Below are 55651 nucleotides of genomic sequence, written 5' to 3'. Positions count from 1 at the left end.
GTCGAATCGATCGAGTAACGTTCGCATCTCCGCTTTTGCCTCCGCCGTAACGCGGACGTGGACCATCCCCTCGTCGGGCTGGCCGTAGACGACGCTCGCACCTTCGGGCGCGGCGACGATCGCGGGGAGCGCGAGGAGGTCCTCCTCGCCGTCGACGAGCACCGTCGTCGGCTCCTCGCGTGCGAGCGCCTCGAGCAGCGTCCGGACGGCGTCCGCGGAGATCTCGGCGGGTGGGTTCGTCGCCTCGAGGTCCGGGTCCGCGGCGACGCGCTCGCGGATCGCCTCGTCGACGTCGCGTCGCTTGGTGCGTTCGTCGACGAGCGCGACGTCCGGGTCGCGGCCGGCGCGCAGAAGGTGGTCGGTGACGACGTCGCCGACGGCGATCAGCGTCCCGTCGACCGACTCGAGAAGGGTTGCAGCGTCGGTTTCGACTGGCCCCATCGGCTCTTTGAACTCGTCACGAAGCTCGTCGGGAAGGAACAGAAGTGACTCGTACTCTCCGTTGGGGTCGCTGTCGTCCGTCGAATCGCGACCGTTCGACGGCGGCCGGTCCTCGCGGGCCACGGCTATCGGACTTTGAGCGCGTACGCGCCGGGTTCGGTGACCTGCATCTCCGTCGCGATCTGGCTCTCCTCGGGGTGGGCGATGACGACGTAGCCGGCCCAGTCTTCGGTCAGCGACGACGAGTTACAGGCGTCACAGGTCTCGTTATCCGGGTCGTTGACCCGGTGACACTCACGACAGACGAGACGGTTCGACGCCATGGTTACTCACCTGCGGCCGCTTCTTGCTTTTCGTGTTCTTCCTCGAGCCAGCCGTGTTTGCCCAGCCCCGGTTGTTTCGCCGTCAGGCCGATCTTCGAGTCACGCGGGTTGCGCTCGTCGATGCTCTTGGTGACGATCCGAGCTCTGACGGCGTCTTCGACGCCGAGCGTGCGGTTCGATTCGTTCGATGCGAGCTGTTGGTTCTCCCTGTCGAACGCCAGATACTCGTCCGAGATCTGGGAGACGTGGAGCAAGCCGTCGACGGGACCGATCCCGACGAAGGCACCGAACTCGACGACCTCGACGACGGTGCCGTCGACGACCTCCTGCATCTGGGGGTCGAACGTGACGGCGTCGAAGTCGGCCTCGTAGTAGACCCCCGGGTGGTTCGGCAGGACCGTCCCCTCGCCGATGTCGTGTACCTCGGTGACGGAGACGACGCTTCCCACCTCCTCGTCCATGCGGCCTTCGAGTTTGTCCTGTAGCAGTCGCTTCACGAGGTTCGGCGAGACGTCACCGAGCTCCTCGGGCGGTACTTCCACCGTATCCTTCAATCTGACCCGTTTGTACATCTATGGTCGAGTGATCGCTAGCTTGTTTCTCCCGCGTAATGCAATTACCGGTACACCTGTCTCGAGGATCCGGTCGCGAAGCGGGCGGTCGTTCGTGACGACGTAGTCGACGTTTCCCTCGCGGGCGAGTTCGACGAGCGCGTCGTCGGCGTACGATGCTTCGGTATCGACGACGAGACAGCGCTCGGTCGCCAGATCGTGGCCGACGTTCGCCGCCGTCCCCTCCGTTCCTCCTTTCTCCGACAGCCGCCGAAGCTCCTCGATAACCGACTGCGGCGTCGTGAGTTCGAACCCCTCGAGGAGTCGCTCGAGTTCGTCGAACAGCCGAACGTCGAGTTCGACCGGCATCATCAACGCGCTCGTATCGAGGGCGACCCGCGTACTCATTTCAGTCTTCTCGGATATCCGATCTAGCCTTGCAACGTTCCGAGGCCGATCAGCCGCCATCGTGCGCCGATCCGGCGGTTGATCGCGATCTTCGCACCGGGCTCGGCCGCGACGGGACGTTTGAGGTTGACCTCACACTCTCCTTCGCGGGCGCTCGTGACCGCACCGACGGTCGTCGCCGTCCCGACGGTCATCATCAGGGGTTCGCCGGTGCTGATCTCGTCGACGGCTTCGCCGCCGTCGAGTCCGACGACGCGCTCTAACAGATCGACGTCCATCGTAAAGCTGTCCCAGGTAGGCGGAAGCGACCCCGGCGGACCGGCGATCCGGCCCGCAAGCGCATCGCCTTTCGTCAGCGACGGATCGAGTCCCGTGCCGACGCCGAGCAACCCGCCGGGCGTGACCGTGTCGACGGTTTCGCCGCCGGCCTGCAGCGACCGGACGGTCGTCTCGATTGGAACGTACTCCGACTGACCGCCTTCCTCGACCTCGCGGCCGGGGCGGATCTCGATCTCGTCGTCGACCGCGAGTTCGCCTCGGATCAGGCTTCCACCGAGAACGCCGCCGGTGAGGTCGGCGGCGCTCGTCCCGGGTTTGTTGATGTCGAAACTGCGGGCGACGTGCATCCGGGGATCGGTGTCAGGGTCGCGATCCGGCGTCGGGATCTCCGCTTCGATCGCCTGGATCAGCAGATCCATGTTGACCTCCTGGCCCGCGGAGACGGGGACGACGGGCGCGTCTTCGGCGACGGTCCCCTCGACGAACTCCTGGATCTCCTCGTAGTTCTGTCGGGCCTGGTCGGAGCTCACGAGGTCGACCTTGTTCTGGGCGATGACGATGTTGTCGATCCCGATGATGTCGAGTGCCATCAGGTGTTCTTCGGTCTGGGGCTGGGGAACCGGCTCGCTGGCGCTGATTACCAACACCGCTCCGTCCATCAGCGACGCACCAGAAAGCATCGTCGCCATCAGGGTCTCGTGACCCGGGGCGTCGACGAACGACACGGTCCGAAGTGGCTCGCTCTCCGAGCCGTCCGGACACTCCTCTGTTACGGTGTAACACTCGGGTTCGTCCACGTCTGGACAGTGACGGAACGTCGCGTCGGCGTAGCCCAGCCGGATGGAGATGCCGCGTTTCATCTCTTCGCTGTGCTGGTCAGTCCACGACCCGCTCAACGCCTGTACCAGCGTCGTCTTGCCGTGGTCGACGTGACCGACGAGCCCGATGTTCACCTCCGGTTGTTGATTTCCTGCCATAAGACGGTGAGTAATCTTAGATAGGAGTTCCGCCGTGCGCTTGATAAAGGTTGCGAGCTATCTCGACGCTCAACGTCCGATACGGCGTCCGAATCGTGTGTCTGTGTCCCTCGATCCGACGGGGTAATCCGCGAGCGCGATCGGCGTATACCGTCCCGTGAGGGGACCTCGGACGGGGAATTCGCTCGCTTTCTCCCAGCCGTCCACTCGTTGTACGAACCCCGTACCACGGTCGGTCGCCACGAGACAGTCGCCGTCGACGGTGGCTAGACCGGTGACGGTTTCGTTCTCGCGCGGTAGCATCCTCGACGCGGTAACCGGTCGTCTTTTGTCGCCACCCTTCCTTCGTCGAACCGTGTCCGAGTTCGCGTTCGAACTCGAGCTCTGTGCGCACCTCGAGTCCCGCAACGAGGGGATCCTCGCCCGCCAACTCGGCGCGAGCGTCGCGGATCCCGGCGGGCGCATTCTCGACGTCGTCCGGATCGAGCCAACCTCGAGTTTCGAGGAGCGGGCGGCGATCACGTGCGAGGCCATCCCGGATGCGGCAATCGAGTCCGACGTCGGCACGGGCCGGACGCGCTACTGGAAGGAGGCGTTCGGCGACGACTGTCACCCGGACCACGCCCGTCGGGCGACCGAGCGGGCCTGCGAGATCGGTTTTTTCGAGTCCGAACGTCGAAACGGCCGCGAGTACGTCCGGCAGGTCGCCCGCTACCCGGAGTGGGTCGATCGCATCGTCGGCATCGAGAACAAACCCGACCTCGGCCGACCCGGCAACCTCGAGTCTCAGCTCCGGACGGACGTCTGCCTCGCGCTGGTCGACGAGGCGATTCTCGCGACCGAGAGCTACGTCACCCGCGCACACCTGAATCGTATTCCGAAGGAGGTCGGCATCTGGCGGGTCCACCACGAGGGAAGCGCCGATCCGGACGACGAATCCGCGATCCGAATCGAGGTCGTCCGCGAGCCGACGCCGCTTCCCGTCGACGAGCCGGGGATCGAACCGCTCGAGTCCCACCCCGGCCGAACCGAGGTTGCCGTCGTCTCCCCCGCAAAGAAGGCCCGCACTCGGCGTCGTCTCGCCGAACGAGCCTACGGAAAGGGATGGCGAACGTACGAATTTCCTGCTTGTGCGGCCTGCTTTCCGACCGACGTCGACGACCGGGGCGCGACGCTCCCACACTGTGACTGGAACGACCGGATCGTCGACGTGGCCGCCGAGTGCGGTCCCGCGTGCCCGGGCTACGACCCCGCCGACGCGCCGACCGTCGACCTCGAGGCCGAGCGCGACCGACGGACGCCGTGGCAGGCGAACCCGGACGGTCGCCGGAGACGTCAGTCCGGACTGGATCGGTTTGGATAGCGATACCGAAACTGGACCTGATCAGTGGATTCGTCGGGACTGGCTCGTACTTCGACAAGCGTCGACTGCAGAGTCGACTCGGACCACACCACCGAATTCGACCCATGCCACCGAGTTCGACCCTGTAATCGACGCGTGGGAGGCTACTATATCGTGTACGTCTCGCCGTCGACCGCCAGCGGCTCTTCGAAGGCCTCGTCGGCCGGATAGTAGTGGGCGACGTGGACGAGCCGCGTTCGGTCCGCGTTCAGCTCGTCCGCGAGTGCGATCGCTCCCTCACGCGTCATGTGTTTCCCGCCGAACGTCCGGGGGACGCCGTCGGGATCGTCGTGTTTTCCCCCGGCGGGGTGGTACTCACAGAGGTGTGCTGGAACGATGGCGTCGGCGAGCAACAGGTCGGGGTCGGTGAGGACCTCACGCGAGCGCTCAGAAATCGCGTAGTTCGTATCTCCCGTGATCGACAGCTTCGCACCGGTTTCGGGATCTTCGATCGCGAGCCCGTAACAGACCTGAGGCGGATGTTCGACCGGGACCAGTGTCACCTCGAGGCCACAGATCCGAACCGGCTCGAACGGCGTCGTCGGCTCCACCGAGAGCAATCCGAGATAGTCGTACTTCGAGGCGACCGTCTCGGCGACGCTTTCGCCGGTCATCGGGTCGGTCTCGTCTGCCGCGTACACCGACAGCGAGTCCAACAGTCGAAAGGTGTTGCCGAGCCCGTCGAGGTGGTCGAAGTGAATGTGTGTGACGACGGCGGCGTCCGGGAGCGGGACCTCCTCGCGGAGAAACTGCCTCCGGAAGTCGGGGCTGAAATCGACCAGCAGGGACGTTCCGACCCGTTCGTTCTCCACGTGGACCGAGAACCGCGTGCGCTCGAGGTCTCGTTTGCGCGCGAGTTCGCAGGTTTCACAGTCACAGCCGACGGTCGGCGTCCCGGTCGTATCGCCGGTTCCGAGCAGTGTCACACGCATCGCTATTCGAGATCCTCACCGACAGCGATCTCGTGTGGCGATTCGTCGCTCATCGCCCCCTCATTCGAAGGCAGTACATAAGGGTGTTCCCCGTGCCGTCAGTGGAATACGCATTCTCGGCGCGGCACCTCCCGATCACCGCTCGATCGCGACGTGACGGAAACGATTGCGGCACGTGCGATGAGTCAAAACCGATTTTGAGTTATGGAAGTAGTTAGGTACTGTCCGCCCGAACGGTCACAATCACCGCCCGATATCGATCCATGTCACGGCTCCTCCCGACGACGACGAACGCCTCGACGGAGCGGACGGGCGATCCGTCTCTCCTGTGTATCGACGACGACCGAACGAGTGAGGTCCTCGCGGCGCTCTCTTCGGAAACCGCCCGCGACATCTTCCGAGAACTGAACGAGCGGCCACTGACCGCCGCGGCGCTCGCCGACAGACTGGATATGTCCATCCAGAGCGTGAGCTACCACCTCGAGAACCTCTCGGAGACAGGTCTCATCGACGTCGCCGACACCTGCTACTCCGAGAAGGGACGCGAGATGGACGTCTACGCGGTCTCCGACGAACCGCTGGTCCTCTTTCTCGGTACCGAGGACGACCAGCCAAGGCTCCGAGTGGCGTTCAAGAACCTCGCCGTCGCCGTCGGTCCGGTGTCGATTCTCATCGCCGTCTGGGAGACGCTGGCCCGATACGTCGGCGCCTCCGACGCGGCGTAACGGGAGCTACGGTCGGATAGCTGAATTTATGCCAGTTGGCGGATATATTTCGAATGAATGGTCGAACGGGTCAAACACGGAGACGACGTCGACGGCTGTGCATGCCTCGAGTGTCGAGGTGTTCGGTCGATCGCGACGCGACGTGGTATCGGTGACGTCCTTCTCTGGTCCGTCGGTTTCCTCCGCGATCGTCCGTCTATCCCGCTTGTGTTTCTCGCACTCGGCGTCGTCCAGTTCGCCGGATACGTCGGGCCGCTTGGCCTGGAACTCGCTACCTCCGGTCTCGTGTTTTTCGCCGCTCCCCTGGCTCGGGGATACGCGGTGACGATCGTCTCGGGAGAACTAACCGGGCACCGATACACGCCGAGGCGTGCAGCCGGACACGCGCTCCGTCGCACGCCCGCGGTGATCGCGACGATGGTGTTTGTGGGTGTCGCGACGATGGGACTGGTCTTCGTCGGCACGATCCTCGGGATCGTCGTTGTTCTGAGCGACAGCGCGCTCCTGACCGGGGCCGGGATCGTCGCGCTCCTCGTGTTGTTCGTCCTCCTCATCGTCGTACTCGTCAAGTTCATTCTCGCGGCGGAGGCCGTCGTCGTGGGCGGTTACGGTCCGATCGCCGCTCTCCGTGTGAGCTGGGGACTCGTCTCCTTTCGACGCCGGACCACCATCGTGCTCGTCAGTATGGTGGTCGCGATCGCCACGGCGTTCGCGATGACCGAGATCAGCGCCACACTCGAGCCGTACCCCATCGTCGGTGCCGAGATGACGGCGACTGTCGTCTTCGGCGGGAGCACCGCCCTGACGTATCTCTCCTCGGCCGTTTCCGCGGCGGTGTTCTGTCATCTCTACGTCCAGGGCGTACTCGAGTGATTCATGCGGATTGCCGTCCCGATATCTCGGCGCACCCGCTACGGGTCGCGGCTGTGGCGGCACTGACGGACAGGAAACCGTATCAGTCATCGCAGACCGTATCACTCGAGGGCACCTCCCAGTCGAGATTGTGGCCGCTCAACTCGTCGTGATCGCGAGAATCAGCACCGGTGAACCGTTTACTCGTGGTCGTGGCTGTGGTCGTGACCGTCGTGATCGTGACCGCCGTCACCCGCCTTGCCGATGTCTCCGCCGGCGACGAGCGCGTCGTGATCGCCCTCGATCATGTCCATGTTCTTCAGGCTGTCACGCTCCTCGAACTCCTCGACGGCGTTCAGCAGGTCCTCCTGGGTCAGCGTCGTCCGATCCTTGGTCAGCGCCTCGAGGACGGCCTCGCGAAGCACCATCCGCAGGTCGCTGCCGGTCAGTCCCTCGGTGATCTCGGCGATCAGCTGGGGATCGAACTCCTCGATATCCATCGTCCGGGTGATGACTCGGAGGATGTCTGCGCGCATCCCGTAGTCGGGTTTTGGGAAGTTGATGATCTCGTCGAAGCGCCGCCAGGCGGCGTTGTCGAGCTGGTCGGGGTGGTTCGTCGCGCCGATCAGCAGGACGTCGTCGTCGATGAGCGAGATGTTGTCGACGGCCTTGAGCAGGGTGTTGACGGCGCGTTTCAGCGCGGCGTGTTCGTCGCTGCGACGGGTCTTTGCGACGAAGTCGAACTCGTCGATAAAGAGGATACACGGTGAGAGTCGCTTTGCGACCTCGAAGGTCTTGTCGACGTTTTTGGCCGTCTCGCCCAGATACTGGGAGGTGATCATCGAGAGTTTTACCTCGACGAACGGCAGGTCCATATCGCGAGCAAGCGCCTGTGCGGTCGATGTCTTCCCGGTTCCGGGGGGCCCGACGAACAGCAGCTTACCGATCTCGCGCAGCCCGATGTTGGCGAGGTAATCGCGGTGTTCGATCGCCTTCGCAATCTTGTCGATCTCGGCTTCCTGACCCTCCGTCAGAACGAGATCGTCGAGCGTGATGTCGACCTCCTCCGGCGCGCGGACGTCGACCAGATCGAGCATCTCCTCGTCGTCCTCGTCGTCGAAGTACTCCTCGAGCAGACCGTCGATCCAGACGCGGTCGGCCTGGATCGGCCGGTTTGCGTCGCGAGCCTCCTCGTGGGTGACGTCGAACTCCCCGTCGTCTTCGAACCGTTTCGCGAGCGTCGGGTTCTCGCGAAGTCGATCGTCGTCGACTCGCTCGGCGAACCAGCGTTCGGCCATCTCCTGTTCGGCGAGAGTGACGGTACCGGAGAACTCGTCGCGCTCGGTGAACATCAGCTCCGAGACGGCATCCCAGGGCTGGTCGACCCCGGTCGCCTCGCGCGTGGTCCCGTTTGTCGCGGAGAGCGGGCGGCTGATACCCGTCCGTCCTCGCTCGCCGTCACCGTCGTCCCCGTCGGCTCCGCCGGTCCAGAACACCCGGCGAAACGATGGGGGCAAGTCGTTCTCGTCTAACGTCCTGTCGTCGGAATACACGCTCGTCGTGAGCAGAAACTCGACGACATCGAGCGCCGCATCACTCATTCGATAATCGTACCGTCCACACGCTCTTAACGGCGTCGTCCTGGGGAAGGTGTGCGAGACGTACCCAGGAACTCCGCCGTGGGCCACGGCACAACGACTTTCGTCCCCCATCTCGCAATCGGTGATATGAACGTCTTAGTCGGCCTCGGAGGAAGCGACGAATCGATAAAGACGCTCCGACGGACGATCGAACGCACCCAGGAGGTTGGCGACGATCTGACCGTCGCCGTCCTCGATAAACCCGAGTCACCGCGATCCCAAGACGAGATGTACGACGACACCGCGAAACTACTCGATGACGCCGGCGTCGACAGCGAGATCGTCAGGCTCGAGGGGGATCCGGGGAGTTCGCTCGTCGACTACGCCGAACAGGGTGAGTACGATCAGCTGGTGATCGGCGGCGGAACGTTGAGTCCGATGGGGAAGATACAACTCGGGCCGATCACCGAGTTCGTGCTGTTGAACGCACCGACGACCGTCAAGCTGGTCCGATAACGATGCCAGAAACGAAAATGTATCCGGACGAGCCGGCCGGTTCGTTCCCGTCGCCACCGACGACTGTGCCGGATCGTGACGATCGAGAGATTACGCTCGAGGCGGCCGGCGCGCTCTCCGGTGACCTGCTCGCGGACGTCGTCGAGATGTACGTTCGGTTCGATCCGGCCGACCGGGCACAGGGCATCCCGCCGACCGGCGAGGAACGGATCCGAAGCTGGCTCGAGGGGATCGGTGAGGAAAGCGTCAACGTGGTCGCGACCCACGACGGCGACGTCGTTGGACACGCGATGCTCGTTCCCGACATCGACGATCCTGACGGCGAGCACGAGGGAATCGCCGATCCAGCCGGGGGAGAGTGGGAACTCGCGATATTCGTCGTTCAAGACTATCAGCGGGCCGGGATCGGGACGATGCTTCTCGAGCATCTACTCGGGCGGGCGATCGACCTCGGTATCGAGTGGGTGTGGCTGACCGTCGAGCGCTGGAATCACCCGGCGATCGCCCTCTACGAACGCGTCGGCTTCGAGACGACCGGCTCACAGAGCTTCGAACAGGAGATGGCGATTCGACTGGAGGGCGATAGTAACAGCTGAACCGATCCCCGTTGCAAGGCGTTTTCATCGACTCGAACGGATTGCTGTCCCGGCCTCCCGGTCCACCCGCCATGGGGGTCGCGGCTGCGCCGGCACTGACGGACAGGAAACCGTATCGGGCCGAAACAATCCGTAGCTGGTCCGGGACGCCACCAGTGCTTCGGCAAGCCTGCACTGGAGGGTCGAATTCGGTGGTGTGGTTCGAGTCGACTCTGCAGTCGACGCTTGTCGAAGTACTAGACCGAAAGGACGGGCTGGCTCGCGTACGAGAGGACGTATTCGGCGACCTTCTCGAGAACCTCTGCCGAGGCGGCGTCGGTTACCGGCTCGCGTGGAAGGACGATGAAATCGGCATCGATCTCGTCGGCGGTATCGAGGACGACGTTGCCGGGGTGGCGGGTTTTTCGACTCTGTGAGAAGCCGTCGTCGACCGACGTCGACAGCGGGACGCCTGCGTTCTCGGCGACGCTGCTGATGTCGTCGAAAAACCCTTGGGTGTTCTCCGCGACGACCGTCTCCTCGACGGTTCCGACGTCTATCCCGCGAACGACTCCGTGGCCGAGAACGTACAGTGAGTGGACGGAGGCATCGTACCGATCGGCGATTGCGATGGCGTACTCGACGGCGGTGGCGGACTCGTCGCTCCCGTCGACCGGCGCGAGAACCGTGTCGACCGAAAACTGCTCGCTATCGTCCATACCCGCCAGTCTGTTGCCCGGTACAAAAAATGCTCCCCCGTCGGCGAATTGCGGGGGTTCGACGGCGGTACCGGGGGTATTTAAGCCGCTCCGGAAGAAATCCCCGTCCATGTTCGATACGGTCGTTGTCGCTACGGACGGCTCCGACAGCGTCGAGCGCGCGGTCGACGTCGCACTCGACCTCGCCGATCGGTTCGACGCCGACGTCCACGCACTCTCCGTCGTCGACGCCGGAGAGGTCGACGCCTCTCCCGAACAGCTCCGGGAGGAACTGCGAACCGCTCTCGAGACCCACGCCGACGCCGCGCTCGCGACCGTCGAAAACCGGGCCAACAGAGCGGTGACGACCGCCGTTCGCGAGGGGCGTCCGGGTGCCGAAATCTGTGAGTACGCTCGCGAGATCGACGCCGACCTGATCGCGACGGGGACCCGCGGCCGTCACGGCGAGAACCGACTCCTGCTCGGGAGCGTCGCCGAACGGATCGTCCGAGTCTCGCCGGTTCCCATCCTCACCGTTCGCCAACTCGAGACGGCCGACGACGACGCGAGCGCGAGCGCGTAACCGGGACCGGGGGGTACTTCCGCCGTCGGCCCGCATTCGGGGGTATGTACGACGATCTCATCGACAGCAGCGACTTGTCGATCGCCCGCAAATCCGTCTTGCCGGGTACCGGCTTTTTTCTCCCCGACACGCTCGAGGACGATTTAGAGGCGGAACGAACCGAGGCCGCGCTCGAGGGCGCGGATGTCGCCGTCGTCGCCGACCCCGACGCCGACGGGCTGGCCTGCGTCGCGCTGATCCGGGAGGCCTACGGCGACGTCAGAAACGTCCCCGACCCCGACGCCGGTTCCGACGATTCGGCCGACGAAACCGGGAGCGACGCGGCCGTTCTCGGTGCCGACGAGGATCCGCTCGAGACACCCGAGCCGACGCCCCACTCCGTCGCGCTCGTCCCGGCCAGTCCCCACGACGTCGAGGACGCGCTGGCTCGAGTGGCCGAACACGCCGACGACGGGATCGATCTCTACGTCTGCGATCTCGCGCCGGATCGCTACGAGTACGTCGAGGCGGAACTCGACGCCGCCCTCGAGACGGCCGAGCGCGTCGCGTGGTACGACCATCACCAGTGGGACGACGAGGTCGCCGAAGCCGTCCGTGAGGCGGGAGCCGATCTGGTCGTCGGCGACTCCGAGGAGGAGTGTAGCGCCGACGTCGTCTTCCGCTCGCTCGAGTACGAGTTCAACCCGGTGTACGAGGAACTCGCCGCCGTGACGCGCGATCACGACCTCTGGCTCCGGGAGGACTCTCGAAGCGACGACCTGGCGGATTACGCCTACTGGACCGAGCCCGCGGAGTACGTCGAGGTCGTCCGCGAGTACGGCGTCGATCTCCCCGAGTGGGTCCAGGAGTTCATCACCGAGCGTCGCGTCGAGAAGGAGGCGCTGATCGACCGCGCGGTCGGCCGTTCGGAGCTAAGCGAGATCGGCGGCTACACGGTGGGGATCACCTACGGGCGCTGTTCGCAAAACGAGGTCGCGGAGGCGATGCGCGAGCAGGGTGCCGACGCCTCGGTGATCGTCAAACCCGCCGGCTCGGCGTCGATCCGCGGGACCGATGCGTTCGACCGCTGCCACGAGGTCGCGGGGCGAGTCAACGGCGGCGGCCACCCCAAGGCGGCGGGCTGCAAGCCCGACATCTACGACGACATGCTCGACTATGCCCACCACTGGACCTCCCGTGGCGCGGTGACCAAACAGGTCATCCTCGAGGCGTTCAAAGAGGTCGTCGCGGAAGCGCCCGAGGAAAACGAAACCGACGGCGAATCGGACGCGTAAGCGACGGCGACGTGGAGCCTACTCGAGTTAGACTCGAGGAGTTATCTCCTCACTCCTGTGAGAGAACGTACCGCATTACGAGCTGGAGGACGTGGACGAAGACACCGGCGACGGCGATGTAGACGCCGATCGTCTGGAGTGCGGTCGACGCGTCACGTTTATCTCGGACCTGCCAGATCTCGTATCCGAGTCGGAGCAGAAAGCCGAGGAAGATGAAGACGAAGCCGACGAGCAACAACACCGGTAGAACGAACGTCCCGATGGCGATGACGACGACGCCGCCGAGAAAGGCGAAGTTAGCGAACCGACCCCAGTGTTCGAACGTGCTCGAGCGGGCGTAGACGTAGCCCGTGATGATCGCGGTCACGATTGCGGTTACGACGGCGGTGATCCCGAGGATCGTCACGCGGGCGTCGGCGGGCGCAAAGGAGATGATGCCCGCTCCGAAGATGCCGAACGCGAGTTGCAAGACGACCATGCCGATGAACGCGATGCCCATGTCGCCGCCTTTGACGCCGCGTTCGGCGATCAGCTCGCCGCCCATGATCGCCGCCCCGTAGACGATGACGCCGAGGATCGGAGCCGCGAACAGGTAGTCGTTGACGACCGCGAGGGGCGTCATCGCGAAGACGTACATCAGGGCAACGGTGATCGTCATCAACGCGCTCGCGCCGCCGATCACCTGGACCTCGCGACTCGAGAGACCGAATCCGCGCTCGGTCTCGTGTGGGGTCTCGAACGAACTCATTGACGGCTCTTGTCGACCGGCGTGGAAAAACGTGCCCCTTACTGTCGGCCGGTTCGGGGGCCACAGGTGACTCGAAGGACGCAGTGCCGCTTGAGCGAGGCCGAAAGATTATCGTCTTCCCGACAGGTAAGACCCGGTGAACGCGATGGCGCTACTCGACGAACTCTCGGGCTACGAGTTTGAGGATCTGATGGTGGACGTCTTCCGTCACCTCGGCTACGAGAACGTCCGCCAGTCGGCGCGGACGGCCGACGAGGGTCGGGACGTGCTGATGGAGGAGGTCGTCGACGGCCGGCGGCGCGCAGTGGTCGTCGAGTGCAAGCACACGGATACCGTCAGCCGCCCCGTCGTCCAGAAGCTCCACTCGGCGGTCGCGACGTACGAGTACGACGGGCCGAGACGCGGGATGGTTGCCACGACCGGCCGGTTCACCGGCCCCGCGAGGGAGTACGCACACGAACTCGGCGACGGTGACGGCAGCGTCGAACTGCTCGACGGGGCGGATCTCCGAGAGATCGGCGAGGAGATCGGGATGGATCTCTACAACGGCCGTATCGAGATCCTTTGTGAGGTGGCCCTGTGGCCCACCCACCCGACTGCGGGGGATTACGCGCCGCTTCTGGAGGTCGTCGACGCGATCGAGAACCTCGAGTCCGCGTCGGTTCCCGACCCGGAGACGACGCTCGAACTCGAGCCGACGGTCCGGGTCTCGGGCAGGACGAGCGCCACCTTCGAGACATCCGTCGGCGTCGTCCACAGCCTGGACGAGACGACCGACCTCGTGATCCGCGCCGATCGCGAACCGCCGCGAGTCGTCCGGTCGAAACTCCGGTCGCTCGTGGCCGGTCGAACCGCACCTCGGATCGATCTCGACGAGTACGAGCGAAACCTCGAGAACGGGTTCGACGATCTCGACGAGTACGAGCGAAACCTCGAGAACGGGTTCGACGACCTCGAGCAGTCGCGCTTTGGCCGGACCGAGACGGGGTACAAGGAGTGGGCGATCGACAAGTTCCAGGCGATCCACACGACGACGGTCCACTACACCGGCGACAACAACGTCGACTACGAGAAGACCTGTACGCCCACCCAGTCGGACGTCTCGATCCAGTCGATCGAGCCGGTTTACCTCCCGTGCGTCCGCTCTCGGCTCTCACTCGGCGAGTATAACTACCGTTACGAGTACTACGCCGCCGGCCCCTCGTGGACGGAGACGACGAACGACTTACACCGGTGTGTTCACTGTGACACTGGCGGCGCTCGAGGCGACGGACCCGTCACCTACTGTTCGAACTGTGGGAGCATCAACTGTGACGACCACGTTCGGACGGAACGACTCGAGGACGAACCGGTCTGTACGGGCTGTGCGGTCACCGAACGCTTCGCGCTGAGCCGGAAGTACTTCTACGACGAGGAGAACCTCGAGGCGTTCCGCGAGGAGTACGAGTCGATGGCGTTTCACGAAAAGGCGATGGAGAACGTCCCGCTCGCGGTCGGAAGCGTTCTCGTGGCGGTGTTCCTGCTGGTGCTCCTGGCGGCTGCCGTCGGGCTGTAGTACGCCGCGAGCGCCGTCGCGCTATCCCTCCTGAAGTGCGACCAGTTCGTCGGCGAACTCGAGGGCGAACGACTCGACGTCGTCCCAGTCGGTGTACTCGTGGTTCCGGGACGTGTCGGTATCCCCGCCGGCTCTGCCGGCGATTCCGCGCATCGCGAACCGTTTGAGGAGGCCGTACTGCCGGTACTTGAGCGCGCCCGCAACGGTAAGCGTCCGGTCGGGCTCCCAGCCCGTCTCCGTCGGTAGCTCGGCGAGCAGCTCTCGAGCCGTCTCCTGCGAGTCGGTGTCGTTGCCCGCCGCCGTCAGACTCACGGAGAAAAACGCCGACGGGAGCCGATTCAACGCTTCGACGTTATCGCGGACGAACGCGGTCACGTACTGCTGGTGGTGACCCATGTGGATCGACGCGCCGACGATCACGCCGTCGTACGCCTCGAGGTCGAGATCGGCGGGCGGGTGTTTCAGGTGGACGAGCGTCGCGTCGTATCCGTCGGCTTCGAGGGCGTCACCTATCCGCTCGGCGATCGACGCGGTCTGGCCCTCGCTCGAGCCGTAACAGACGAGAGTTCGAGCCGTCATTGCCGACGGTTCTACGCGCGCCAATATCAAACGGAACCGTGAGCACGCCGGCGGTCGCGGGTCAGTTTTCCACCAGCCACGCGTCGATCTTCGAGGCGAGCGCGCCCCGGCGGTGGATCGTCCCGGTCGAGAGGTCGACGACGGTGCTCTCGGCTCCCGGCGTCTCACCACCGTCGAGAACGACCGCCTCGTCGCGAACCTGCCGGGCGACGTCCTCGACGCGACGGGCGCTCGGCTCCCCGCTTAGGTTCGCGCTGGTCGCCGTGATCGGGCGCTCGGCGCGCTCGAGCAACGCCAGCGCGGGCTCGCAGTCGGGCACTCTGATCCCGACGCGGTCCCGGCCCGCGGTGAGGGCGTCGGGGACGACGTCGCCGCGCCGACAGAGGAGCGTGACGGGACCGGGGAGAAACGCCTCCGCGAAGCGCCGCTCGCGCTCGTTCGCCTCGACGTACCCCTCCTCGAGTGCGGTCCCGAATCGCGGGACGCCGAGCGAGATCGGTTTCGACCGGTCGCGGCCCTTGACGGCGAAGACGCGGTCGACGGCGTCGGAATCGAGCGCGTCCGCGCCGAGGCCGTAGACCGTCTCGGTCGGGTAGACGACGAGTCCGCCCTCGCGAATCGTCCGTGCGGCGCGCTCGAGGTCCTTCGAATCCATACTCACGCGTCTCGTCGTGGCAGGCAAAAACGTACCGAGACAAGCTACTTACCAGTCCGGGGCTACGTCACCACTATGCGCCGTCCTGCCCTCCCCTCGACGGCTACGGTCCGCCGTCGTACGCTCCTCGCGGCGGTCGGAACGACGACGCTCGCCGGCTGTACCACGGGCCTCCCCACGGTGTGTTCGCGGCCGTCGTTTCGCGCCGACCGTCTCGAGTTCGAGACACAGCGGCTTCGCTCGATCAGCAGGTGGGTCCAACAGGAAGACGCCGCGCTGGCGACGCGGCCGGACCACGTCGAACGGTTCGAGCCGCCGTCGGAGTTCGCCGCCGAAACCGACGCCGAGCTAGCCGACGAGGACCGCACGTTTCTCGCGGAGACGGACTTCGACGAGGCGTTCGTCGTCGGGATCGTCGTCGGTTCGTCGGGGCAGTCGACCGACGCACGCGTCACGCACGTCGTCCGCGAGGACGACCGGGCCCACTGCTACATCTGTATCCGCAGGCGGGGGATGACCGACGACTGGGCACCCCAGCCGCGGCTGGTTCGCGTCGACTCGGCGTGGGAACCCGAGGCGGTTCGCGTGACGTTCACGAACGGCCAGGACAGCACCGAGACGTTCGACTCAGACGGAACGTTCGAGCCAGTCGGCGGCTTCTGATTCGACTACTCCGAGGACTCGGGCCCGTCGACTACTCGAGGCCGAACCGTTCCTCGAGGGCGTCGTAGTCGGGAAACTCCGGCCACTCGGTGGCGACCCAGGCGTCGGCGACGGACAGGTCCGACTCGAGCGCGAGGAAAGCGAGCCTCGGCTCGGTGATGCCGGCCATTCCGTCCAGATCGTGGACGACGTCGTACGATTTTGCGACGCCGTTGGCCGGATCGGCAAAGAGGGAAAACGGGAGGTCGTTCTCCTCGAGGAAGCGCTTGACTGCGTAGGGGTTCGCGGCCGTGATCCCGACGACGCGACCGGCTCGCTCGTCCCACTCCCGCTCCGCGAGCTCGTCCCAGACGTACGTGGCGAGAAACGAGCCGACCATCGGCGTGAAGACGACGATCGTCGGTTCCGCACCGCCGGATTCGCTTTCGGTATCGCCGGCGTCGACGAGTTCCGACAGCGATCGATCCTCCCAGTACTCGTGGTTGACCAGCGGCCGAGTGAAGTCGGGACCCCACTCGCCGGGTTCGGGGTGGTCCGTCGGCTCGAGGTCGACGACGTCGAACTCGGGCATCAGGCGACACCTCCGATCTCGCCACTCGCGCTCTCGTCGCCGTAGGTCGACTCGAGATAGTCGACGATGTTTGCGCTCTCGGCCATGGTTACGCCGGTTCGTTCGTCGACGATGACCGGGACGGTCCGGACGCCGGCGACGCGTTTGACGACGTCCCGGTCGGAGTGCATCGGTTCGACGAACCGCGAGCGGTAGTCGAGATCGTACGCCTGCAGGAGGCGAGTGACACGCTCGCAGTACGGACAGCCCTGGAGCCGGTAGAACGTGATCGGCACGTCGGTGCGGTCGCTCATACACGCTCGTTGGGGAAACAGCCCGGTAAACGTATCGTCGACGATCGAGCGGACGAAAGAATGGTAAACGGTTAACCGATTCGGCGACAAGCCCCACCATCGATGGCGTTCTCTCTCCCGCTCGAGATCGTGCTCGTCTACGAGGTCCCCGTCGTCGGACTCGAGGTCGCCGAGTCGACGGTGACGATTTTCGGCGCGGTCGCAGTCGCCGTCCTCATCGCGCTCTCCGGCTTTTTCTCCTCTTCGGAGATCGCCATGTTCAACCTCCCGAAACACCGCCTCGAGGGGATGGTCGAGGACGATATCGCGGGCGCTGAACTCGTAAAGAAGTTGAAAGACGACCCACACCGGCTGCTCGTGACGATTCTCGTCGGAAACAACATCGTCAACATCGCGATGTCCTCGATCGCGACCGCCGTCCTCTCGATTCACTTCGGCGGCCTGCTCGGGGTGATCCTCGCGACGTTCGGCATCACCGCGATCGTCCTGCTGTTCGGCGAGAGCGTCCCGAAGTCCTACGCGGTCGAGAACACCGAGTCGTGGGCGATCCGCATCTCGAAGCCGCTGAAAGGCACCGAGTACCTGCTGTTCCCGCTGATCGTCCTCTTCGACTACCTCACCCGCCAGGTGAACAAACTCACCGGCTCGACGGGCGCGATCGAGTCGCCGTACGTCACCCGAGACGAGATCCAGGAGATGATCGAATCCGGCGAGCGCGAGGGCGTTCTCGAGGAGGAAGAACACGAGATGCTGACCCGCATCTTCCGTTTCAACAACACCATCGTCAAGGAGGTGATGACGCCCCGACTCGATATGACGGCGGTGCCGAAAGACGCGGGGATCGACGAAGCCATCGAGACCTGTATCCAGAGCGGCCACGCCCGGATCCCGGTGTACGAGGGGAGTCTCGACAACGTCCAGGGCGTCGTCCACATCCGGGATCTCGTTCGCGATCTGAACTATGGCGAGACAGAAACCGAAGACCTCGAACTCGCCGACCTCATCCAGCCGACGCTGCACGTCCCCGAGTCGAAGAACATCGACGAACTGCTGACCGAGATGCGGGAGAATCGAATGCACATGGCGATCGTCATCGACGAGTTCGGCACGACCGAGGGGCTGGTGACCGTCGAGGACATGATCGAGGAGATCGTCGGCGAGATCCTGAAAACCGGCGAGGACGAGCCCGTCGAGGAACTCGACGAGCGGACCGTCCTCGTCCGCGGCGAGGTCAACATCGAGGACGTCAACGAGGCCCTCGAGATCGACCTCCCCGAGGGCGAGGAGTTCGAGACGATCGCCGGCTTCATCTTCAACCGCGCCGGCCGCCTCGTAGAGGAAGGCGAGGAGATTACCTACGATGGCGTCCGAATCACCGTCGAGAGCGTCGAGAACACGCGAATCATGAAGGCCCGTCTCCACAAGTTCGAGGTACCGTCGGAGGACGAATCCGACGTGGACGACGACGCGACCGACGACGGCGTCGAGTGACCGTGCTCCGATCGCATCGGGACACCTTTCGTCCCACCGTTCTGGGACGCCGTTTTGCACTGTCGCGCTCAAACTGACGGACACCGGACCGTCTCGTACGGTTTACTGTCAGTCAGTTCCAGCGCACCTGCGACCCCTAGTACTCCGACAAGCGTCGACCGCAGGGTCGAATTCGGTGGTGTGGTTCGAGTCGACCCTGCAGTGCAGGCTTGCCAAACCACTAGGGCGATTGCGCCGGGAGATCGGGACAGCAACCCGGCTCACTCGTAAGTCGGGAGCCGACCGGACCGATCCGAGCCGTCGACGAACGGCAGGTCCGTTCGGACCGCCGGGAGTTCCTCGCCGTCGACGCGAACCGACAACTGATCGTTCTCTACGTCGTAGGCGACCACGGCGAGCGCGACCGGCACCTCGAGCAGTTCGCTTACCCCCGCTCGCGTGACCTCGCCGACGCTCGAGTCGCCGTCGAAGACGGCCGCACCCGCCTCCGGAACCGGTTGGTCCGTCGGTCTCTCACTGGCTTCGAGCGTCGCGTCGGTGTCGAGCGTGAGCCCGACGAGTCGTTTGCTCGGACGGCCGCGGTTCTCGACGCGGGAGACCACCTCCTGGCCGACGTAACAGCCCTTCTCGAAGTCAAGTGCGGTTCGGAGTCCGAGCACGTTCGGAATCCGTCCCTCGAGTTCGGTGTCGAAAAGCGGCGAGCCAGCCTCGAGTGCGAGGCTCTCGAGGGTGCGATAGCCGAACGGAGCGGCGTTCAGTCCCTGATTCAGGAGGACGTCGTAGACGTCCGTGGCTTCGTCGACGCCACAGATCACCTCGTAGCTCTCCTCGCCGGTGATCGCGTCCGTGCGGACGACGCTGACGCCGGCGTCGCCCATCGTCCCGCGGACGAACGAGAGCCGCTCGTCGGGGGAGGCGGCTCCGTTTAAGACGCTCGCGATCTTCTCCGTTGCCTTGGGGCCGTGAACGCCGAAGATCGCGTACTCGTCGGTCGCGACGGTGATCTCGACGTCCTGGATGAACACCTTCTCGGACCAGTCTTCGGCGAGCGGTTGGGCCGTCTCGGGCGGGACGAACAATAGAAGTCGCTCGCCGGCGTTGTAGATGTAGAGTTCGACCTCGATCCCTCCCTGTGGGCCTAACACGAGCGCATAACAGCCCTGGCCGTCCTCGGCTGGCACGCGGTTGGAAACGACGTTGTCAACGTACTCGCGGCGGTCGTCGCCTTCGACGACGATCACGCCGTAGACGGCCTCGATGAGGCCAACGCCGTTTCGAACCGCGCGGTGTGCTCGTTCGGGTCGGCCGAAGTGCTCGACGATTTTCCGGCCGCCGCGCTCGCCGAAGGTCGCCCCGTGGTCCGCGTGGACGGACTCGATGACGGTCATGTCTATCCAGAGGGGCGTGGGCCTCTCAGGGGTTTCGATTCGGTCGCTCGAGTCTACTCGAGGGCGACGAACCGTGTCGGTGTCAAAACGGGAATCGGTCGCGGATCCAGTCGCCGATCGTCTCCTCGTCGTCGACGTCGAGCGGTTCGTCGGGAACGACTTGATCGTCCGGTTTGATAACCGTCTCGCTTCCGTCGGAGTCGACGACGATCAACCCGTCGGCTTTGAGCGTCGAGAGCGCCTCCTCAAGGTCGTCGATCTCGGCTTCGACGGCGGCTCGAAGCTCGAAGACGGTCATCCCGTCGTCCGCGCGGTCGACGAGGGCGTCGAGTACCGCCACCTCGGTCCCCGCACGGTCTCGGTACTCCCGCTTGACTCTCATCCAGTACCGTATTCGACCACCCGGGATTTGACGTTTGTCGTTCCCGGATCGCACACGTGAAAGTCGCCACCAGGTGAGCGTCCGACGTAGCCAGTACGTTTTTTATGCCCTCGATCGGTACGATGGGACAATGGTCCTGCGATGTTCGCTGCTCGGGCATGCCTACGGTGAGCCGGAAGTTCAACGCGAGCGCGAAGAACGGGGCAGTGAGGTCGTCGTCACCGTACAGGAGTTCGAAGAGTGTGTCCGCTGTGGCGAGCGCAACGTCATCAGTGAGAACACCGAAGTGACGAGTCTCGCCGCCGACTCGAACGATCGTTCGCCCACTGATTCCGAGCCAGAACCGACCGCTCAACGCCCCACTCCCGACGCAGACGTCACGGAAACTGCTGACGGGGAGCCGGACGTGGCCGAGACGGCACCCCCGCCGGATGAAACGACCTCCGACGCGGTTATCGTCGACGCCGAAGCCGACGAGGACGTGTCGACCGACGAACCGGCTGACGCCGAAATCGACGAGGACGTGTCGACCGACGAACCGGCTGACGCCGATCCCGCGCCCGCTTCGAGCGATACTGACGAACGCGAGGTATCGGACGATCTCGACGTCCCGACCGACGAGAGCGGCGAGCCGATCACGGACGACGGCGAGATCCTCGACGAAGAGGCAGCCAATCGGCCGGCCGACGACCGCGAGCGCGGCGAGTGGCCGGAGTCGGACGACGTTGGCCCGCCGGTCGACGCGGAGCCTGACGACGCCACGTCCTGGCCCGAACGGGCAGACGACGAGCCGGAATCGTCGTCCGAGACCAGCCTCGAGGACGAACCGATCGAAGACGACGCGATCGTCCTCGAACACGACGAGTCGACGGTCGACTCCTCGAGCGGTGCCGAAGCGATCGCGACAGAGTCGGAGATCCTCGACGCCGCCGACGTCGATACCGATCCGGCTACTGACTCCGGATCGGGTATCCAACGGGCCGAACCCGCTCCGAACCCGGGCGATACGCCCGATCGGCAGTCAGAGGACGTCCCGACGGAGTTTTACTGTCCACGCTGTGACTACGTCGACGTCGACGACCGCGGTTCGTTGCGCGCCGGCGACATCTGCCCCGAGTGTCGAAAGGGGTATCTCGGGGAACGCCCCGTCCAGTAACGCCCGCCGGTTGCAGTTCGTTCTCGGATTGTTCGCCGAGACCGCGTCTTCGAACGCTGGGCGGGTGGCCGCCGAATTTTGTTGGCTATCCAAAACATCCCCTATGAAAAGAGGTAAACACCCCGCCGTGTATCTCCAATCCATGAAGGAGTACAAGATGCGTCGCGGTGAATATCTCGAGGAACGAATTCCCGATATGGAGTCGACGGTCGAGGACTATTTCGGCCCGATAACCACCACCGAGGAGTACAAGGGAAGCGACCTCCACGTCGTCGGAGAACCCGACAACCCCGTCTTCGAGAAGATCATCGTCGGTGCAGTCGAATACTCCGGCAAGAAGGACAAACTCGGCGTCGAGTTCCACGAGCGCGACCCGACGGAACTCGGACCGGACGAACTCGAGGCCGCCGGTGATGCCGTCGACGCGAAAAACGATTTCCTGCTCGAGGCGACCGGCCGTGACGCCAAATCGCGCCGGGACTCGATGAAACGCACAGTCGAGGACGATCCGGATCACGACTTATAGTCGCGTTTTACGCCCGATCTGTCGGGCTGAATTCCGTATGGAGTGATACGACTCCTCACGTATGGTCGGGTCTCTCGTCGGCCAGCGGTGAAATCGCGGCTGCTCGTGGCTTCACCTCGAGCGGATCGGTCGAGTTCGAAACGGCTATCGATACGAAATAGAAACGTCGGATACGATGGATCTGGCCTCGTTTCTGCTCGCGACGGCGCTCGCCCACGTTGGCTTTGCGATTTTCGTCGCGGCACACGCATCGTTTACTGAACGGAACGCCGGACGTTGGCCGTACGTCACCCTCGCGTTGGGCCTCGCTGGCGTCGCTGCCTACTTTTTCTACGACGAAACGAGTTCCGACGGCAACATTTGATACGGTCTGCGATCCGTATGACTCGCGGTCGCCTTGCTCCGATTTCCGTTTCTCGAGCTCACTCCGACTCCTGTCGCTCGAGCTCGGTGAGACGCGCGAGCGCGTCTCGATAGGCTTGTTCCTCCTCGAGTTGTTCGGTCGAATAGATCGACTCGAACAGCGATCGCTTTGCCTCGAGCGCCGTCCGGGCGCGCTGGTCTTCGGACTCCTCGAGACGCGAGAGCTGATCGGCGACCGTTTTGAGGGCCGTTTCACGGACGAACGGCTTTCGCAAGATATCGTCGCAGTCGACGGACAGCAGTTCGGGATCTGGTCGGTCACCGACGATGAGGGCCGTTCGACAGAGCTCTTTCGCGTCGTCGACGAAGCGTCGTGGATCGATTCCGGGTAGGCCGGCGTCGAGGAGGACGACGTCGATTCGATCGTCGAACCGCTCGTAGAACTCCTTACTATCGTGTGCCCGGACGACGGTGTACCGGTCCGACAGCCACTGTCGGTACATCTCCGTGATCCGTCGGTCGCCGTCGGCGAGCAAGACCGTTCGTGTCGTCGTCTCGAGATGTGCCTCGACCCAGTCGGCCAACGATTCGAAGATGGGCTCCATGTCCCGTCCGGCCTCGGTCAGGTCGTATTCGACGCGAAGCGGCGACTCGCTGACCACTCGTCGCTCGATCAGTCCCGCCTCCTGAAGCGTATCGAGCGTATCCGAGAGCACCTTCGACGAGATGTCCGGGACTCCCTCGAGAAGCTCGTTAAAGCCCTGCGAGCCGTGATGTTGTAACATGAGCAGGATGATCGGCGACCACTTCTTCGAGAGCAGCGTCAACGCCTCGAGCGCTCGATGATTTTCCGCCGGGATATCAGCGTCACGATAGGTCATGGGTCCAGTACCGAGTGGACCGCCATATTCGTTTTGTCCTCCGAAGCCGATGACGAATCGAGTGAACGTAACGGTTAGGAGGGACTGTGCACAGAGACGCGTATGGACTCGTCAGAGGGAACGACTCTTCTGCTCGTCGAGGATAATCCCAACGACGCGCAGTTCGTCGAGCGGTTGCTCGTCGAACACGGAAGTGAACGTGGGACACAGGGCGAGGATCGATCGGTCGAGGTCACCGAGATCGAGCACGTCGAACGGCTCGGGGACGGACTCGAACGGGTTACCGACGATCGCATCGACATCGTCCTTCTCGATCTCGGTCTTCCGGACAGCAACGGCCTCGAGACGGTCGACGCGATGGTCGAGCGCGCACCCTCCGTTCCGGTGGTCGTGCTGACGGGCCAAAGCGGCGTCGGGGTCGAAGCGATCCGACGGGGCGCACAGGATTATCTCGTCAAAGGCCGGATCAGCGTCGACATTCTCGTTCGGACGATCCAGTACGCGATCGAGCGCGTCCGCATCACGCGCGAACTCCGCGACCGAAACCATCGACTCGCGCTGGTTAACGAGATTCTTCGGACCGATCTCCGAAACGACGTCAGTATGATCGTCGGCTGGGGCGATCAGCTTCGAGACCGGGTCGGTCCGGACGACCGGGAGTCCGTCGAGTCGATACTCGAGGCGAGCCAACACGCCCTCGAACTCACCGACACCGCCGCCAAACTGATCGACGTCCTTTCCGAGGAACGAGTAACGGAATCCGAACCCTGCGACCTCCGTGCGATTCTCTCCGCGGAACTCGAGCGCTGTCGGCGCGAGACCGACGTCGACCTCACCGTCGACTGGGCGACGGCGGACGACGAGCCGCTTTCGGTCGTGGGAACGCCGACGCTCGGGGCCGTCTTCGAACAACTGCTCACGAACGCGATAACCCACACCGACCGCGACCGATCGACCGTCGAGGTGGACCTCGAGGTGACCGACGAGCGAGTCATCGTTTCGATCGCCGACGACGGCGTCGGCATCCCCGACGCGCAGAAACGTCGCCTCACGAACGTCGGCGACGACGCGGATCGGCGTGCCGGAATCGGCGCGGGACTGTACTTCGTTGCGACCGTCCTCGAGAGCATCGACGCCGAGTTTCGCGTCGAGGACAACCGGCCACGGGGAACCGTCGTCACCGTCGGTCTCGACCGAGTCGGCGTCTATCGCGACGACTGATACGGTTTCCTGTCAGTCAGTTCCGGCGCACCCGCGACCCGTGTGGCGGTTGCACCGGTATATCGGGACGGCAATCCGTCTCAGCTCTCACACTCCATCTCCGGCGGCGAAATCGACTCAGTCTCGTCCCAGGAGCGAAACTCTGCGGTGACTCGCTGGGATCTGAACCGAACCGGATAGCCCGTCGACGTGCTGAGATACCAGTACTCGTTCTCGGGTGACGCCGGCATCTCGTAGACGTAGACGTCCGAGCCGTCGATCGTCGTCCTCGCGATCGGCTCCGTCTCCGGAAACACCTCACCGGGTCGTCTCTCGGGCTCGAGCACGTGGAGGTCGGGCTCGGTCGGCTCCCGTTCGCGACAGTGGCCGCCGAAGACGTAGTACTCGGTCGAATCGAACTGATAGATCTCGAGTTTTCCGTCGTCCATCGAGAGTTCGTAGTGAAACTCCCCCTGGTGAACGACCTGCCTGCCGGTCCCCTCGAAATCCCCCGCACTGGCTCTGCGCATCTCGATGTCGATGACGTAGGAGTCAGCCCACTCGACGAGCTCTCCGATCGGCGGCCCGCCGTCGATCGACTCGTACTCGGCACCATCCACGGAAAGCGCGTCCTCCCCGTCCTCGGATTGGGCGTTTTCGGTATCTGTCTCGGGATTGTGCCCGCCGTCGGACGACGCCGCGGGATCGTCGCCGTCGGCTCCAGCCGTCGTTCCGTCTCCAGCGTCGTCACCGATCGCTTCGGAACTCGAGTCGTCGATCGTGGTTTCGATACATCCGGCGAACGCGAACGCGACTCCGGCCCCACAGGAGGCGAGCAATCGGCGTCGCCCCGTCGAAACGTGCATGCCACACGTCTGTCCATGACCCGTTAGTACGTTAGCTAACCAGGAACTCACCGGAGACCTACCGCGACGTAACCGGGACCAGCCGAACCGAGAGCAGATTTGTCTCGGAGCCGATCGAACCGAGAGCGGATCCGCCTCGAACTCCGAGGCGATCGCTCAGATGGCGAAGCCGGCGGATCTGACCGACCGACGGGCGGATCCGATCACACCGTCACCCCGTCCGCTCGGACTCGTCGACGAAATCGACGTCAGTGATCTCGATTCGCGCTCCCCCGAGCGAACCCTCGGTCGCGCGGACGGACCAGCCGTGGGCAGCGACGATCCGGCCGACGATGCTCAGTCCGAGTCCGGTTCCGGTCTGTGACGTGGTGTACCCCTTCTCGAAGATTCGCTCTCGCTTCTCGGGCGGGATACCCGGTCCGTCGTCCTCGAGGTAAAATCCGGTGGGAAGCGAGCCGACGACGATACGACCCCCGTCTGCGGGAGCGGTCTCGCGCTCGTCGACCGGATCGAAGTTCGATTCTCGAGTGGACTTACGAGTCGTCCGCTGTGCCTGGGTGACGTCGTCTCCCGTCGCTTCGCTGTACGCGATCGTGTCGATACCGTCATCACCTCGTTCGTGGTCGCTCGAGGCGTGTTCGACGCTGTTCCGAAGGAGGTTTTCGAACAGCTGCTGGATCCGATCTGGGTCGCCGATGACCGACCGGTCAGTCTCGACGACGAGTTCGGTTTCCGGCGTCCAGAGATGTCTCCACGCCGTTTCGGCGATTTCGGCAAGCTCGACTGACTCACGCGCCTCGAGTCCTCGGCCCGTGTGTGCGAGCTCTAACAGGTCGGTCGCGAGGTCGTCGATCCGGTTGGCGGCGGCGAGGACGCGATCGACGTGGGTGATGTCGCCCGTCGCGATCGCCATGTCTGCGCTCCCGCGGATCTCCATGAGCGGGCCCTGCAGGTCGTGGGAGACGACGTCCGTTAGATCGTCGAGTTGCCGGAGGGTAAGCAACGTGATCCCCGAGCCGACGTCGACCCGGTGAGTCCGAATCTCGACGTCGCGGTCGATACCGTCGACGTTGAACGTACGTTCGGCGATAGCGGGGCCGTTCGGACCGGGAAGCGAGTCCGGTGCCTGCTCGCCGATCACCGCCTCGAGGTCACACTCCAGGAGTTTGGCCGCGGCGGGATTGACGTCGATGACCCTGCCGTCGGCATCCAGTACCACCATACCCAGCTCCATCCGCTCGATGAGTTCCCGCCGCCCGAGTTCGCGAGTCGCAGGGACGAGACGGACGAAGTCGTACCGGACGACGAGGCCGACGGCGATCGCACTCGAGAGGAGGATAGCCAGGGGGGTAATCGCGAACCCGGTCGGCGGAACCGGCAGGAAGTACAGCACGTCGGCGGCGGTCCCCATTAACACGACGCCGGCCAGCGCGAGCGCCTGCCAGCGGTAGACACCGTCGGTGATCGTCGCGTACCGAACGAAGACGGCCGCGGCGGCCACCACGAGCACGAACGCGTAGGCGATCCACGGCACCGCGACCATTCCGTACTCGTAGGCGATCTGTTGGGGGTTCGACGCCGGGGTGACGCCCGCGTAGAACAGCCCGTGGACGTGGTCGGTGAGCGCGAGGGCGAGCGCTCCGGCGGCCGGCGACGCGATCAGGAGCTGCCGTCGCCGCCCCAGCCACTCGTCGGTGCCGGTGTACGACAGGGCGAAGAACAACAGCGCGACGGGGATGACGGTGATCCCGACGTAGCGCACCTGCAACATCGCCGTCGAGACCGTGGTTGACCCAGTCGCGTAGTTGATACCTGCCGCGACCATCCAGACCGTGTTTCCGAACAGAACCGCGACGAGCCAGATGACGCCCGGCCGATCACGGTGCCGATAGGCGTAGCTCGCGAGTGCGATCGCGACCACTGCGCCGAGCAACTGTACGGTAGCGAGTGCAGGTGACGTCATCGACACATCGTCGTCCGCAGACTGCGGTCGGTTTCCGAATCGAGGACCGAACGAATCGAACGCCGATCGCGGCGGTCAGGCCAGGAAGACGTGTCGCGGTCGATCGGCGAGGACGTCACGGCCGAACTCGACGGTCTCGGAGAACGCGTCGCTCCGGAAGAACTCCATCGCGTCGCCACGGGAGTCCCAGCGGCTGGCGATGAACATGTCGTCTTCGTTCTCGCGGTTGACCAGCAGGTCGGTCTTCCGGTGGCCGTCCATGTCGGCGAGCAACGCGGCGACGTCGCCGAACGTGTCCGTGAAGTCGTCTCTGTGCTCGGATTTGACGGTGTAGAACATCCCCATCGTCCCCCAGGAATCCTCGGTATCGTCTCCGGCCTGGCGTACGACCTCCGGCAGATCCGCGAGGAAGCCGGCGGCCGTATTCGCCGCGCGGTCGGTCTCCCAGAGGCTGACGACCCCGGTTTCGCCGTCGCCCCCGCTCGAGCCCGCCTCGCTCGGTTCGTACACTGCGGTCTTGACGTGCGTATCGTAGTGGTCGAAGTTCGCCCGGAGGCCCTCTACCTCCTCGAACAGCTCGTCGGGATCGGCCGCCGAGTAGAGGACGACCGCGTGGACGTCCTCACCGTGGGGCTTGCCCGCGTAGATGCCCGCCTCCTCGAGTTCGCTCCGGACGTCCGAATCGCCACTATGCGGGCCGCCGTCGGAGTCGCCGTCGGAGCCGTGGGAGTCTCCGTCCCCGTGTGAGTGGCCACTCGAGCCGTGGCCCTGGCCCCCCTCCGACCTGCCGTGTGGGTGACCGTGCGCGTCGGCTGCCCCGTTCTGGGGAACCGGTTCGCCCGCGAGGTACGCACCGAGGTTCTCGGCGGGGAACCGGCGAGCGGAGAGGAACCGGCCGAACTCGGCGAAACGCGAACTCGAGGGGTCGAAACGCATCTCGTAGAGCAGTTCCTTGACGTCGGTCGGATCGTCGCTGAACAGCGTTACGCCCCACTCGAAGTCGTCGAGGCCGATGCTCCCGGAGATGATCTGGGTGACTCGTCCGGCGTACTCTTTGCCGATCTCGCCGTGATTCGAGAGGAACTCGGCACGCTCGTCGAACGGGAGTTCGTACCAGTTGTGATCCGGGCCGCGGCGCTTGTCCATCGGGTAGAAGCTACAGAACTCGGCGTCCGGAATCTCGGGCTCGAGGCGGGACTCGATGTAGCGCTTGATACCCGTCTCCTCGACTTCGCTGTCCTCTTCGAAGTACTCCTGGGACAGATACCCCGACACTTCGGTCACGGAGACGTACGAGTCGGCGCGCTCGGTGAACTCGGCGAATGCGGTGTGTTCGAACTGGCGCTCTAAGGCGTCGATATCCGCGAGCGTCGGCCGGAGGTGGAGGATCAGCAGGTCGGCCTTGTGGCCGAGCACGGAGAACGTCGCCGAGTCGCCCGCGTCGGCGTCCTCGAGTCGTTCGGCCGCGGCGAGATATTCGATTCCTTCGTCGATCGCCTGTGAACGTCGGCGCTCGGGTGCGTCGCGCCAGGCATCCCAGTCGATCGACCGGAAGTCGTGGAGCACGTACCAGCCCTCTTCGGTCTGCGGTGGTGTGCGACGGTCCATGTACAACGGTTACCGCGGCGAGGCTAAGAAGGACCGGGTTTTCGACTCGCTGCACGTCGACGATAATCTATATCAGTGAACTGCCTCGGGACTTGACCTCGAGGCACTCGCCTTGCTCATCTGTAGACCCCGACGGCGATCGGCGGAATTCGCACTTCTACGCCGAGTGCTGGAACGGAATGAAAACCGACGATTCGCCCTCCGGGCGATCCTCGGGCGCTAAAGGGAAGGGCTCATTAGTCCCTGGTGAGTGGTTCACACCATGGCTTCGTGGAAGCGGGACTTTGCGAGCGGGCTGATCGTCCTCGGCCCAATTCTCATCACTCTCTACGTTATCTACTGGATCTACGGGCTCGTCGCCGGGTTCTCTCCTGAACTCATTCTCCGACCGGATGCCCTCGAGCCCCTCATTCCGGGCGAGAGCGACCAGGCCGCCCAGACCCGACGACAGCTCGCCCAGTTTCTCCGGGTCCTCGTCACGTTAACCGTCTTCGTTATTCTCACGCTCTCGGTGGGGTATCTCATGCGGACGACCGTCGGCGGGCTCGTCGAACGTCTCGTCGACAACGTCGCGAACCGCGTCCCCGTCATGCGCGTCGTCTACAACGCCTCGAAGATGGCGGCGGAAACCGCCTTCGGCGAGCAGGAATCCCTTCAGACCCCGGTCAAACTCGAGGTCTGGGAGGGGCTCCGGATGACAGCGTTCAAGACGGGGAAAGTGACTGAAGACGGGAGGGAAGTACTGTTTCTGCCGACGTCGCCGAACATTACCACGGGATTCGTCATCGAGGTTCACTCGGACCGAATCGAGGAACTAGACGAGGACGTCGAGGATGCGCTCACGCGGGTCTTGAGCGCCGGGTTCGGCGATGCGGACCGTCAGCGCGGCATGGACGCCGGCGTCTCGATCGACGTCGTCGACGAGGCGACCACGAGTAAGAACGCGGATGCGACCGACGACGATTGATATGGTTTGCGATGACTGGGACGGATTGCTGTTCCGATCTCCCGGCGAACCCGCAGACAGGTCGCGGGTGGGCCGGCAGTGACGGAGAGTAACTCGTCCGAGAGAGACTGCTGGCAGCGGGGTCCATCCCACTCGGTTCCGATTCTGTTCGCGCAGTGAGAACTGACCTGTTTTGCCGAGACGCAGACGGTCAAGGGCCGTGGTGGGCGACGTCAGATCGATGTATGGTCTCTCTCGGCGCGAACTCGAGTTCGCAGTTCTGATCAGTTCGTCACACTTCGTTCAGCACGTCTTCTACCGGGTGCTTCCACCGCTCGTCCCTGTCCTCGCGGTTGCACTCGAGTATCCGCTGTGGCAACTGGGGCTGTTGATTACACTGTACTCGATCGGCATGGGTATCGTCCAGGCGCCGCTTGGCGTCCTCGCGGATCGGGTCGATCGGCGCTACCTCCTCCCGGTCGGACTCGCGGTTGCCGGTGGCGCGTACGTTCTCTTCGCGTTCGCGCCGACGCTCGGTGGGCCACTCCCCGCCGTGACGGTGTTCGGACCCACCTTCGAGGGAGGATTTCTCGTCATGGCCGTCGCGATGGTGATCGTCGGGGTCGGACTGGCCGTCGTCCACCCGGCCGGTTACCCGATGATTACGGACAACGTCGACGACCGAAACAAAGGGAAGGTCCTCGGCTTTTTTGGCGCCTCGTCGAAACTCGGCGACGCCGCGACGCCTGCCACCATCGCCGCGCTGATCCTCCTTTTGTCCTGGGAGCAGATCATCCTCGTCTTCGGCGTGGTAGGGATCCTCTACGGGATCGCGCTCTTTCTGGCGTTGCGCAGCGACGAGTTCGAGACCGTCCCGTCCGGGCAGCGAACGGACGACGATACGGGCGCGGAAACGACGGCGGAGTTAGCCCGAACGGAGCCTCGAACCTTCTTCTATCCGATGGCTGTAATCTACTTCTTCTTCGTCTCGAGCAGCGTCACGAGCCACGCCATCACCGCCTTTCTCCCGGCGTTTCTGGTCGCGGTGTACGCCCACTCGTTCGAGGCCGTCGGCGTCCACGTCGGCGCCGAGTCGGTTGCCAGCGTCTACTTCGCGCTCGTGTTGCTCGCCGGCGCCGCGATGCAGCTGTACCTGGGCGGAGTAACCGACGAGTACGACTCGCGGCTCGTGTTGATCGGTTGTATGCTGCTCGCGACCGTCGGCATGGTTGCGCTGGCCGTCTTCGACCTCCACCCGGCGGCGCTCGTCGCCGTACTGTTCGTCCTCGGCGGCGGCCTCTACGGGGTCAATCCGGCTCGAGACGCGCTGATCAGCGATCTCACGCCCCCCGAGTTCGAAGGCCGAGTGTTTGGCTACATCTTCACGGCTGGAACGCTGACTGGCGCGGCATTTCCCACCCTCATCGGGTATCTGCTCGAGCATCTCGGGATGCGTTCGGGCTATCTCGTCGTCTCGTTCGGGACGGTACTGGCGGCCGTCTTCGTCGCGTTGCTCTACTCGGATCGCGTCTTCGCCCCGGCGTCGGAGCCAGAACCGGACCCAGACCTTCGGAGCGGCCCCGAAGGGTCGGACTGAGCACGGGACTCGAGATCGCGTACGCCTCGTACGATCTCTCGGCCGTCAGTCGTCCCAAACCGCACGAGAAGAGGCGAAATCGGTTTCGGTGCGACGTCAGCACCCGCTCGAGTCGGTTAGACGTACGTGAACCACTCGTCGTACTCGTCTGTCTTGCGCTCGACGACGTCGAAAAAGCGCGACTGGATGTCCTCGGTGACGGGTCCGCGCGAGCCGTCGCCGATGACGACGTTGTCGACCTTGCGGATCGGCGTAACCTCGGCTGCCGAGCCAGTAAAGAACAGTTCGTCGGCCGTGTTGAGTTCACCTCGGGAGATCGAGACGTTGTCGTGGACCGTATAGCCGAGATCCTCCGCGAGGGTGATCACGGTCTCGCGCGTGATGCCGTCCAAGATCGACTCCGAGAGACCGGGCGTGTAGATCTCGCCGTCGCGAACGAGAAAGACGTTCTCGCCGGGACCTTCGGCGACGTTGCCCTCCTTGTTCAGAACGATCGCCTCGGCGTAGCCGTTGCGACGGGCTTCCTCACCGGCGAGCATGCTGTTGACGTACAGTCCCGTCGTCTTCGCATTCGTCGGAATCTGGCTCGAGGCGTGTTTGCGCCACGAGGAGATCATCACGTCGATGCCGTTCTCTAAGGCTTCCTCGCCGAGGTAGGCACCCCACGGCCAGACGGCGATGGCGGTGCGGGTGGGACAGTCCTTGGGACTGACGCCCAGCGAGTTGTAGCCGTAGAAGGCGATCGGGCGGATGTAACAGGAGGGCAGTTCCTGGCGCTGGATGAGTTCGATCGTCGCCTCGGTGAGTTCCTCGATCGAGTGGTCGATCTCCATCTCGTAGGGCTTTGCCGACTGGAAGAGTCGTTCTAAGTGTTCCTCCCAGCGGAAGATGGCCGGCCCCTGCTCGGTGTCATAACAGCGTGCGCCCTCGAAGACGCCGCTTCCGTAGTGGAGTCCGTGCGTGAGGACGTGGACCTGCGCCTCGTCCCAGTCGACGTACTCCCCGTCCATCCAGATCGTGTCGACGTCCATCTCGTCGAATCCCATACCCGTGTCTGTCGAAAGCCACTGTACTAAGTGTTCGCGATTGTATCGACGCCGCGAGTCGGCGAGGCCCGAGTCATCACCGAATCCCGGTTCTCGAGTCGTCGCAGAGTCGTCGATCACGTCGAGGTCGAGGAAGGCGTCGACACGGTACAGTACGTCGGCGACTCCGGCGTCGGCTACAGCGGCAAACTCAGGTGACGGATCGACGGAGTGGCACACTCCGATTCCGGACACACGAACGACGTTTTCGACTGCTGTACCAAAATGGAATAACCCACAGCATCGAAAGAGCAGATATGGATCACTCCGTCAAACGACGGTCGGTTATCGGGGCTGTCGGCGGACTCGCAATCGCGTCTCTCGCTGGCTGTCTTGGCGATGGGACGGACGGAGCCGCAGACGACACAGACGATGCTAGTGCCGACGACGGCAACGGCGACAGCGATGGAGGCGAATCCGAACCCGAGGCCGTCGGCAGCGACGGACTCGTCTACGCGTTTGCGCCGGATCGCATCTCGATTCTTGACCCCGCCGACGGTGACGTCGTCGACGAGATCACCGACGAGTTCGACGACGAGGCGTGGGCGGACCCACAGATCACCCATGATTACGGACTGCTATTCGTCGTCGAGCAGTCGCTCAGTCAGGTCCACGTCATCGACACCGAAACGCGTACGCACGAGACCGCGATCGACGTCGGTCCGGGCGTCAATCACATCTACCACCCGGTGGACGACGAAATCTGGGTCCACGCCGACGACGATGGGGCGTTCTACGTGATCGACGTCGACGCCCTCGAGGTGAGCGAAATCGTCGAGGCCGGCCTCGAGGGCGAAGGCCACGGCAAACTCCTCTATCACGAGGCGATGGGCGACACTGGCTATGCAACGAACGTCAACGATCCCGGCGTGCCGGTGATCGACCTCGAGACCTACGAGCGGACGGGATTCGTCGAGTTCGGCGAGGGCGGCAGCACCCACTACAAGGCCTACGGCCCACGAAACGGTCTCGCGTACGTCGAGTACCGCGGCGGGACGACTGTCGTCAACACCGAGACCGACGAAATCGTCGACGAACTCGAGTTCACCGGCGGCATGTTCCTCTCACCCGAGGAGGATCGACTCGCGATCGTCGACGATGAGGTCTACATTGTCGATGTGACCAGTGAAGACAGTGACGTGCTCGGGAGCCTCGCAATCGACGGCGATCCCTCAACGGTCCGCTTCGGGCCCGAGGGTGAGACCGCCTTCGTCGCGAACGCCGAATCGGGCGATGTCGCCGTCATCGACGTCGCCACACTCGAAGAGATCGACCGGCTCGAGGCGGGTGAGTTCGACGGCCGGAATCGGATGGCTGTCGTCGGAGACGAGTACTTCATCACGCCAGCTGACGCCGACGAGTCGGTCGCCGTCGTCGATATGGCTGCCCAGGAAGCCGAACTGATCGACGTCGGTGTTTCCGTCGACACGCTCCAGTATGTCGGCGACTCCGGAACTGGATACACAGGCCGGTACCGATGACTGCCGGTTGCGGATACCGATGACTGACAGCGATCGACATACCCGTTCGAACGCAACGCTTCTCATAGTTATCCTCATCGTCGGGTCGGTGCTACTGACGAGTCTCGTGACACCGGTCGCAGCTCACGCTTACCTGAGCGAGAGCGACCCCGCAAACGGCGAGCACGTCGACCCATTGCCCGATGAACTGACGCTTTACTTCTCCGGTGACGGCGTCGTCAACGCCGATATCACCCTCGAGAATCCCGACGGCGAGGTCGTCTCCGAGGAGTCGGAGATCGATCCCGACGACACGCAAATCGTTCGCGTGCCGATCGACGACGCGGCCGGTGACGATGGAATGTACACCGTCGAGTGGGAGGTGCTCGCCGACGACGGCCACACCACTGCCGGCTCGTTCTTCTTCGCCGTCGGCGACGAACCGCTCGATCGAGACGCCGTCCTCGAGGCCTACGAGGAAGACGAGACCGACGAGACGATCCCAGCGATCGAAGCCGGGGCGAAAGCGCTGTTGCTCGTCGGCGTCGTCGGGCTGCTCGGCATCCCGGCGGTCGCGATGCTCGCAGTCCGACCGGCCTTCGCTCGAGCGGACGCCGCCGCCCGATCGTCCGTCGACGAACGGATTGGCCGGCTCCTCGCCGGAGCCGCCGGCCTCACGCTCGTGGGCGCGGTCGTCCTCGGACTCACCAGAAGTACAGCACTCGGGCCACTCTCGCTCGAGACGATCTCTCAGTTCGTCGAGACGCCTCTCGGTGAGGCCTGGATCGTACAGGTCACGCTCGCCGCCGTCCTGGCGGGCCTCGTCACGGCGGCGGCTCGAGGACCCCTCGTGAAACGAGCGGTCCACGTCGTCGTGTTCGGGGGTGCACTTGCCGTCGCGGGGACGATCGCCTGGACGAGTCACTCAGCGACGGCAATCGACCAACTCGAGGGAGCTGTCGTCGACTTCGTCCACCTGCTCGGCGCTGGCCTCTGGGCGGGAGGGCTCGTCGTCCTCGCACTGGTCGTCGTCCCCGTGGTTCGAAACGCGGAATCGGACGACAGAGCGGACCTGCTCGCGCGAACGATCGGCCGGTTTTCGATCCTCGCGTTCGTCGGCGTCACGCTCGTGGTCGCGTCGGGATTCGTCCTCGCATCGTGGCACGTCCCGACCGCCGACGGTCTCACGGGAACGATCTACGGTCTCACGCTCGTGGCGAAACTCGTCCTCGCTGCTCTGGCTCTCGGGCTCGGCGGACTCTCGCGGTTCGTACTCCTCCCCCGGCTGGCGGCCGACCAGGGCCCCGAAACCGCCGACGGCCTCCGACCTGCGAGTACGGACGGCGGCACCGAGCGCTCGAGTCGTGACCGGTCGGTCTCGACGGTCGTCCGGTCCATCCGCCTCGAGGTCGCCCTGCTGGTCGTCGTCGTGGTGCTCTCGGGCGTGCTCACGTCCGCGCCGACAGCCGCGGTCGCCAGCGGCGACGACCTCGTCGAGTCGACCATCGAGTACGAGTACGACGACCATCTCGTCGAACTGTCGGCGTTTCCCGCCACCGAGGAGACGGCGGGCGACGCGCTCGTCCTCGAGGCGGACGAACCGATCGTCTTCAAGGTGGCGTTTCTCGAGGACGGTGGCGAGGCGGTTGCCTCCGACCAGCCGGTCCGTCTGCTCGCGAGTAGCGACGATGGAACTGAGTTCGAGGTCGAACTCGAGGAGACCGACGACGGCACGTACGCTGTCGTCCAACCGCTCGCCGACGAAGGCAGGTGGGAGTTTCGGATTACGGGAGCGCCTGACGGGTCGTACGTGAGCGAGTGGATCGATGCGGAGGTGGTTCCAGCTGACGAGCATGACCACGACACCCACGCGGACGCCGACGGTGGTGGTCACGACGACCACGCAGCGGGTCACGACACTCACGCGAAAGACCACGCGGATCACGGAGGCCCAGAGGAAGCGACAGCTTTCCAGACGCTCCTCCAGTTCGGTGCCGTCGTCACGGTGGTCGGCGGAGTCGTCGCAATCACGCTCGAGTCGTTACGGCTCCGCGGAGGACGGTTCGACCGAGAGTGACCGAGATACGGGAGGGCGATCGGGCCGATACAACCTGTCCGGTCGCGCCCAGCGGCGTCAGGGCGAGTTAGCCGGAGGCTCGAGCAGGTTGTCGACGAGTCGAGTGAATCGGTCGACGAGTCGGTCGGGGACCGTCGGCTCGACCACCGACAGCAGTCGACCGGTCCGGTCGGGGTTCGCGAGCCGGAGTGTAACTCGTTTTCGGTCGTCGTAGCGCTTCTCGACGATCTCGTGCTCGACGAGTCGGGAGAGGTGGTACTCGAGGGTACTCCTGGCGATGTCGAGTGCGTCGGCGACCGAATCCGGATCTGCGGGCTCGTGTTCGATCAGGTGGACGACGATTTCGCGGGTCGTCTCGCGACGAAACAACGCGAGGGCCGCTCGCTCCCACTCGTCGTACGAGGGCGGATAGTAGTGCGTTCGGCCGTAGAACTCGGCTCTGACGAGGTGATCGCCCTTGATCAGCCGCCGGACGTGATACTGGATCTGACCCGGCGCGAACTCGGATTCGCGGACGAGCTCGTTGAAGTGGATTCCGACGTTTTCCTGGACGTGTGCTTCGATCTGTCGTCGTGTCTCGTTCATTGGTATCGATCGCGTTTTCCGTTGATCGTCGCGGCGTACTCTGATCTAGTCGGTAGACGACGATAACGGGTTTCGATCGTTCCAGGGAACTGAGAACCGCCATATGACCCGTCCATTTCCGGAGCCCGAGCATTGCCGTGAGAGTGGCCGAGAGCCACAGCACTGGGGATGACCGAAGCACATACATGTCTCTCCAACCGACGTAGCATAGCGGAGATGAACCACACGAGCCCGTTCGAGATCGGGTGGCTCGATCCACAGCTCGCCCCCGTCCTCCTCGTCGTGATCATCCTCGCGGCTCTCGGGACGACGATTCTGTTTGCCTGCGGCGTCGTCGCCTACGCCCGGCGTGGATCGATGCGATATCTCCTGATCACGCTCGTTCTCGGCTTGCTCGCCGCTCGCTCGTTCGTCGGCCTCGGAACGGTGTTCGGTGTCGTCCCGATGACCGTCCATCACCTCGTCGAACACGGACTCGACTTCGCGATTGCCGTTCTGATCCTCTATGCTGTCTACCGAAGCGGCCCCGGATCGGGACGGAACACGATGGAGACCGACGGCGACTGATACGGTTTGCGATGACTGATTGCCGGTCCCCGATCGACCGGGACAGACACACTGCGGTCCGTACGATACGGTCTGTTGTGAGTCGGTATCGGTGGGGCCACACCCATTCTCCGGTCCCGAAACTGACGGAGAGCAGCCGTACCGATCACGACAGGTTCGCGAGCACGTCCTTGCCCTCGAGGTACGTAAACCCGTGACGGCGAGCGTACGCGCGAGCGTCGACGGGCGAGCGTTCTTCGCCAGTTTCACCGTCGAGCATCTCACAGACGACGACAGCGGGCGAGAGATCGGCTGCCTTCGCGAGCGCGATGCCGAGCTCGGTGTGACCTTCCCGCTGGGCCAGCAACTCGGGTGCGGCCTTCAGTAGATGGACGTGCCCAGGAACGCGAAACTCCTCGGCGAACGTGACATCGGTCGGAGAAGTGGCGGCCTCCCCCAGTGCTTGGATCGTTCGTGAACGGTCCTTGTCCGTGACACCTGTGTACGTATCACGGTGGTTGACCGTCAGCGAGAACGACGACCGTTCGTCGTAGCCGAGGTCGTGGTCGCTCGCGGCAGGGTGGTCGAGTTCCTCCGTCAGAAACGGGAGATCGAACGCCTCGGCGGTCTCGTGGTCGAGCGCCGCACAGATGAGCCCGCCGGCGTCGTTTCGCATCCGCGCGACCGCATCGGGTGTGACCGCGTCCGCGTGATAGATGAGGTCCGTCTCGCCCTCGCGGTCTGCGGCGTCGTGGACGAGGACGGGATCGCCCGCTCGAAGCGCCTCGAGTGCCTCCTCGAACGCGCTGTTGTCGACCGATGTCGAGACCTCCGGCTGCCCGTCCGTGTTCGGACGCGGTTCGGTCCAGTTGCCCGTCATCACCGATCACCAAGTGAAACCGTGACGTGATCGCCATCCTCGAGTTCGAGCGTCTCACGAAGTTTCTCCGGTGCGATCACCTCGAGTTGGTCGTCGTCGTGGTGGGTTCGCTCGGGGGAGATGACGTGTGCCGTCTCGTAGACGTCACCGTCGGCCGTCTCGACAGTCGCCGGGCGACAGACCGCGGGGCCGTACGTACGTTCGTCGTCTTCCCAGCCGTCGATCGGAATCGGCTCGAGCGAGGTGACGGCTCCTCGCCGACGAACGCTCTCTTCGTCGAGGTCGACGTTGAGTGTACCAGGGAACGGTTCGTAGCCGAGTCGCTCGGCGAACTGGCGCTTGTACCCTGGAAGCGAGATGTAGTGGCGTCCTTCCCCCATTCCGCTGGTCACGAATCCATCGAGGTCGACGGTCGAGTCGGTCTCGAACAGTCGTCGATAATCCTCGTACTCCGCGTGGAGTGTGCGTTCGCCCTCGTCGGTGATCTCTACCCACTGGCCGTCGCTGACCGTCTCTCGAACGACGAGATCGGCGCTCTCGAGACGCCGAAGTCGACGCGAGGCGGTCTGGTTCGATGCCTCGAGTCGGTCAGCGAGATGGGAACACGAGAGTTTGACGTCCCCCTCGAGTGCACCCTCGAGGGCAAGAAGTTTGAGAACGGCGAGTTCGTCGAAGCCGACGTCGGACCCCGTTGACACGGACATACGTACCCGTTTGAGATCAGCTCCCAAAAGCGTATTGGAAATGGAATGGATAACGATTTTGTGATGGGGTTCGGCCGGCGAGCTATCTCGGCTATCGAAGTATCGAGGGAAAAAGTCATCGGTGCCCGGATCTCTCGGGTTCGTCGGCGCTGGTTCCGAACTCGCGGCTAATGGCGTCGTCGATGCGGGCGACGTGATCGGGATCGAACGTGAAAAACCCGTCCCAGACCCTGGGTTCGGTCTCCACCGAAACCAGTGCAGCCCCGTCCGTGCTGGCACCATCCGGCGGACGATACACGACGAACCACGAGTCCCGATAGGCCGGTCCAGTCCCGGCGTGGACCGTCGCCGAATCGACGGTCGGTCGATCGCCGTCGTCGACGCCGTAGATGTGGACGTCGACGTCGGTTTCCGCGAGTCGTCTGTAGGCTCGTCGGGTCCCGATCTCGTCGTCGATTCGCGAGAGCTGTTGGAACGCCGACCGGATCGTCCCGGAGTCGCCCTGCCAGGCTTCCTGTTCGATGTACCGTGAAATGAGGATCAACAGGAGCTTCTCCCTGTGTGCGAGCGGATACCCCCGCAAGCGGAGTCGACTATCCGCCAGACCGCTCAACACATCGGGTAGATCGACCTCGCCGAGACCGCGTGCGCCGGTCGCGAACAGATCCGAGTTGATCGCGAGAATCGACTCGTAGAGATCCATCATCGGCGACGCCGCGACCGGTACGCCCTCCTCGAGCAACACGGCCGTCGTCCCGTCGGACTCGACGCCCGTCGCGACGGTAGGGTCGAGTTCGCCTCCGGCGAGGTCATCGACGTCGAATTCGGTTCCGTCGCCAGCGCCGCTGGTGTTCGAGGCGTCGTCGGTCGTCTCGACGGAGATGCCAGCGTCGTCGAAAGCATCAGCGAGCAACGGTGTGAGCGGGCCCGCCGTATCGTCGCCGACGACCGCGATCGTGTGGTCGGCGTTGCCGACCTCGTCGATCAGCGAACGCAAGATCACGTTCGGCGGTAGGTCGTCACGACGCATAACTGTTCTCGCCGTCGACGATCAGTCGCCGGTGACGGCCTCGCGTTCCCAGAACTCGCTGTCTTTTTTCAGCTTTGGGACCCACGTATCGGCTGTCTTCGAGAGCAAGGCGACTCGAGAGGCGGGGACCTCCTTGCACTCGGTAAACTCTGGCATGTACTCCTGGATCGATTCCGCGAACTCGACGACCTCGTCGTGGTCGGGCATCGACGACCGATCCAGCCGCCCGCGGGAGTGACCGACGTGCATGTACGCTTTCAGTTCGACGAAGTCGGGATCGGCCTGCTGGTAGAACCCGGCGTACCAGTCGGGATGGTGCATGTTCTCGCCTTTGACCAGCGTGGTTCGGAGAACCGTCCTGGTCTCGTCTTTCTCGGCGAGGACGTCCATCGTCTCGAGCAGGCGATCCCAGGCATCGTCCTCCATCGCCTTGACGACCTGATCGAAGGTGTGTCGTTCGGGTGCGTCGACGCTGACGTAGAGCTGGGTCGGATCGCACTCGCGCAACACCTCCGGACGGGTACCGTTGGAGACCAGAAACGTCGTGATGCCCCGGTCGTGGAAGGCCTCGATCAGTTCGGGAAGGTAGGGGTAGAGCGTCGGCTCCCCGTCGAGCGAGATGGCGACGTGGCGTGGCTCCATCGACTCCTCGAAGACCTCGCGGGGGACCTCCTCGTTGCCGCCAAAGCCCGAGAGGAGTTTCTTCTGGAGGGAAATCGAGGCGTCGACGACGGCCTCGGGGTCGTCCCACTCGACGTCGTCCATCTCGTAGGCGTGACCGTTGTGATCGCGCCAGCAGAAGACACAGCGCTCGTTGCACCGCACCACGGGCGTCATCTGGATGCAGCGGTGTGACTCGATGCCGTAGTAGATGTTCTTGTAGCACTTGCCCTCCCCGCGCAGGGCGTTTGCGGTCCAGCCGCAGGTCTGGGCCGCCGTGTGATTCTCGCTGTGGTAGTCCGGACTCGAGACCTGGGCCGGGCCGCCGTCGTCGCCCCCGTCGGCGTCCGTCCCCGCCCCTGTCGGGGAGTCGCCGGTGTCGGCGGAGTCGCTCATGATACCGTCGGTTCGAGTGGGGCGGACAAAAGCCGTGTGGTGTCCGGCTCCGAAGGCCGACCGACTCTCGGCCGGCTCGATCACTCCTCGGAGCCGTCGTCCCCTCGAGACGATCCGGAGCGCGACGGCGCCTCCGGGCTGTGGGTGCCGTCGACCGAGCGATGTGGGAGCTGTCCGGGTTCGGCCGGCTCGTCATCCTCGGTGACGACCTCCCGCTCGAACGTGTAGAGGACCAGCCCCGTGTTCGCGGTCATGATGATGCCCGTCGTCGGGACCGTCGCGAACAGGGACATCGAGACGCCGACCAGGACAGGGACCGCGGCGACGGCGGCCCACACCTGCGGCCGCGAGATTCCCGTTCGGATCGCGTCCCAGCGGACGATGACGAAGACGGCAACCGTCGCGACAGCCCCGAAAACGACGATCGCCGGCGACTCCACGACCATACGTGCGAATCGGGGCGACCGCGACAAAAGCGTTCCGCGACCGACGCCCGCCCGCTGTGATACGGTTTACCGTCAGTCGGTACCGACGAACCCGCAGACAGGTCACGGGTTCGGCGGTAAATCATTCCAGGCGATCGTATGCGGGCTCCGCCAGTGGCGGTCCGATTCGGATCCGACGACGGCAGTCACCACTCGCTTCGAACGACCAATCGTTCGAAAGTAAATACTTTTGTCCCGTATCGGGATCTAGTCCAGCATGTTCGATGGCATCGGTTCGATCGGCGACGTCAACGCAGTTCGCAGTCCGAACGCGATCCAGTACGGGATGGGGGCGACGGCGAAACTCGAGGGCTACGTCACCGACGAGGACCTCGAGTCGGCGCTCGTCGTCACCGACGAGGGCGTCCTCGAGGCTGGTGCGGCCGATCCCGTCTTCGACGCGCTCGAGGCGGCTGGTGTCGAGGTGACGACCTACGACGGCGTCCAGCCGGAGCCGAAACTGCACCTCGCGGAAGCGGCTGCCGACGAGCTGACGCGGGCTGACGCCGACGTCGTGGTCGGCGTCGGCGGCGGCTCGAGTATGGACACCGCGAAACTGGCGTCCGCGCTGGCCGTCCACGACGTGCCGGTTCGCGAACTGCTCGGCATGGGGAACGTTCCCGGCCCAGGCTTGCCGACGGTCCTGGTTCCGACGACGGCCGGCACCGGTAGCGAGGTGACTCACATCGGCGTCTTCGCCGACGGGGAGGACGACGGCAACAAGAAGGTCGTCTACTCCGAGCACCTCTACGCCGACCTGGCGCTGGTCGACCCCGAACTGACCCGCTCGCTGCCGCCCCAGGTCGCGGCTGCGACCGGCATGGACGCACTCTCCCACGCCGTCGAGGCCTACACGTCGACGCTACGGACGCCCTACACCGACGCACTCGCCCGTCGTGCGATCGAGTTGATCGGCGAGAACTTCCGGGAAGCGGTCCATCAGGGCGAGCACAACGACGAGGCCCGCTACGGGATGAGCCTGGCCGCGATGCTCGCCGGGCAGGCGTTCGTCAACTCCGGGCTCGGGGCCGTCCACGCGCTCACCTACCCGCTCGGAACCGAGTGCGGACTCGGCCACGGGCTCGCGAACGGCGTCCTCCTGCCCCACGTTATACGGTACAACGTCCCCGCGGAACCCGACCGCTTCGCCGATATCGCGACGCTGCTTGGGGTTCCCGAGCGTGCGGACGAATCGACCCTCGAGCGCGCCCGCCGAAGCGTCGACGCCGTCTGCGACCTCAACGACGACGTCGGGATCCCGAACCGGATTCGCGACGTCGAGGGGGGTGACGTCGACCGCTCGCAGTTCGACGCCTTCGCGGAGATTGCACTCGAACACTCCCGGCACAACGTCGATCGGAACCCGCGGCGGATGACGAAAGACGATATCGTGGACGTCTTCGAGACGGCGTACTGACGGCAATCAGCCGAGCGTCAGCGACAGGACCCCGACCGCGAGCGCCGAGGTGACGATCGAGAGCGGAACCCCGAGGAGCAACAGCGTTCGAACCGGGACGCGGACGTTCTCGTCGGAGGCCGCCTCGAGCGCCAGTAGCGTCGCGGCGGAGGCGATCGGCGTCGCGTTCCCGGCGAGCGTGCTCACCGCGGCCAGCAACAACCAGTCGGCGGTCGCCTCGGCGGGGAGGCCGGCGGCGAGCAAGACCACGGTAGGGACGTTGCTCACCAGATTCGAGAGGACGAACGCACCGGCGGCGAGCTGTGTTCCGCCGCCGATCGACTCGACTGCCTCGAGCAGGGCAGTCCCGTCGAGGCCGGCGACGAGCGCGAACAGCCCGGCGAACAGGACGAGCACGCTCCAGTCGACCTCCGCGAAGATCTCGTCGCCGGCGACCCGGCGAAAGCCCTGGAGCCACGCGAGGTGGACGACGGCGGTTGAGGCCGCGATCGTTCCCGCGCCGACGCCGGGGAAGACGAGCAACGCGAGAAAGGTCCCGGCAACGAAGCAGATGCTGGTCCCGGCCCAGACGCGGTCGAACTCGGCGGCGTCGGGGACGACGAGCACGCCGTCGCTCGGCGTGATCGGGAGGAGAAACAGCGCGGCGACGACCAGGCAGACGGCCGCGACGGGGGCGAGTGCGACGACGAACTCGAGCGTCGTGAGGTCGCTCTCGGCCAGGATGAACGCGTTCTGTGGGTTTCCGAGCGGGGTCGCGACGCTGCCGATATTCGCGCCGAAGATGACGGCCAGAACGGGGGCGACCGGGTCCGCGTCTCCCCTGTCGGCCGCGACGATGAGAATCGGGGTGAGCAACAACACCGTCGCGTCGTTGAGCGCGAACGCGCTGAGTACCGCCGAGAGGGCGAGCGCGCCGAGGGTCAGCCGCCGAGGCGTCCGCGCGAGCCCAACCAGACGTGTGGCCGTCCACTCGTAGAATCCCGAGCGGGCGAGCGCGACGACGTGGACCAGCATGCCGAACAACAGGAGCAGCGTCTGGACGCTCATCGCCTCGAGCGCCCGCGCTGGCGTGACGATCCCCAGGGCGAGCAAGACCACGGTCCCGGTGGCCGCGGTCACCGACCGCGAGAGCGGGTAGCGCCCGATTCGTCTCACGAACAGCAAAGCGAAGGTGGCGAGAACGACGAACGTCGCGACGAGACCGCCACCGAACTCGATCACGACCGATGCACTGTTGCCGTCACGTATAGCTGTACTGACTGCTCACGGCGTCGCCTACGCCGCCGTCCTTCGACCCCCGTCGAGCGACGATTTGTCGGGGGCCACTCGAAGATCGCCCCGGCCGTCGATCGAACGACGCTCACTCTCCGGTACGAACCCGCTCGAGAACCGAAAGCGTACCGTCGGCGTGGATCTCCTCGAGCAGTTCGTCGGCGGCCGCTTTCGCGTCCTCGTCGGCGTTCGCGACGGCAAAACTTCGGCCGGCGACCCGGAACGTCGGGACATCGTTGATCGAGTCACCGACGGCGACGGCGTCGGCGAGGTCGAACCCGATGTGGTCGGCGATCCGCTCGACACCGTCGCCCTTGTTCGGCGTCGTATCCTTGACGTGGTAGGCGTAGCCGGTGTCGATCACCTCGAGGCCGAACTCGGCGGCGATCTCGCGAAGCGGCTCGAGCGGCTGTTCGCGGTTGACGGCGATTTCGGTCTCACGCCAGCGGTTGACGGTGTCCTCTTCGCCCCAGCCCAGCGAGTAGCCCGCCGCGCGGTAGGCCTCGGCGACGGCTCGAGGCGCCTCGCGGTCGGCGGTGACGAAGATGTCGTCGCCGGTATAGACGACGCCGCCGTTTTCGGCGACGACGAGTTCGGGGATCGCGGCGAAGTGACAGAGCGCGATCGGGTACGGAAACGCCTTCCCGGTGGCGACGACGACCGGGGCGTCCCACTCGCGCAGCGGATCGAAGATCCGGGGGTCGATCCCCCAGGCGTCGGGGCGGGTCAACGTGCCGTCGATGTCGAGAAGCAGCGGCGGGTCGGCCGTCATACCACGACGTAGGCGTTCCGTCGTCTAAAGCGGTCGGATCGAAAGCAGGTCGCTCCCGTCGCCAGCGAGTGAGCGACCCCTCCTCACGCCGGCGTCTGCGTGCTAGCTCTGATGAGCTGGATCAGAACGGAGGCAAACCGTGATCCGGAGCTCCAGATCGCCGTCTCGCCGCCATCGTCGTCGACGACGCTGAGCAGGATTCCGTCGTCGTCGACGATAACGATCCGACCGGACCGCTGGTCGTCGCCGTGGTGGTCCGGCGGCAGTTCACACTCGACGCCCTCGAGCGATTCGAGCCGTTCTCTGACCGCGCCAGTCCGGCTGACGGCGAGAACCGAAACGCCCGCCGTGGCTCGATTCCGGAGGGTCGCCTCGATCTCGTCGGTGACGAGCGCCGGTAGTCGGGTCCCGAAGACGATCCGGTCCTCGGCGCTCGAGAGGAGATCGACGACCCGGTCGTCGACTCGGTCGCGGCCTCGGACCGTCCAGATGTCCTCCTGGGTCTCCTCACCGACCGACTCCTCGCTCACTCGATCGACGTAGTCGAACGCACGTTCGCGTTCGTGCTCGAACCGTTTCTCGAGCGTTTCTCGGGCTTCCTCGACGCTGACCGGCCGGTAGCGGATCGGGTTCGATTGCTGGACCTCGAGCAAGCCACGTTCCTCGAGGCTCTCGGCGACGCTGTAGACCTGTGAGCGAGGGACGTCGGTGATCCGAGCGACGTCCCGTGCGGTGCCTGAGCCGAGGCGGTGGAGCGCGATGAACACCTTCGCTTCGTAGCTGGTGAGCCCCAGGCGCTCGAAGGCGTCGACGGCTTCGGTCTCGTCCGTGCTCATTCTCCACCTCCGTCGTCGGGGCGGCTCCGGCCCCCACTGTCGACATCTCCGCCTGCCGTCGCCCCGTCGGTTCCGTTCGTTTCGGTCGCGTCCGCAGGGTTCTCCTCACCGCCGTCGCGATCGACGTCTTCGGGCATCCCGCCATCACTCGCCGTCGGCGTTGGCCGACGCAGCGGCCGGACGTCGAAGGACACGTCGGGACCGAAGTACCGGGTCCAGAGGACCAACAGCGTCGGGAGGACGATGACGCTCGCGAGGAACGCGTACGTGATCGTCAACGCCGTGATGATCCCGAACTGCTCGAGCACCGGGAGGATGGCGAACGCGAGTGTGCCGAAGCCGCCGACGGTCGTCGCCGCGCTTCCGAGGAGCGCGCCGCCGGTGCCGGTAACCGTCGTCTCGAGGGCCGACCAGACGTTGCCCTGGCGCTCGAGTTCGAGGGTGTACCGGGAGCTGACGTGAATGCTGTATGCGACCCCGAGGCCGATCGTGAGGCTGGTGATCATCCCCGTCAGGACGTTAAAGGGCATCCCGATGAGGTACATCGTCCCGAGAATCCAGCTGACGGCGAACGCGACTGGCAACAACGTCACGACGCCGAGCGTCGCGCTGTTTCCAGTCAACCGGTAGGCTACCGTGAGGAACGTAAACACCGCGACGAGCGTGATCAACAGGCTCTGGAGAACGGTGTCGAGCAGATCTTGTTCGACGATGTAGCTGACGATCGGATCGCCGGTCGCGATAGCACTGACGCCGTCCCCATCGGCGAGGATCACCGTCTCGCCGTCTTCGTCGGTCCCATCTCCCTCGCCGTCCGCCCTATCGTCGCCCTGGCCACTTCCATCCCCACCCTCGAGTCCGCGGTCGTCGCCGACGCCGGCGTCGTCGATCGTCGCCGCGATGGTGCGCATCTCTTCCGTCGTCTGGTCGAACGGCGCGTCGCCCTCGACGGCGACGATCATGCGGGCGGCGTCGTACGTCCCGTCGTCGCTCCGGTAGAGGACCTGGCTCGCTTCGTCCTCGTCGATCTCGAAGAGTTCGTCGTACAGCTCCGTGACGTTCTCGTCGGGGACGCCGTCGCCCGTCGTATCGGCGGCCTCGAACGATTCGTTGAACGATTCGTTCCGTGCAGCGGTGTCTTCCATCACGGATAACGGCCCCTGGACGTCGGCCTCGCCACTCGCCAGCGTGTACGCGACGTCGCTGTCCGCGGCGTCGTTCTGGGCAGTCTCGAGTCGTTCCAGGACGTCCCCGTCGGCCACGTCGCCTTCGACGAGGATCTGTGCCTGGACGTCGTCGCGCTGGAAGTTTTCGTTGACGTAGTCGAGATCGCCAGCGGCCTGGTACTCGCCAGGTGCCATCCCGCCAGGAAGAGACTCGGTCCACGCCGGCGGACTCTCCGCGAGGAAATCCTCCTCGTCGAAGCTGGTGTCGACCTGGCTCGCGCCGTAGACGCCGCCGGCGGTCACGAGGAGGACGACGAGCAACAACACGAGCGGTGCCCGCCTGGCCGCGACTGCACCCACGGAGAGGACGTCACCCAGCCGTCCGCCCCCGGTACCGAACGCGCGCTTGCGGCGGTCGAAACCCCGGGCCTCGAGCGCCGAGTCGATCTCGACTTTCGCCGCCGGAATCAGCCCGCCGAAGACGACCAGCGCCGCGAGGATACCGAACGCGCTCACGACGCCGAACTCCTGGATCGGGCCGATCGGACTGATCAGGTTCGCGAGAAATCCGATCGCGGTCGTCGCGGTGACCCAGACGAGCGCGATACCGACTCCCGCGAGCGCGACGGCCATCGATCCGCGGACGGTGCTCGAGTCGGTGACGTCCGGATCCTCCGTTCGCTCGTCCGAGACCCGTGGCGTCTCGCGTTGCTCACGGGTCGGTTCACTCCCCGTTTGCTCGTCCGAGACCCGTGGCGTCTCGCGTTGCTCTCGATACCGCATGAAAACGTGAATCGCGTAGTCGATCGAGAGCCCGATCAGCAGAACGGGAATCGCGATCATCATCTGGTTGAACGCGATCCCCGTCCAGCCCATGAAGCCGAACGTCCAGACCAGGACCGTGACGATGCCGACGACCCCGAGGACGATGTCGAGCGGGTCACGGTAGGCGATCAGGAGTGCGGCGACGACGAACGCGAGCGCGAGCGGTCCGACGATCGCCAGACTGTCGCCCATCGAGCGGTCGATCTCGTCGGTGATGATGCCGACGCCGAAGACGATCTGCTCGTGTTCGTGGCCGGCCGCAAGTTCTTGGAGATCGAGTTGGGTCTCGAGGACGTCCTCGTCGACGGCACCCGTCTCGACGTCGGCGTCGCCGATCTCCTGAGTGACGAACGTCATCCGCGCGTCAGCCTCGGTCGATCCCGGATCGTAGTCGGAGGGCATGAACCCGAGGGCGGCTCCCTGGTTCTCGTCGTCGTCCGACAGCGCGCCCTCGAGCGCCTCTTCGAACTCGTCGTCGTCGATCTCGGAGAGTGCCTCGATCTGCTCGTCGAGCGTCGGCCCGTCGTCGTCCTCGAGGTCGTCTTGCATCTCCTCGAGTTCCTCGGCGTCCTCACCGAGCCGTTCGTACTCCTCCTCGAGTTGCTCGCTATCTTCCTCGAGTTCCGCGGAGTCCTCCTCGAGTTGCTCGCTGTCTTCCTCGAGTTGTTCGCTGTCTTCCTCGAGTTGATCTCGTTCCCCTTCGAGTTCGTCGGCCGCCTCCTCGAGTTGTTCGTACTCTTCTTCGAGAATACCCATCGTCGCGCCGAGGTAGACTTCCTCGAGCGCCTCGGAGTGTTCCTCGTACTCGGGAACCTCCTCGGGGTCGTCGGTCGTCTGTTCGATCGCGAACCGATCGGACTCGATCGCGCGCGCCTGCTGGGCGAGCTCCTCGTACTCGGCAGCCTGCTCGTCGTCGAGGCCCACGGTCGCCTCCGCGATCGTCTCCTCGAACTCCGACTCGAGTTCTGAAGCGCCGAGCTGGTACTCCGGATCGGTCTCGTCGTAGGCCGCGGCCAGCTGCTCGTACTCGCGCTGGATGCCGATCGACGCGTCGATACCGTCCTCGAGTCGCTCGCTCGTCTCCTCGAGTTCCGACTCGCGTTCCTCGAGTTCCGCGCCCCGCTCTTCGAGTTCGACACCACGTTCCTCGAGTTCCGCACCACGCTCTTCGAGTTCGGCGCCACGTTCTTCGAGTTCTTCGCCGCGTTCCTCGAGTTCCTCGCTCGTCTCGTTCAACTCCGTCTCGCGTTCCTCGATGTCGTCGGCGAGTTCCTCGAGTTCGGCGACCTGCTCGTTGGTGATCGCCGTCATCGCGATGACGTTCTCGACGCCGGTGATCGCGTCGTCCTCGACGAGCGTCTCGTTTATCGACTCGTTCGCCCTGATCTCCTCCTGGAACTCGAGGGACTCGAGCAGTGATTCCCGCGTCAGAACGTTCTCGCCGTCGCCGCGGGTGATCACCTGCACGCTGGTCGTCTCCTCCTCGTCGTCGACGCCGAAGTTCTCGTCGATCGCTTCCATCGCTTCGCCCTCGGGAGAGTCGCTCTCGAACTGCTCGAGCGAAGAGTCGTCGTCGACCATCGACGCGCCGGCGCCGACCAGCGCCGTCGTGAGCAAGAGTACAACGAGAACGATGCGCGCGTTGGAGGTGACGAACTTCGCGATCCGATCCGCCGCGCTCATTCGATCTCCTCCGTCGACTCGAGATAGACAGCTTCGAGGACCATGCTGTTGTTACGATCCTAAAAACACGCCCGCTTATACGTGTTTCCAGTATTATATTATCGTGAACGTCACGACTACTGATACACACTCCTGTCCCTGGAACACTAATTGTGGCCCAATATTGTCCTCCCATCATACCTGACACACTCCAAACCAGTTCAATATTCGACAACTACACTTCATAGGGACTGTTGTAAGTCGTTATCGGCGAAACCACAGGCGGATCGTGGTTTCACCGGTAAATCGTTACAACAATCCCATCGATCCGCTACTGGGTGGCCCGACTCGAGACGTGGGCCGTCCGTCTCATCCAAACGTGAACGGTAGACGGCCGACAATACGAGAGACCAGTCGTGTCGAAAAGGGCTACGAATCGGAAGACGAAATGGGGCAAAGCGGCGTGATCCGCGGGCCCTGATCGACTACATCGACCGCTGCCTCGATTTCGAAAACCGTCGCGAGCAACTCCTCGGTGACGATCTCGGTTGGCGTTCCGTATCCGTGGATCTCGCCGTCGTCGAGGGCGACGATTCTGTCGGCGTGACGTGCGGCCTGTTCGATGTCGTGGAGTACGACGACGACCGTAATATCGCTCTCGTCGCGCAACGTCTCGACGATCTCCATCACCTGGAGTTGGTGATGGAGGTCGAGAAACGTCGTCGGCTCGTCCAACAGCAAGACGTCAGTGTCCTGGGCGAGGACCATCGCAATCCACGCAAGCTGTTTCTGACCCCCGCTCAAGCTCCCGAGTTCGCGCTCGCGGAGATGACCACACCCCGCGAGTTCGATCGCACGGTGGACCGCCCGGTGGTCCGACTCGGTGACGTGATCGAAAAACCCGCGATGAGGATATCGCCCGTGATAGACGAGTTCCTCGACGGTGATGCTCTCGGGAGAGGTGCTCTCCTGTGAAAGCAAGCCGAGCCGCCGGGCGAGTTCTTTCGTCCCTAGTTCGTGGACATCTCGGCCCTCGAGTAGTACCGTCCCGTCTCGAGGAGCGAGTTGATCGGCCAGCCCTTTCAACAGCGTGCTCTTTCCCGACCCGTTCGGCCCCACGAGCGCCGTCACGACCCCGAGTTCGACGGCGAGCGATTCGCCGCCGATCACCGGCTCGTCGCTCCCGGGGTACGCCAACGTGAGGTCCTCACCGACGAGAATCGGCTCCGACCGCGGACACGACCGGGTAACGCGACTCGTATCCGACTCCCGGCCGGCGTGACTCGACTCGGACTCGCGGACGGCCTGACGTGTGTCGGCCGTTCGGCTAGCCTGACCCGCGTCGTTCTTTCGAGTTGCTCCGCTGGATTCGTTCGTCGATTCGTTCGCGGTCATATCTCACCGAGATTTGATTTCTTGCGCATCAGGTACAGGAAGTACGTGCCGCCGACGAGCCCGGTGACGATGCCGACGGGGATCTGGACGGGGTTGAGTGCGAGTCGTGCGCCGACGTCGGCGGCGACCATCAGCGCCGGACCGACGAACACGCAGCCGACGATCAGCTGCTTGTAATCGCTTCCCACCACGTTGCGGACGATGTGGGGAACGATTAGCCCGACGAAGCTGACGATGCCCGCCACTGCGATGCTGGCCGCCGCTGCGAGGACGGCGACGCCGGAAAGCGCAAAGCGGACTTTCTCGATCGACATTCCGAGGGACTTCGCCGTCTCCTCGCCGAGCAAGAGGACGTTACACTGACGCGACCCGACGAGTGCCAGCCCCACGGCGACAACTGTCCACGGCAACGCGAGACGGACCTGTTGCCAGTCGGTGCCGGTGAGCGAGCCGGTCGTCCACGCGATCGCAGACTGGACGATTCCGACATCGTCGGCGAAGAAAAACAGTGCGGTCTGCAACGACCCCAACACCGTTCCGACGATGACGCCCGCGAGCACCAGCCGGACCGGGTTCGTCCCGCCTTTCCAGGCGATCGCGTAGACGATTAGAAAGGCGACCGCGCCGCCCGTCGCGGCGATCAGCGGTAGAAACGCCGTCAGACTGCCGAACACCACGAGCGTGAGCAGAATCATCAGACCCGCCCCGGAGGAGACGCCGAGAATGAACGGACTCGCGAGTTCGTTTCTGGTCACGGCCTGGAAGATCGCCCCCGAAACCGCGAGGTTCATTCCGACGATGACCGCGACGAACACCCGGGGCAAGCGGACGTTCCAGGCGATGAGACTCCGCTCGTGCATGTCGGGCACCTCGCCTCCGAGCAGGAAGGCGTTCCACGCCTGCGTGTTGAACACCACGTCGGGATTCAACACCGCCCGCCAGGCCTCGCTGGGAGTCATCGAGTACGCGCCAAAGCTCACCTGAACCAGCCCGCCAAGGACGACGACGAGCGTGCTCGCGAGCACGACCGTCACCAGCCCCGGGTCGAACAGCCAGCCGAGCCGGCGGATGTCGGCGGTCGGTCCCGTCGCTGCCGATCCAGCGACGCCGGGTTCGTCGCCGCTCACGAGAAATTCACGGCGGCGAAGCCGAGCTCATCGACAGAGATGTCCGTCGGTGGGGAACCAGCGAATCCCATTCCTAGAACTCCCCGTTGATGATGTCCGCGACGCGCTGACGGTCGAACAGCCGTTCGTCCTCGGGTGGCGCTTCCATCCCCGTCGGCTCGCCGAAGACGTCGGGATAGAGGCTCTTCGCGAGCGCCTCGGTCTGGAACGTGTTGAGGATGGGGCCCTGTTCCATCTCGTGCCACGGATAGACGCGGCCGTTCTGGACGGCCGTCACCTCGCTCGCGACGGGATCGCTCTCGAGCGGTTCGATCACATCGGCCCCCCAGTCACGCCCCTCCCGACGGATGACGCCGTCGAGCCCGTTGTGGTAGACGATCACCTCGGGGTCGTACTCGAGCATCAACTCGAGGTCGGCCGTGAGGCGGTAGTCGTCGTCGGGGTAGACGCCCGCGAACGCGTCGTGGTCGGGTACGCCGAGGTCGCGCAACGTCTGCGTCTGCGTCCCCGGCAACGCCGGGTTGAACACGTCGATACCGCTGGCAGCGTCGAAGTCGTCGAAGTTCAGATACCCCACGGTGGGACGCTCTTCGACGGGTGGGAGTTCGGCCCGAATCTCCTCGAGCATCTCCGCGTGAAGATCCCGGAACGCTTCACCTCGCTCCTGGACCTGAAACACTTGGGCCGCCTCGTCGTAGACCTCCCAGAGATCGTAGTGTGGGTGGTCGTCAGTGAACTGGGGTCGGCGAATCCAGCTCCCGATAAATGGGGCGACGTTCGCTTCGAGTTCGTCGACGTCGTCCCAGTCGAGCGCGAAGTAGTTCTCCGCCGTGTAGGGATCGATCAGGTGTAGATCGAGGCCGAGTTCGTAGAAGACCTCGACGTCGGCGTCACCCTCTTCCTGGAGAGCGAACGTCCCGTCTCGGTCGAACTCGACGCCCGGCAGCTGCTCGAGATAGCCGACCGGGAACCGTCCGGGGAAAGCGGCCGCGGCCACGCCGTCGGCCTGTCCCAGCGAGATTGCGATATCCACCCAGGACTGGTGGTACACCGCGAACTCCGCGGGCGGTTCGTCGAACTCGACACAGCTCGCGGGCTCCATACAGACTTCGTACGCGTCGTCCGTCCCGTCGGTTTCGGTACTGGCGTCGCCGGTATCACTGAGACAACCTGCTAGCGCCCCGATCGCTGTCCCCCCACCGAGGCGAGCGAAGGTTCGTCGTGAAACGATCGATGAATCGCGTCGATCCGATTTCGAACTCATCACCCGCCCCTTTCCGGAGCACCGTAATGTATTTTACTAAGCTAATTTATAGTTTAGACTAGTCTAATTCCTTGATCTGTCGCCGGCGGATGGGAACGAACGGCTGGTGATCACTCAGGACGTGGTCGTCGACGAGTGCACCCGGCGTTACAGCGCGAAGGTCAGTTTCCGAAGGTTTTTGCCCGAGAACGGCGGATTCGAATCAGAATGGGGGTTCCGGCAGGCCGATACGAGGAATGCCAGGACGCTCGACGACCTGATTGGTGGGATCGTCACGGGACCCCAGTCCGGGATGGACGTCAACGAATACGTCGGCCCCGAGACTGGTGTAGCAAGGGGATAAGCCTCGAGGGGCGTGACTCGAGGAAGATGTAATCCAGATCGGAGGTGACTCGAACCCGACCCGTCAACGAGCGAAATCGGGGGTGATAGCACCCGTGAGGCGGGATGTGGGCTCCGATCGCAGTCGAACTCGAGTCCCGGATCGTCTAGACGCCCTGGCTCATCAGGTAACTGCGCAACACGTCCGCCTCCTTGTTCCCGGTCGCGGTGTTGACGAGGACGACCGTCTCGTCGCCGTCGAACTCGCCGCGCTCGGCGAGTTCCCACGCACCGCCGGCCGCCGCCGCGGCGCTCGGGGTCATCTCGAGACCCTCGTGTTGGGCCACCGTCACGCCCGCCTCGAGGACGTCCTGGTCGTCGGTCGCGACCGCGCCGCCGCCGGTCTCGGAGATTGCCTCGAGTACCCTCCCCCCGGCGACAGGATCGGGTACCTCGATCCCGCCACAGATCGTGTCGGGCGTCTCGACCGGTTCCGTATCGGCGGCCCCCGACTCGAACGCGTCGACGATCGGCGCACAACCCTCGGCCTGGGCGGCGTACAGCGACGGCCGGTCGTCGACCAGTCCGAGCGTCTGCAACTCCGTCGCCGCCTTGGCGCCGCCGACCAGCGCGACCCCGCCGCCGGTCGGGTAGACGACCGCGTCGGGCACCGCCCACTCGAGTTGTTCGACGATCTCGAACAGCGTCGTCTTCTCACCCTCGTGGCGGTACGGCGTCGAAAACGCCTGCAGTGACCGCCACTCGTCGTGTTCCGCGAGGCCTTCCTCGAAGGCACCGACGGCGTCGTCGTAGCGCCCGCCGACGACGTTCATGTCGCCGCCGTGGACGTTCACCATCGCCTTGTTCGAGAAGCCAGAGCGCGAGGGGAGGTAGACGTGGGACTCGAGGCCCGCGCGGCCGGCGTAGGCCGCCGCGGACTGCCCGCCGTCGCCCGTCGACGCGAGTGCGACGTCGGTCCCGCCGCGTCCGGCGACGGCCGTGACCGCCACCGACTGGCCGCGGTCCCGGATCGTTCCCGTTGGATTCCGCCCTTCGTCTTTGATCAGCAGCCGGCCGACGCCGAGTTCCTCGGCGAGGGTCGGACACTCGACCAGCGGCGTCGCCCCCTCGTCGGTCGTAACGGCCGTTTCCCTGAGGAAGGGGAGCAGTTCCTCGTAGCGCCACATCGAGTCGAACGACCGCGACTCGAGATCCGCCCGCTCGAGGTCGATCGCGTCGTAGTCGTAACTCGGCTCGAGAATCCCCCCGCAGTCCGGACACCGGTTCGTTTCGTCGGCGTCGTACGTCGCGTCGCAGTCGACGCACTCGAGGCCAACGAACGCGTCAGTCGTTGCCAGTTCCATACGCGATTGTTCGCGGCCCCAGACTAATGACTGTCCATCGGGCCGGAGTAGTACGCCGAGCGCAACAAAAAGCAAGTTCAAATCGCGAGTCGTTCGGCCGCTGCCCCGTCCGACCGATCATCGGCACCAAACGACAGCAATCCGCATCAGGCGGGCGATGTCCGTCCCGGTTCGAGGTCGGAGATACCGATGTGTGCGACCAGCTCCGAAATAACTGGAGGAAGACGTTGCAGAGAAGGGTCCATTGCCGGATCGAGGACAGCATCCCCGACAGTGACGGTAACCACCTTGCCCTCACTTCCAGCCGCTACAATCTCGAATCGAAACTGACGGTCCCGTTCGTCGATCGTTTCGACCCAGATCTTCGAGAGCCCGGTGGCATTTTGCCATTTTTCGACGTTAATGACGACGAGTTCGCCAGCTGGAGACACGCACCTCGAGTCGCACGACGGGCATCGACCCGGGTGTGGATTCGATCCAAGATACCCGTACTGGCATCCGCACTCGTAGCATCGAAGCCGTGGCGATTCGGTATCCGTTCCGTGTTTCATGTGTATCTCGCTCTCGAGATCCGTGTTCCCAGCAACTTCCCGCTGGAGTTCCTATCCGACCGTCGGTTCAGCCGCTTTCTACGGTGTGAGTTCCGTTTACTCATATCGACCGCTTAGCCGAGGCTTCCCTCCATCTCGAGTTCGATCAAGCGATTCAGTTCGACCGCGTACTCGATGGGCAGCTCCTCCGTGATCGGCTCGATGAAGCCGGCGACGATCATCTT

At 64.5% G+C, this 55651-nt stretch carries 57 protein-coding genes (1 of these 57 cut by a window edge); 22 read left to right on the top strand and 35 right to left on the bottom strand.

Annotated features, from left to right (window positions below; translation table 11 throughout):
* The 5 genes in view from FYC77_RS15570 to FYC77_RS15550 are tightly spaced (at most 23 nt apart) and all read right to left on the bottom strand, a layout consistent with a single transcriptional unit that may run on beyond the window.
* On the bottom strand, positions 1-564 hold the 5' portion of the coding sequence (locus FYC77_RS15570) for a GTP-dependent dephospho-CoA kinase family protein (protein WP_238386983.1). Its footprint begins 54 nt before the window's first position; 564 of the gene's 618 nt are visible here — the first part of the coding sequence; the start codon lies at positions 562-564; its stop codon lies off the left edge, out of view.
* A gap of 2 nt (positions 565-566) precedes the next feature.
* Positions 567-764 (bottom strand): transcription elongation factor subunit Spt4, encoded by a 198-nt coding sequence (gene spt4 / locus FYC77_RS15565; protein ID WP_149082421.1) that lies wholly within the window; start codon positions 762-764, stop codon positions 567-569.
* A 2-nt stretch (positions 765-766) separates the two neighbouring features.
* Positions 767-1336 (bottom strand): DNA-directed RNA polymerase, encoded by a 570-nt coding sequence (locus tag FYC77_RS15560; protein WP_149082420.1) that lies wholly within the window; start codon positions 1334-1336, stop codon positions 767-769.
* Positions 1337-1723 (bottom strand): PIN domain-containing protein, encoded by a 387-nt coding sequence (locus FYC77_RS15555; RefSeq protein ID WP_149082419.1) that lies wholly within the window; start codon positions 1721-1723, stop codon positions 1337-1339.
* A gap of 23 nt (positions 1724-1746) precedes the next feature.
* Positions 1747-2979, bottom strand: coding sequence for a translation initiation factor IF-2 subunit gamma (locus FYC77_RS15550; RefSeq protein ID WP_149082418.1), 1233 nt, complete (start codon positions 2977-2979; stop codon positions 1747-1749).
* A gap of 355 nt (positions 2980-3334) precedes the next feature.
* Here FYC77_RS15550 and FYC77_RS15545 point away from each other — a divergent pair, with 355 nt between their 5' ends.
* Entirely contained in the window at positions 3335-4342 is a 1008-nt protein-coding gene (locus FYC77_RS15545) for a DUF5787 family protein (protein ID WP_149082417.1), read from the top strand.
* 146 nt (positions 4343-4488) lie between these two features.
* On the opposite strand, the gene FYC77_RS15540 is transcribed toward FYC77_RS15545, so the two are convergent.
* Entirely contained in the window at positions 4489-5313 is an 825-nt protein-coding gene (locus FYC77_RS15540) for an MBL fold metallo-hydrolase (protein WP_149082416.1), read from the bottom strand.
* A gap of 263 nt (positions 5314-5576) precedes the next feature.
* Here FYC77_RS15540 and FYC77_RS15535 point away from each other — a divergent pair, with 263 nt between their 5' ends.
* Positions 5577-6038, top strand: a complete 462-nt coding sequence (locus FYC77_RS15535) for an ArsR/SmtB family transcription factor (protein WP_149082415.1) — start codon at positions 5577-5579, stop codon at positions 6036-6038.
* Positions 6039-6095: 57 nt separating this feature from the next.
* Entirely contained in the window at positions 6096-6911 is an 816-nt protein-coding gene (locus FYC77_RS15530; protein WP_149082414.1) for a hypothetical protein, read from the top strand.
* A 179-nt stretch (positions 6912-7090) separates the two neighbouring features.
* Here the strand turns inward: FYC77_RS15530 and FYC77_RS15525 are convergent, their stop codons facing one another.
* Positions 7091-8491 (bottom strand): ATP-binding protein, encoded by a 1401-nt coding sequence (locus FYC77_RS15525; RefSeq protein WP_149082413.1) that lies wholly within the window; start codon positions 8489-8491, stop codon positions 7091-7093.
* 126 nt (positions 8492-8617) lie between these two features.
* On the opposite strand from FYC77_RS15525, the gene FYC77_RS15520 reads away from it, so the two are divergent.
* Both FYC77_RS15520 and FYC77_RS15515 read left to right on the top strand, forming a co-directional pair.
* Positions 8618-8986: a universal stress protein gene (locus FYC77_RS15520; protein WP_149082412.1), complete on the top strand. Its 369-nt coding sequence runs from the start codon at positions 8618-8620 to the stop codon at positions 8984-8986.
* Positions 8987-8988: 2 nt separating this feature from the next.
* Entirely contained in the window at positions 8989-9582 is a 594-nt protein-coding gene (locus FYC77_RS15515; RefSeq protein WP_149082411.1) for a GNAT family N-acetyltransferase, read from the top strand.
* Positions 9583-9818: 236 nt separating this feature from the next.
* On the opposite strand, the gene FYC77_RS15510 is transcribed toward FYC77_RS15515, so the two are convergent.
* Positions 9819-10280: a universal stress protein gene (locus FYC77_RS15510; protein ID WP_149082410.1), complete on the bottom strand. Its 462-nt coding sequence runs from the start codon at positions 10278-10280 to the stop codon at positions 9819-9821.
* A gap of 109 nt (positions 10281-10389) precedes the next feature.
* Here FYC77_RS15510 and FYC77_RS15505 point away from each other — a divergent pair, with 109 nt between their 5' ends.
* Together FYC77_RS15505 and FYC77_RS15500 are read left to right on the top strand one after the other, a co-directional pair.
* On the top strand, positions 10390-10842 hold the full coding sequence (locus FYC77_RS15505) for a universal stress protein (protein WP_149082409.1): 453 nt from the start codon (positions 10390-10392) through the stop codon (positions 10840-10842).
* Between the two features lie 44 nt (positions 10843-10886).
* Positions 10887-12116, top strand: coding sequence for a DHH family phosphoesterase (locus FYC77_RS15500; protein WP_149082408.1), 1230 nt, complete (start codon positions 10887-10889; stop codon positions 12114-12116).
* Between the two features lie 49 nt (positions 12117-12165).
* On the opposite strand, the gene FYC77_RS15495 is transcribed toward FYC77_RS15500, so the two are convergent.
* A complete protein-coding gene (locus tag FYC77_RS15495) occupies positions 12166-12864 on the bottom strand; it encodes a hypothetical protein (RefSeq protein ID WP_149082407.1) in 699 nt (232 codons plus the stop codon).
* Positions 12865-13009: 145 nt separating this feature from the next.
* Here FYC77_RS15495 and FYC77_RS15490 point away from each other — a divergent pair, with 145 nt between their 5' ends.
* Entirely contained in the window at positions 13010-14419 is a 1410-nt protein-coding gene (locus FYC77_RS15490) for a restriction endonuclease (RefSeq protein WP_149082406.1), read from the top strand.
* A 21-nt stretch (positions 14420-14440) separates the two neighbouring features.
* Here the strand turns inward: FYC77_RS15490 and FYC77_RS15485 are convergent, their stop codons facing one another.
* Both FYC77_RS15485 and FYC77_RS15480 read right to left on the bottom strand, forming a co-directional pair.
* Entirely contained in the window at positions 14441-14998 is a 558-nt protein-coding gene (locus tag FYC77_RS15485; protein ID WP_149082405.1) for a flavodoxin domain-containing protein, read from the bottom strand.
* A 61-nt stretch (positions 14999-15059) separates the two neighbouring features.
* On the bottom strand, positions 15060-15653 hold the full coding sequence (locus FYC77_RS15480) for an L-threonylcarbamoyladenylate synthase (protein WP_149082404.1): 594 nt from the start codon (positions 15651-15653) through the stop codon (positions 15060-15062).
* 75 nt (positions 15654-15728) lie between these two features.
* Between FYC77_RS15480 and FYC77_RS15475 the strand changes: the two genes are divergently transcribed.
* Positions 15729-16316, top strand: coding sequence for a hypothetical protein (locus FYC77_RS15475; protein WP_149082403.1), 588 nt, complete (start codon positions 15729-15731; stop codon positions 16314-16316).
* 31 nt (positions 16317-16347) lie between these two features.
* Here FYC77_RS15475 and FYC77_RS15470 read toward each other — a convergent pair whose 3' ends face one another.
* Positions 16348-16887 (bottom strand): redoxin domain-containing protein, encoded by a 540-nt coding sequence (locus FYC77_RS15470; RefSeq protein ID WP_149082402.1) that lies wholly within the window; start codon positions 16885-16887, stop codon positions 16348-16350.
* The gene (locus FYC77_RS15465) at positions 16887-17180 is read right to left on the bottom strand and encodes a glutaredoxin family protein (protein WP_149082401.1); all 294 of its coding nucleotides are present in this window, start codon (positions 17178-17180) and stop codon (positions 16887-16889) included. The genes FYC77_RS15470 and FYC77_RS15465 overlap by 1 nt, the downstream gene beginning before the upstream one ends.
* Before the next feature lie 102 nt (positions 17181-17282).
* Here FYC77_RS15465 and FYC77_RS15460 point away from each other — a divergent pair, with 102 nt between their 5' ends.
* Complete coding sequence (locus FYC77_RS15460; RefSeq protein WP_149082400.1) at positions 17283-18671, top strand: hemolysin family protein; 1389 nt, start codon at positions 17283-17285, stop codon at positions 18669-18671.
* Positions 18672-18931: 260 nt separating this feature from the next.
* On the opposite strand, the gene ygfZ is transcribed toward FYC77_RS15460, so the two are convergent.
* Both ygfZ and FYC77_RS15450 read right to left on the bottom strand, forming a co-directional pair.
* Positions 18932-20059, bottom strand: coding sequence for a CAF17-like 4Fe-4S cluster assembly/insertion protein YgfZ (gene ygfZ / locus FYC77_RS15455; protein WP_149082399.1), 1128 nt, complete (start codon positions 20057-20059; stop codon positions 18932-18934).
* 82 nt (positions 20060-20141) lie between these two features.
* Complete coding sequence (locus FYC77_RS15450; RefSeq protein ID WP_149082398.1) at positions 20142-20441, bottom strand: DUF6432 family protein; 300 nt, start codon at positions 20439-20441, stop codon at positions 20142-20144.
* 130 nt (positions 20442-20571) lie between these two features.
* On the opposite strand from FYC77_RS15450, the gene FYC77_RS15445 reads away from it, so the two are divergent.
* The 3 genes from FYC77_RS15445 to FYC77_RS15435 all read left to right on the top strand — a co-directional run bounded on the left by FYC77_RS15445 (position 20572) and on the right by FYC77_RS15435 (position 22487).
* A complete protein-coding gene (locus FYC77_RS15445; protein ID WP_149082397.1) occupies positions 20572-21597 on the top strand; it encodes a DUF7093 family protein in 1026 nt (341 codons plus the stop codon).
* 142 nt (positions 21598-21739) lie between these two features.
* Positions 21740-22123 carry a DUF5611 family protein gene (locus FYC77_RS15440; RefSeq protein WP_149082396.1) on the top strand — a complete coding sequence of 128 codons (384 nt, stop codon included), beginning with the start codon at positions 21740-21742 and terminating at the stop codon, positions 22121-22123.
* A gap of 175 nt (positions 22124-22298) precedes the next feature.
* A complete protein-coding gene (locus FYC77_RS15435) occupies positions 22299-22487 on the top strand; it encodes a hypothetical protein (protein ID WP_149082395.1) in 189 nt (62 codons plus the stop codon).
* Positions 22488-22545: 58 nt separating this feature from the next.
* Here the strand turns inward: FYC77_RS15435 and FYC77_RS15430 are convergent, their stop codons facing one another.
* Positions 22546-23367: a winged helix-turn-helix transcriptional regulator gene (locus FYC77_RS15430; protein WP_149082394.1), complete on the bottom strand. Its 822-nt coding sequence runs from the start codon at positions 23365-23367 to the stop codon at positions 22546-22548.
* A 102-nt stretch (positions 23368-23469) separates the two neighbouring features.
* On the opposite strand from FYC77_RS15430, the gene FYC77_RS15425 reads away from it, so the two are divergent.
* Positions 23470-24588, top strand: a complete 1119-nt coding sequence (locus tag FYC77_RS15425) for a hybrid sensor histidine kinase/response regulator (RefSeq protein ID WP_149082393.1) — start codon at positions 23470-23472, stop codon at positions 24586-24588.
* A gap of 80 nt (positions 24589-24668) precedes the next feature.
* On the opposite strand, the gene FYC77_RS15420 is transcribed toward FYC77_RS15425, so the two are convergent.
* The 3 genes from FYC77_RS15420 to FYC77_RS15410 form a co-directional block, all read right to left on the bottom strand.
* Positions 24669-25433 (bottom strand): hypothetical protein, encoded by a 765-nt coding sequence (locus FYC77_RS15420; protein WP_149082392.1) that lies wholly within the window; start codon positions 25431-25433, stop codon positions 24669-24671.
* 211 nt (positions 25434-25644) lie between these two features.
* Positions 25645-27396 (bottom strand): histidine kinase N-terminal 7TM domain-containing protein, encoded by a 1752-nt coding sequence (locus FYC77_RS15415; RefSeq protein WP_149082391.1) that lies wholly within the window; start codon positions 27394-27396, stop codon positions 25645-25647.
* Between the two features lie 75 nt (positions 27397-27471).
* Positions 27472-29004 carry a heme-binding protein gene (locus FYC77_RS15410; protein WP_149082390.1) on the bottom strand — a complete coding sequence of 511 codons (1533 nt, stop codon included), beginning with the start codon at positions 29002-29004 and terminating at the stop codon, positions 27472-27474.
* A 262-nt stretch (positions 29005-29266) separates the two neighbouring features.
* On the opposite strand from FYC77_RS15410, the gene FYC77_RS15405 reads away from it, so the two are divergent.
* Complete coding sequence (locus FYC77_RS15405) at positions 29267-29971, top strand: DUF502 domain-containing protein (RefSeq protein WP_149082389.1); 705 nt, start codon at positions 29267-29269, stop codon at positions 29969-29971.
* A gap of 202 nt (positions 29972-30173) precedes the next feature.
* Entirely contained in the window at positions 30174-31547 is a 1374-nt protein-coding gene (locus FYC77_RS15400) for an MFS transporter (RefSeq protein WP_238386982.1), read from the top strand.
* Between the two features lie 116 nt (positions 31548-31663).
* Here FYC77_RS15400 and FYC77_RS15395 read toward each other — a convergent pair whose 3' ends face one another.
* The gene (locus FYC77_RS15395; protein ID WP_149082387.1) at positions 31664-32593 is read right to left on the bottom strand and encodes a branched-chain amino acid transaminase; all 930 of its coding nucleotides are present in this window, start codon (positions 32591-32593) and stop codon (positions 31664-31666) included.
* A 30-nt stretch (positions 32594-32623) separates the two neighbouring features.
* Here FYC77_RS15395 and FYC77_RS20200 point away from each other — a divergent pair, with 30 nt between their 5' ends.
* From FYC77_RS20200 to FYC77_RS15385, 3 genes are all read left to right on the top strand, one after another.
* The gene (locus FYC77_RS20200) at positions 32624-32791 is read left to right on the top strand and encodes a hypothetical protein (RefSeq protein ID WP_162354543.1); all 168 of its coding nucleotides are present in this window, start codon (positions 32624-32626) and stop codon (positions 32789-32791) included.
* A 98-nt stretch (positions 32792-32889) separates the two neighbouring features.
* The gene (locus FYC77_RS15390; RefSeq protein ID WP_149082386.1) at positions 32890-34113 is read left to right on the top strand and encodes a beta-propeller fold lactonase family protein; all 1224 of its coding nucleotides are present in this window, start codon (positions 32890-32892) and stop codon (positions 34111-34113) included.
* Between the two features lie 19 nt (positions 34114-34132).
* Positions 34133-36169, top strand: a complete 2037-nt coding sequence (locus FYC77_RS15385) for a copper resistance CopC/CopD family protein (RefSeq protein WP_149082385.1) — start codon at positions 34133-34135, stop codon at positions 36167-36169.
* 57 nt (positions 36170-36226) lie between these two features.
* Here FYC77_RS15385 and FYC77_RS15380 read toward each other — a convergent pair whose 3' ends face one another.
* A complete protein-coding gene (locus FYC77_RS15380) occupies positions 36227-36754 on the bottom strand; it encodes a winged helix-turn-helix transcriptional regulator (protein WP_149082384.1) in 528 nt (175 codons plus the stop codon).
* Between the two features lie 216 nt (positions 36755-36970).
* Between FYC77_RS15380 and FYC77_RS15375 the strand changes: the two genes are divergently transcribed.
* Positions 36971-37321 (top strand): DUF7471 family protein, encoded by a 351-nt coding sequence (locus tag FYC77_RS15375; RefSeq protein WP_149082383.1) that lies wholly within the window; start codon positions 36971-36973, stop codon positions 37319-37321.
* A 145-nt stretch (positions 37322-37466) separates the two neighbouring features.
* On the opposite strand, the gene ribB is transcribed toward FYC77_RS15375, so the two are convergent.
* The 5 genes from ribB to FYC77_RS15350 all read right to left on the bottom strand — a co-directional run bounded on the left by ribB (position 37467) and on the right by FYC77_RS15350 (position 41416).
* On the bottom strand, positions 37467-38180 hold the full coding sequence (gene ribB / locus FYC77_RS15370) for a 3,4-dihydroxy-2-butanone-4-phosphate synthase (RefSeq protein ID WP_149082382.1): 714 nt from the start codon (positions 38178-38180) through the stop codon (positions 37467-37469).
* The gene (locus tag FYC77_RS15365; protein WP_149082381.1) at positions 38180-38884 is read right to left on the bottom strand and encodes a DUF120 domain-containing protein; all 705 of its coding nucleotides are present in this window, start codon (positions 38882-38884) and stop codon (positions 38180-38182) included. Before FYC77_RS15365 ends, ribB begins: the two co-directional genes overlap by 1 nt.
* A 115-nt stretch (positions 38885-38999) precedes the next feature.
* Entirely contained in the window at positions 39000-39887 is an 888-nt protein-coding gene (locus FYC77_RS15360; protein ID WP_149082380.1) for a DICT sensory domain-containing protein, read from the bottom strand.
* 48 nt (positions 39888-39935) lie between these two features.
* On the bottom strand, positions 39936-40970 hold the full coding sequence (gene twy1, locus FYC77_RS15355; protein WP_149082379.1) for a 4-demethylwyosine synthase TYW1: 1035 nt from the start codon (positions 40968-40970) through the stop codon (positions 39936-39938).
* Positions 40971-41050: 80 nt separating this feature from the next.
* Positions 41051-41416: a hypothetical protein gene (locus FYC77_RS15350; RefSeq protein ID WP_238386980.1), complete on the bottom strand. Its 366-nt coding sequence runs from the start codon at positions 41414-41416 to the stop codon at positions 41051-41053.
* Between the two features lie 256 nt (positions 41417-41672).
* On the opposite strand from FYC77_RS15350, the gene FYC77_RS15345 reads away from it, so the two are divergent.
* Positions 41673-42872, top strand: coding sequence for an iron-containing alcohol dehydrogenase (locus FYC77_RS15345; protein ID WP_149082378.1), 1200 nt, complete (start codon positions 41673-41675; stop codon positions 42870-42872).
* A gap of 6 nt (positions 42873-42878) precedes the next feature.
* Here the strand turns inward: FYC77_RS15345 and FYC77_RS15340 are convergent, their stop codons facing one another.
* The 7 genes from FYC77_RS15340 to FYC77_RS15310 all read right to left on the bottom strand — a co-directional run bounded on the left by FYC77_RS15340 (position 42879) and on the right by FYC77_RS15310 (position 53191).
* Positions 42879-44093: an ArsB/NhaD family transporter gene (locus FYC77_RS15340; protein ID WP_238386978.1), complete on the bottom strand. Its 1215-nt coding sequence runs from the start codon at positions 44091-44093 to the stop codon at positions 42879-42881.
* A 139-nt stretch (positions 44094-44232) separates the two neighbouring features.
* Positions 44233-44916, bottom strand: coding sequence for an HAD-IIB family hydrolase (locus FYC77_RS15335; protein WP_149082377.1), 684 nt, complete (start codon positions 44914-44916; stop codon positions 44233-44235).
* Positions 44917-44999: 83 nt separating this feature from the next.
* Entirely contained in the window at positions 45000-45752 is a 753-nt protein-coding gene (locus tag FYC77_RS15330) for a TrmB family transcriptional regulator (protein WP_149082376.1), read from the bottom strand.
* Entirely contained in the window at positions 45749-49426 is a 3678-nt protein-coding gene (locus FYC77_RS15325) for an MMPL family transporter (protein WP_149082375.1), read from the bottom strand. The genes FYC77_RS15330 and FYC77_RS15325 overlap by 4 nt, the downstream gene beginning before the upstream one ends.
* A gap of 408 nt (positions 49427-49834) precedes the next feature.
* Positions 49835-50800, bottom strand: coding sequence for an ABC transporter ATP-binding protein (locus tag FYC77_RS15320; protein ID WP_149082374.1), 966 nt, complete (start codon positions 50798-50800; stop codon positions 49835-49837).
* Complete coding sequence (locus tag FYC77_RS15315) at positions 50797-51870, bottom strand: FecCD family ABC transporter permease (RefSeq protein ID WP_238386985.1); 1074 nt, start codon at positions 51868-51870, stop codon at positions 50797-50799. Before FYC77_RS15315 ends, FYC77_RS15320 begins: the two co-directional genes overlap by 4 nt.
* A gap of 130 nt (positions 51871-52000) precedes the next feature.
* Positions 52001-53191 carry an ABC transporter substrate-binding protein gene (locus tag FYC77_RS15310; protein WP_149082372.1) on the bottom strand — a complete coding sequence of 397 codons (1191 nt, stop codon included), beginning with the start codon at positions 53189-53191 and terminating at the stop codon, positions 52001-52003.
* Between the two features lie 106 nt (positions 53192-53297).
* On the opposite strand from FYC77_RS15310, the gene FYC77_RS15305 reads away from it, so the two are divergent.
* Positions 53298-53534: a hypothetical protein gene (locus FYC77_RS15305; protein ID WP_162354542.1), complete on the top strand. Its 237-nt coding sequence runs from the start codon at positions 53298-53300 to the stop codon at positions 53532-53534.
* A 145-nt stretch (positions 53535-53679) separates the two neighbouring features.
* Here the strand turns inward: FYC77_RS15305 and FYC77_RS15300 are convergent, their stop codons facing one another.
* Positions 53680-54870, bottom strand: coding sequence for a threonine synthase (locus tag FYC77_RS15300; RefSeq protein ID WP_149082423.1), 1191 nt, complete (start codon positions 54868-54870; stop codon positions 53680-53682).
* Positions 54871-55022: 152 nt separating this feature from the next.
* Positions 55023-55427 carry a hypothetical protein gene (locus FYC77_RS15295; RefSeq protein WP_149082370.1) on the bottom strand — a complete coding sequence of 135 codons (405 nt, stop codon included), beginning with the start codon at positions 55425-55427 and terminating at the stop codon, positions 55023-55025.
* Positions 55428-55651: the final 224 nt, after the last annotated feature.

Origin of the sequence: Natrialba swarupiae (genome assembly GCF_008245225.1) — an archaeon.
Classification (GTDB): domain Archaea; phylum Halobacteriota; class Halobacteria; order Halobacteriales; family Natrialbaceae; genus Natrarchaeobius; species Natrarchaeobius swarupiae.
The sequence above is the reverse complement of the archived record's forward strand: the minus strand, read 5'-3'. Positions and strand labels throughout refer to the sequence as shown.

What these genes read in the sequence shown, in the direction of transcription:
- spt4 (WP_149082421.1), bottom strand. Translation starts at nt 764, where the DNA reads ATGGCGTCGAACCGTCTCGTCTGTCGTGAGTGTCACCGGGTCAACGAC.
- FYC77_RS15560 (WP_149082420.1), bottom strand. Translation starts at nt 1,336, where the DNA reads ATGTACAAACGGGTCAGATTGAAGGATACGGTGGAAGTACCGCCCGAG.
- FYC77_RS15555 (WP_149082419.1), bottom strand. Translation starts at nt 1,723, where the DNA reads ATGAGTACGCGGGTCGCCCTCGATACGAGCGCGTTGATGATGCCGGTC.
- FYC77_RS15550 (WP_149082418.1), bottom strand. Translation starts at nt 2,979, where the DNA reads ATGGCAGGAAATCAACAACCGGAGGTGAACATCGGGCTCGTCGGTCAC.
- FYC77_RS15540 (WP_149082416.1), bottom strand. Translation starts at nt 5,313, where the DNA reads ATGCGTGTGACACTGCTCGGAACCGGCGATACGACCGGGACGCCGACC.
- FYC77_RS15535 (WP_149082415.1), top strand. Translation starts at nt 5,577, where the DNA reads ATGTCACGGCTCCTCCCGACGACGACGAACGCCTCGACGGAGCGGACG.
- FYC77_RS15530 (WP_149082414.1), top strand. Translation starts at nt 6,096, where the DNA reads ATGGTCGAACGGGTCAAACACGGAGACGACGTCGACGGCTGTGCATGC.
- FYC77_RS15525 (WP_149082413.1), bottom strand. Translation starts at nt 8,491, where the DNA reads ATGAGTGATGCGGCGCTCGATGTCGTCGAGTTTCTGCTCACGACGAGC.
- FYC77_RS15520 (WP_149082412.1), top strand. Translation starts at nt 8,618, where the DNA reads ATGAACGTCTTAGTCGGCCTCGGAGGAAGCGACGAATCGATAAAGACG.
- FYC77_RS15515 (WP_149082411.1), top strand. Translation starts at nt 8,989, where the DNA reads ATGCCAGAAACGAAAATGTATCCGGACGAGCCGGCCGGTTCGTTCCCG.
- FYC77_RS15510 (WP_149082410.1), bottom strand. Translation starts at nt 10,280, where the DNA reads ATGGACGATAGCGAGCAGTTTTCGGTCGACACGGTTCTCGCGCCGGTC.
- FYC77_RS15505 (WP_149082409.1), top strand. Translation starts at nt 10,390, where the DNA reads ATGTTCGATACGGTCGTTGTCGCTACGGACGGCTCCGACAGCGTCGAG.
- FYC77_RS15500 (WP_149082408.1), top strand. Translation starts at nt 10,887, where the DNA reads ATGTACGACGATCTCATCGACAGCAGCGACTTGTCGATCGCCCGCAAA.
- FYC77_RS15495 (WP_149082407.1), bottom strand. Translation starts at nt 12,864, where the DNA reads ATGAGTTCGTTCGAGACCCCACACGAGACCGAGCGCGGATTCGGTCTC.
- FYC77_RS15490 (WP_149082406.1), top strand. Translation starts at nt 13,010, where the DNA reads ATGGCGCTACTCGACGAACTCTCGGGCTACGAGTTTGAGGATCTGATG.
- FYC77_RS15485 (WP_149082405.1), bottom strand. Translation starts at nt 14,998, where the DNA reads ATGACGGCTCGAACTCTCGTCTGTTACGGCTCGAGCGAGGGCCAGACC.
- FYC77_RS15480 (WP_149082404.1), bottom strand. Translation starts at nt 15,653, where the DNA reads ATGGATTCGAAGGACCTCGAGCGCGCCGCACGGACGATTCGCGAGGGC.
- FYC77_RS15475 (WP_149082403.1), top strand. Translation starts at nt 15,729, where the DNA reads ATGCGCCGTCCTGCCCTCCCCTCGACGGCTACGGTCCGCCGTCGTACG.
- FYC77_RS15470 (WP_149082402.1), bottom strand. Translation starts at nt 16,887, where the DNA reads ATGCCCGAGTTCGACGTCGTCGACCTCGAGCCGACGGACCACCCCGAA.
- FYC77_RS15465 (WP_149082401.1), bottom strand. Translation starts at nt 17,180, where the DNA reads ATGAGCGACCGCACCGACGTGCCGATCACGTTCTACCGGCTCCAGGGC.
- FYC77_RS15460 (WP_149082400.1), top strand. Translation starts at nt 17,283, where the DNA reads ATGGCGTTCTCTCTCCCGCTCGAGATCGTGCTCGTCTACGAGGTCCCC.
- ygfZ (WP_149082399.1), bottom strand. Translation starts at nt 20,059, where the DNA reads ATGACCGTCATCGAGTCCGTCCACGCGGACCACGGGGCGACCTTCGGC.
- FYC77_RS15450 (WP_149082398.1), bottom strand. Translation starts at nt 20,441, where the DNA reads ATGAGAGTCAAGCGGGAGTACCGAGACCGTGCGGGGACCGAGGTGGCG.
- FYC77_RS15445 (WP_149082397.1), top strand. Translation starts at nt 20,572, where the DNA reads ATGGTCCTGCGATGTTCGCTGCTCGGGCATGCCTACGGTGAGCCGGAA.
- FYC77_RS15440 (WP_149082396.1), top strand. Translation starts at nt 21,740, where the DNA reads ATGAAGGAGTACAAGATGCGTCGCGGTGAATATCTCGAGGAACGAATT.
- FYC77_RS15435 (WP_149082395.1), top strand. Translation starts at nt 22,299, where the DNA reads ATGGATCTGGCCTCGTTTCTGCTCGCGACGGCGCTCGCCCACGTTGGC.
- FYC77_RS15430 (WP_149082394.1), bottom strand. Translation starts at nt 23,367, where the DNA reads ATGACCTATCGTGACGCTGATATCCCGGCGGAAAATCATCGAGCGCTC.
- FYC77_RS15425 (WP_149082393.1), top strand. Translation starts at nt 23,470, where the DNA reads ATGGACTCGTCAGAGGGAACGACTCTTCTGCTCGTCGAGGATAATCCC.
- FYC77_RS15420 (WP_149082392.1), bottom strand. Translation starts at nt 25,433, where the DNA reads ATGCACGTTTCGACGGGGCGACGCCGATTGCTCGCCTCCTGTGGGGCC.
- FYC77_RS15415 (WP_149082391.1), bottom strand. Translation starts at nt 27,396, where the DNA reads ATGACGTCACCTGCACTCGCTACCGTACAGTTGCTCGGCGCAGTGGTC.
- FYC77_RS15410 (WP_149082390.1), bottom strand. Translation starts at nt 29,004, where the DNA reads ATGGACCGTCGCACACCACCGCAGACCGAAGAGGGCTGGTACGTGCTC.
- FYC77_RS15405 (WP_149082389.1), top strand. Translation starts at nt 29,267, where the DNA reads ATGGCTTCGTGGAAGCGGGACTTTGCGAGCGGGCTGATCGTCCTCGGC.
- FYC77_RS15395 (WP_149082387.1), bottom strand. Translation starts at nt 32,593, where the DNA reads ATGGGATTCGACGAGATGGACGTCGACACGATCTGGATGGACGGGGAG.
- FYC77_RS15390 (WP_149082386.1), top strand. Translation starts at nt 32,890, where the DNA reads ATGGATCACTCCGTCAAACGACGGTCGGTTATCGGGGCTGTCGGCGGA.
- FYC77_RS15385 (WP_149082385.1), top strand. Translation starts at nt 34,133, where the DNA reads ATGACTGACAGCGATCGACATACCCGTTCGAACGCAACGCTTCTCATA.
- FYC77_RS15380 (WP_149082384.1), bottom strand. Translation starts at nt 36,754, where the DNA reads ATGAACGAGACACGACGACAGATCGAAGCACACGTCCAGGAAAACGTC.
- FYC77_RS15375 (WP_149082383.1), top strand. Translation starts at nt 36,971, where the DNA reads ATGAACCACACGAGCCCGTTCGAGATCGGGTGGCTCGATCCACAGCTC.
- ribB (WP_149082382.1), bottom strand. Translation starts at nt 38,180, where the DNA reads ATGACGGGCAACTGGACCGAACCGCGTCCGAACACGGACGGGCAGCCG.
- FYC77_RS15365 (WP_149082381.1), bottom strand. Translation starts at nt 38,884, where the DNA reads ATGTCCGTGTCAACGGGGTCCGACGTCGGCTTCGACGAACTCGCCGTT.
- twy1 (WP_149082379.1), bottom strand. Translation starts at nt 40,970, where the DNA reads ATGAGCGACTCCGCCGACACCGGCGACTCCCCGACAGGGGCGGGGACG.
- FYC77_RS15350 (WP_238386980.1), bottom strand. Translation starts at nt 41,416, where the DNA reads ATGGTCGTGGAGTCGCCGGCGATCGTCGTTTTCGGGGCTGTCGCGACG.
- FYC77_RS15345 (WP_149082378.1), top strand. Translation starts at nt 41,673, where the DNA reads ATGTTCGATGGCATCGGTTCGATCGGCGACGTCAACGCAGTTCGCAGT.
- FYC77_RS15335 (WP_149082377.1), bottom strand. Translation starts at nt 44,916, where the DNA reads ATGACGGCCGACCCGCCGCTGCTTCTCGACATCGACGGCACGTTGACC.
- FYC77_RS15330 (WP_149082376.1), bottom strand. Translation starts at nt 45,752, where the DNA reads ATGAGCACGGACGAGACCGAAGCCGTCGACGCCTTCGAGCGCCTGGGG.
- FYC77_RS15325 (WP_149082375.1), bottom strand. Translation starts at nt 49,426, where the DNA reads ATGAGCGCGGCGGATCGGATCGCGAAGTTCGTCACCTCCAACGCGCGC.
- FYC77_RS15320 (WP_149082374.1), bottom strand. Translation starts at nt 50,800, where the DNA reads ATGACCGCGAACGAATCGACGAACGAATCCAGCGGAGCAACTCGAAAG.
- FYC77_RS15310 (WP_149082372.1), bottom strand. Translation starts at nt 53,191, where the DNA reads ATGAGTTCGAAATCGGATCGACGCGATTCATCGATCGTTTCACGACGA.
- FYC77_RS15295 (WP_149082370.1), bottom strand. Translation starts at nt 55,427, where the DNA reads ATGAAACACGGAACGGATACCGAATCGCCACGGCTTCGATGCTACGAG.